General features: G+C 63.3%; 52 protein-coding genes (2 of these 52 only partly in view). 16 read left to right on the top strand and 36 right to left on the bottom strand.

Annotated elements, in window-relative coordinates; all coding sequences use genetic code 11:
- Nucleotides 1-524: the 5' portion of a PotD/PotF family extracellular solute-binding protein gene (locus HRQ64_RS02420; protein ID WP_172121873.1), read on the bottom strand. 769 nt of this gene lie to the left of the window's left edge; only the first 524 of its 1,293 coding nucleotides appear in the window; it begins with the start codon at nt 522-524; its stop codon lies off the left edge, out of view.
- A 30-nt stretch (nt 525-554) separates the two neighbouring features.
- On the bottom strand, nt 555-1,643 hold the full coding sequence (locus HRQ64_RS02415; protein WP_172121872.1) for an ABC transporter ATP-binding protein: 1,089 nt from the start codon (nt 1,641-1,643) through the stop codon (nt 555-557).
- A 244-nt stretch (nt 1,644-1,887) separates the two neighbouring features.
- On the opposite strand from HRQ64_RS02415, the gene HRQ64_RS02410 reads away from it, so the two are divergent.
- Nucleotides 1,888-2,274 carry a cupin domain-containing protein gene (locus HRQ64_RS02410; RefSeq protein WP_172121871.1) on the top strand — a complete coding sequence of 129 codons (387 nt, stop codon included), beginning with the start codon at nt 1,888-1,890 and terminating at the stop codon, nt 2,272-2,274.
- A 7-nt stretch (nt 2,275-2,281) separates the two neighbouring features.
- On the opposite strand, the gene HRQ64_RS02405 is transcribed toward HRQ64_RS02410, so the two are convergent.
- The 27 genes from HRQ64_RS02405 to HRQ64_RS02275 all read right to left on the bottom strand — a co-directional run bounded on the left by HRQ64_RS02405 (nt 2,282) and on the right by HRQ64_RS02275 (nt 31,118).
- Nucleotides 2,282-3,130, bottom strand: coding sequence for an NAD(P)-dependent oxidoreductase (locus HRQ64_RS02405; protein ID WP_172121870.1), 849 nt, complete (start codon nt 3,128-3,130; stop codon nt 2,282-2,284).
- Nucleotides 3,131-3,139: 9 nt separating this feature from the next.
- Complete coding sequence (locus tag HRQ64_RS02400; RefSeq protein WP_172121869.1) at nt 3,140-4,102, bottom strand: mannonate dehydratase; 963 nt, start codon at nt 4,100-4,102, stop codon at nt 3,140-3,142.
- 7 nt (nt 4,103-4,109) lie between these two features.
- Complete coding sequence (locus HRQ64_RS02395) at nt 4,110-5,117, bottom strand: ABC transporter ATP-binding protein (RefSeq protein ID WP_172121868.1); 1,008 nt, start codon at nt 5,115-5,117, stop codon at nt 4,110-4,112.
- Entirely contained in the window at nt 5,110-6,153 is a 1,044-nt protein-coding gene (locus HRQ64_RS02390) for an ABC transporter ATP-binding protein (protein WP_248307160.1), read from the bottom strand. The genes HRQ64_RS02395 and HRQ64_RS02390 overlap by 8 nt, the downstream gene beginning before the upstream one ends.
- A gap of 4 nt (nt 6,154-6,157) precedes the next feature.
- Nucleotides 6,158-7,072: an ABC transporter permease gene (locus HRQ64_RS02385; protein ID WP_127751623.1), complete on the bottom strand. Its 915-nt coding sequence runs from the start codon at nt 7,070-7,072 to the stop codon at nt 6,158-6,160.
- Between the two features lie 9 nt (nt 7,073-7,081).
- The gene (locus HRQ64_RS02380) at nt 7,082-8,080 is read right to left on the bottom strand and encodes an ABC transporter permease (protein WP_172121867.1); all 999 of its coding nucleotides are present in this window, start codon (nt 8,078-8,080) and stop codon (nt 7,082-7,084) included.
- 67 nt (nt 8,081-8,147) lie between these two features.
- Nucleotides 8,148-9,935 carry an ABC transporter substrate-binding protein gene (locus HRQ64_RS02375; protein ID WP_172121866.1) on the bottom strand — a complete coding sequence of 596 codons (1,788 nt, stop codon included), beginning with the start codon at nt 9,933-9,935 and terminating at the stop codon, nt 8,148-8,150.
- A gap of 364 nt (nt 9,936-10,299) precedes the next feature.
- Nucleotides 10,300-11,298: a hypothetical protein gene (locus HRQ64_RS02370; protein WP_172121865.1), complete on the bottom strand. Its 999-nt coding sequence runs from the start codon at nt 11,296-11,298 to the stop codon at nt 10,300-10,302.
- Between the two features lie 7 nt (nt 11,299-11,305).
- Complete coding sequence (locus tag HRQ64_RS02365) at nt 11,306-12,463, bottom strand: mandelate racemase/muconate lactonizing enzyme family protein (RefSeq protein ID WP_172121864.1); 1,158 nt, start codon at nt 12,461-12,463, stop codon at nt 11,306-11,308.
- A complete protein-coding gene (locus HRQ64_RS02360; protein WP_172121863.1) occupies nt 12,460-13,581 on the bottom strand; it encodes a lactonase family protein in 1,122 nt (373 codons plus the stop codon). Before HRQ64_RS02360 ends, HRQ64_RS02365 begins: the two co-directional genes overlap by 4 nt.
- A 65-nt stretch (nt 13,582-13,646) precedes the next feature.
- Nucleotides 13,647-14,696 carry a mannonate dehydratase gene (locus HRQ64_RS02355; protein WP_172121513.1) on the bottom strand — a complete coding sequence of 350 codons (1,050 nt, stop codon included), beginning with the start codon at nt 14,694-14,696 and terminating at the stop codon, nt 13,647-13,649.
- A 152-nt stretch (nt 14,697-14,848) separates the two neighbouring features.
- Nucleotides 14,849-15,601 (bottom strand): SDR family oxidoreductase, encoded by a 753-nt coding sequence (locus HRQ64_RS02350; RefSeq protein ID WP_172121862.1) that lies wholly within the window; start codon nt 15,599-15,601, stop codon nt 14,849-14,851.
- A complete protein-coding gene (locus HRQ64_RS02345) occupies nt 15,598-16,674 on the bottom strand; it encodes a Gfo/Idh/MocA family oxidoreductase (RefSeq protein ID WP_172121861.1) in 1,077 nt (358 codons plus the stop codon). The genes HRQ64_RS02350 and HRQ64_RS02345 overlap by 4 nt, the downstream gene beginning before the upstream one ends.
- Nucleotides 16,675-16,706: 32 nt before the next feature.
- Nucleotides 16,707-17,630 (bottom strand): ABC transporter permease, encoded by a 924-nt coding sequence (locus HRQ64_RS02340; protein ID WP_248307159.1) that lies wholly within the window; start codon nt 17,628-17,630, stop codon nt 16,707-16,709.
- Between the two features lie 9 nt (nt 17,631-17,639).
- On the bottom strand, nt 17,640-18,614 hold the full coding sequence (locus tag HRQ64_RS02335; RefSeq protein WP_172121860.1) for an ABC transporter permease: 975 nt from the start codon (nt 18,612-18,614) through the stop codon (nt 17,640-17,642).
- A 71-nt stretch (nt 18,615-18,685) separates the two neighbouring features.
- Entirely contained in the window at nt 18,686-20,239 is a 1,554-nt protein-coding gene (locus tag HRQ64_RS02330; protein WP_172121859.1) for an ABC transporter substrate-binding protein, read from the bottom strand.
- A 103-nt stretch (nt 20,240-20,342) separates the two neighbouring features.
- Entirely contained in the window at nt 20,343-21,902 is a 1,560-nt protein-coding gene (locus tag HRQ64_RS02325) for an ABC transporter substrate-binding protein (RefSeq protein ID WP_248307158.1), read from the bottom strand.
- Nucleotides 21,899-22,978, bottom strand: coding sequence for a Gfo/Idh/MocA family oxidoreductase (locus HRQ64_RS02320; RefSeq protein WP_248307157.1), 1,080 nt, complete (start codon nt 22,976-22,978; stop codon nt 21,899-21,901). The genes HRQ64_RS02325 and HRQ64_RS02320 overlap by 4 nt, the downstream gene beginning before the upstream one ends.
- On the bottom strand, nt 22,975-23,889 hold the full coding sequence (locus HRQ64_RS02315) for an NAD(P)-dependent oxidoreductase (protein ID WP_172121858.1): 915 nt from the start codon (nt 23,887-23,889) through the stop codon (nt 22,975-22,977). Before HRQ64_RS02315 ends, HRQ64_RS02320 begins: the two co-directional genes overlap by 4 nt.
- Nucleotides 23,886-24,563: a GntR family transcriptional regulator gene (locus HRQ64_RS02310; RefSeq protein WP_172121857.1), complete on the bottom strand. Its 678-nt coding sequence runs from the start codon at nt 24,561-24,563 to the stop codon at nt 23,886-23,888. The genes HRQ64_RS02315 and HRQ64_RS02310 overlap by 4 nt, the downstream gene beginning before the upstream one ends.
- Nucleotides 24,560-25,462: a dihydrodipicolinate synthase family protein gene (locus HRQ64_RS02305; protein WP_172121856.1), complete on the bottom strand. Its 903-nt coding sequence runs from the start codon at nt 25,460-25,462 to the stop codon at nt 24,560-24,562. Before HRQ64_RS02305 ends, HRQ64_RS02310 begins: the two co-directional genes overlap by 4 nt.
- The gene (locus HRQ64_RS02300) at nt 25,459-25,947 is read right to left on the bottom strand and encodes an ureidoglycolate lyase (protein WP_172121855.1); all 489 of its coding nucleotides are present in this window, start codon (nt 25,945-25,947) and stop codon (nt 25,459-25,461) included. The genes HRQ64_RS02305 and HRQ64_RS02300 overlap by 4 nt, the downstream gene beginning before the upstream one ends.
- Entirely contained in the window at nt 25,944-26,852 is a 909-nt protein-coding gene (locus HRQ64_RS02295) for a polysaccharide deacetylase family protein (protein ID WP_172121854.1), read from the bottom strand. The genes HRQ64_RS02300 and HRQ64_RS02295 overlap by 4 nt, the downstream gene beginning before the upstream one ends.
- Before the next feature lie 26 nt (nt 26,853-26,878).
- Nucleotides 26,879-27,880 (bottom strand): M14 family metallopeptidase, encoded by a 1,002-nt coding sequence (locus HRQ64_RS02290; protein WP_172121853.1) that lies wholly within the window; start codon nt 27,878-27,880, stop codon nt 26,879-26,881.
- A gap of 5 nt (nt 27,881-27,885) precedes the next feature.
- Nucleotides 27,886-28,371 (bottom strand): VOC family protein, encoded by a 486-nt coding sequence (locus HRQ64_RS02285; protein WP_172121852.1) that lies wholly within the window; start codon nt 28,369-28,371, stop codon nt 27,886-27,888.
- Nucleotides 28,372-28,380: 9 nt separating this feature from the next.
- Nucleotides 28,381-29,583 (bottom strand): pyridoxal phosphate-dependent aminotransferase, encoded by a 1,203-nt coding sequence (locus HRQ64_RS02280; protein WP_172121851.1) that lies wholly within the window; start codon nt 29,581-29,583, stop codon nt 28,381-28,383.
- A 14-nt stretch (nt 29,584-29,597) separates the two neighbouring features.
- A complete protein-coding gene (locus HRQ64_RS02275) occupies nt 29,598-31,118 on the bottom strand; it encodes a carboxypeptidase M32 (protein WP_248308181.1) in 1,521 nt (506 codons plus the stop codon).
- 195 nt (nt 31,119-31,313) lie between these two features.
- Between HRQ64_RS02275 and HRQ64_RS02270 the strand changes: the two genes are divergently transcribed.
- From HRQ64_RS02270 to HRQ64_RS02220, 11 genes are all read left to right on the top strand, one after another.
- Nucleotides 31,314-32,195 (top strand): DUF4438 domain-containing protein, encoded by an 882-nt coding sequence (locus tag HRQ64_RS02270; RefSeq protein WP_172121850.1) that lies wholly within the window; start codon nt 31,314-31,316, stop codon nt 32,193-32,195.
- Nucleotides 32,192-33,070, top strand: coding sequence for a DUF4438 domain-containing protein (locus HRQ64_RS02265; RefSeq protein WP_172121849.1), 879 nt, complete (start codon nt 32,192-32,194; stop codon nt 33,068-33,070). Before HRQ64_RS02270 ends, HRQ64_RS02265 begins: the two co-directional genes overlap by 4 nt.
- A gap of 2 nt (nt 33,071-33,072) precedes the next feature.
- A complete protein-coding gene (locus HRQ64_RS02260; RefSeq protein ID WP_172121848.1) occupies nt 33,073-34,155 on the top strand; it encodes an Ldh family oxidoreductase in 1,083 nt (360 codons plus the stop codon).
- Between the two features lie 408 nt (nt 34,156-34,563).
- The gene (locus HRQ64_RS02255) at nt 34,564-35,334 is read left to right on the top strand and encodes a M24 family metallopeptidase (protein WP_210258488.1); all 771 of its coding nucleotides are present in this window, start codon (nt 34,564-34,566) and stop codon (nt 35,332-35,334) included.
- Nucleotides 35,335-35,352: 18 nt separating this feature from the next.
- Entirely contained in the window at nt 35,353-36,588 is a 1,236-nt protein-coding gene (locus HRQ64_RS02250) for an amidohydrolase family protein (RefSeq protein WP_172121847.1), read from the top strand.
- Nucleotides 36,589-36,590: 2 nt separating this feature from the next.
- Entirely contained in the window at nt 36,591-37,772 is a 1,182-nt protein-coding gene (locus HRQ64_RS02245; protein ID WP_172121846.1) for a pyridoxal phosphate-dependent aminotransferase, read from the top strand.
- Complete coding sequence (locus tag HRQ64_RS02240; protein ID WP_172121845.1) at nt 37,769-39,196, top strand: hypothetical protein; 1,428 nt, start codon at nt 37,769-37,771, stop codon at nt 39,194-39,196. The genes HRQ64_RS02245 and HRQ64_RS02240 overlap by 4 nt, the downstream gene beginning before the upstream one ends.
- Complete coding sequence (locus HRQ64_RS02235) at nt 39,196-40,602, top strand: dihydroorotase family protein (protein ID WP_172121844.1); 1,407 nt, start codon at nt 39,196-39,198, stop codon at nt 40,600-40,602. The genes HRQ64_RS02240 and HRQ64_RS02235 overlap by 1 nt, the downstream gene beginning before the upstream one ends.
- A 29-nt stretch (nt 40,603-40,631) precedes the next feature.
- The gene (locus HRQ64_RS02230; protein WP_172121843.1) at nt 40,632-41,660 is read left to right on the top strand and encodes an ABC transporter ATP-binding protein; all 1,029 of its coding nucleotides are present in this window, start codon (nt 40,632-40,634) and stop codon (nt 41,658-41,660) included.
- Nucleotides 41,657-42,697 carry an ABC transporter ATP-binding protein gene (locus HRQ64_RS02225; protein ID WP_172121842.1) on the top strand — a complete coding sequence of 347 codons (1,041 nt, stop codon included), beginning with the start codon at nt 41,657-41,659 and terminating at the stop codon, nt 42,695-42,697. The genes HRQ64_RS02230 and HRQ64_RS02225 overlap by 4 nt, the downstream gene beginning before the upstream one ends.
- A complete protein-coding gene (locus HRQ64_RS02220; RefSeq protein ID WP_172121841.1) occupies nt 42,697-44,367 on the top strand; it encodes a M14 family metallopeptidase in 1,671 nt (556 codons plus the stop codon). Before HRQ64_RS02225 ends, HRQ64_RS02220 begins: the two co-directional genes overlap by 1 nt.
- 69 nt (nt 44,368-44,436) lie before the next feature.
- On the opposite strand, the gene HRQ64_RS02215 is transcribed toward HRQ64_RS02220, so the two are convergent.
- The 6 genes from HRQ64_RS02215 to HRQ64_RS02190 all read right to left on the bottom strand — a co-directional run bounded on the left by HRQ64_RS02215 (nt 44,437) and on the right by HRQ64_RS02190 (nt 51,116).
- Nucleotides 44,437-45,177 (bottom strand): SDR family oxidoreductase, encoded by a 741-nt coding sequence (locus tag HRQ64_RS02215; RefSeq protein ID WP_172121840.1) that lies wholly within the window; start codon nt 45,175-45,177, stop codon nt 44,437-44,439.
- A complete protein-coding gene (locus tag HRQ64_RS02210) occupies nt 45,177-45,941 on the bottom strand; it encodes an SDR family NAD(P)-dependent oxidoreductase (RefSeq protein ID WP_172121839.1) in 765 nt (254 codons plus the stop codon). Before HRQ64_RS02210 ends, HRQ64_RS02215 begins: the two co-directional genes overlap by 1 nt.
- Nucleotides 45,938-47,662, bottom strand: a complete 1,725-nt coding sequence (locus tag HRQ64_RS02205) for a hydantoinase B/oxoprolinase family protein (protein ID WP_172121838.1) — start codon at nt 47,660-47,662, stop codon at nt 45,938-45,940. Before HRQ64_RS02205 ends, HRQ64_RS02210 begins: the two co-directional genes overlap by 4 nt.
- The gene (locus HRQ64_RS02200) at nt 47,659-49,704 is read right to left on the bottom strand and encodes a hydantoinase/oxoprolinase family protein (protein ID WP_172121837.1); all 2,046 of its coding nucleotides are present in this window, start codon (nt 49,702-49,704) and stop codon (nt 47,659-47,661) included. The genes HRQ64_RS02205 and HRQ64_RS02200 overlap by 4 nt, the downstream gene beginning before the upstream one ends.
- Nucleotides 49,705-49,827: 123 nt before the next feature.
- Nucleotides 49,828-50,538 carry a GntR family transcriptional regulator gene (locus tag HRQ64_RS02195; RefSeq protein WP_172121836.1) on the bottom strand — a complete coding sequence of 237 codons (711 nt, stop codon included), beginning with the start codon at nt 50,536-50,538 and terminating at the stop codon, nt 49,828-49,830.
- Nucleotides 50,539-50,714: 176 nt separating this feature from the next.
- Nucleotides 50,715-51,116, bottom strand: coding sequence for a RidA family protein (locus tag HRQ64_RS02190; RefSeq protein ID WP_172121835.1), 402 nt, complete (start codon nt 51,114-51,116; stop codon nt 50,715-50,717).
- A gap of 255 nt (nt 51,117-51,371) precedes the next feature.
- Here HRQ64_RS02190 and HRQ64_RS02185 point away from each other — a divergent pair, with 255 nt between their 5' ends.
- The 4 genes from HRQ64_RS02185 (at nt 51,372) to HRQ64_RS02170 (ending at nt 55,478) form a co-directional block, all read left to right on the top strand.
- The gene (locus HRQ64_RS02185) at nt 51,372-52,919 is read left to right on the top strand and encodes an ABC transporter substrate-binding protein (RefSeq protein WP_172121834.1); all 1,548 of its coding nucleotides are present in this window, start codon (nt 51,372-51,374) and stop codon (nt 52,917-52,919) included.
- 311 nt (nt 52,920-53,230) lie between these two features.
- Nucleotides 53,231-53,962, top strand: a complete 732-nt coding sequence (locus HRQ64_RS02180) for an amino acid ABC transporter substrate-binding protein (protein WP_248305378.1) — start codon at nt 53,231-53,233, stop codon at nt 53,960-53,962.
- A 71-nt stretch (nt 53,963-54,033) separates the two neighbouring features.
- Nucleotides 54,034-54,714 carry an amino acid ABC transporter permease gene (locus HRQ64_RS02175; protein ID WP_172121833.1) on the top strand — a complete coding sequence of 227 codons (681 nt, stop codon included), beginning with the start codon at nt 54,034-54,036 and terminating at the stop codon, nt 54,712-54,714.
- Nucleotides 54,711-55,478 (top strand): amino acid ABC transporter ATP-binding protein, encoded by a 768-nt coding sequence (locus tag HRQ64_RS02170; protein ID WP_172121832.1) that lies wholly within the window; start codon nt 54,711-54,713, stop codon nt 55,476-55,478. The genes HRQ64_RS02175 and HRQ64_RS02170 overlap by 4 nt, the downstream gene beginning before the upstream one ends.
- Nucleotides 55,479-55,491: 13 nt before the next feature.
- On the opposite strand, the gene glgB is transcribed toward HRQ64_RS02170, so the two are convergent.
- Nucleotides 55,492-57,671, bottom strand: partial view of a 1,4-alpha-glucan branching protein GlgB gene (gene glgB / locus HRQ64_RS02165; RefSeq protein ID WP_172121831.1) — the 3' portion only. Its footprint extends 40 nt past the window's final position; the window shows 2,180 of its 2,220 coding nt (coding positions 41-2,220); its start codon lies off the right edge, out of view; its stop codon occupies nt 55,492-55,494.

Raw genomic sequence — 57,671 nt, 5'->3', positions numbered from 1 at the left:
GTGGGGACCATGGTGAACCAGTCCGTTTCGCCCTTGGCGAAGTCGCGGCTGTCGGGGCCTTCCACAAAGCCAACAGTATGGGGCGCGGTGCCCTGGGCGATGACGCTGTCGGGCAGCAGCTTGCCGGTTTTGAACAGCGGCACGATCTGGTCGTAGTGCGTCAGCCGGCTGATATCCATGGGCTGGATGACCCCGGCCGGGAAGACCTTTTTGAGGATCCAGTATTCCACATCGGCGATGTCGTAGCTGTCGGGCTGGGTCACCGCGCGCTGGGCGGCCGCATCGCTGTCCGTGGCCGTCATCTGGATGGTGATGCCGAGGTCTTCCTTGCACTTTTCGGCAATGGCATTGAGGTTGCTCACGCCGGTGCCGAACTGGCGCAGGGTGATGGGGTTTTGCGCCCAGATGGTGGGAAAGCCCGTAATCACCCCCGAACCCAGGCTGGCGCCGACCGCGGCGGCAGCGCTGGTCTTGAGAAAGTTGCGGCGGCTGACACCGGACTTGATGTCACTCTTGGCGGTCATGGCACGTCTCCCTGTTGGCTTGATGGACGGTTAGGCATCGGGGCGGGCGAGGACGATGGCGTCCCCGGCATCCCAATGGAGGGGCACCGCATCGCCCACCGCGACCGGGGTCGCGTAAAAGGCGGTGTCGGTGATGATGGCGGTGAATTCGCTGATCCCGGCGCCCTCCACGGTGAGCTTCACCGTGGCGCCGCGATATTCGATGTTGGAGATGATGCCGGTGAACCCCAGGCCCGGCTGCGGGCTTTCCCCGATCCGGACATGGTCGGTGCGCACGGCGACATCCATATCGGCGCCCACCGGCAGGGGTGCGCCGGTGGCGGAAAAGCTGCCGCCGCCGACCACGGTGAAATCCACCAGGCCGTCGCCGGCGCCGGTGACCTTGCCCGAAATCACATTGTGATCGCCCATGAAGCGGGCAACAAAGGCAGTCGCCGGGCGCTCGAACACCTCGCGCGGGGTGGCGGCCTGCTCGATCCGCCCATTGCTCATCACCACGACCAAGTCGGCTAGCGCCATGGCTTCTTCCTGGCTGTGGGTGACATGGACAAAGGTGATGCCCAGCTGCTTTTGCAGTTTCTTGAGCTCGGCGCGCATGCGAATCTTGAGGAAGGGATCGAGCGCCGAAAGCGGCTCGTCGAGCAGCAGCGCTTCGGGATCGGTGATCAGCGCGCGCGCCAGCGCCACGCGCTGCTGCTGGCCGCCCGAAAGCTGGCCGGGACGGCGGTCGGCATAGGCATCCATCTGCATGAGCTTGAGCAGCTCGAGCGCCCGCGCGCGGCGGGTCGGCTTGTCCACCCCCGCCATCTTGAGGCTAAAGGCGACATTGTCGACGAGATCGAGATGGGGAAACAGCGCATAGGACTGGAACATCATCGCCGTGCCGCGCTTGGCCGGCGGCAGGTCGGTCACCACCTGCTTGCCCAAAACAATGTCCCCGATCGAAACGGTTTCGTGCCCCGCAATCATGCGCAGGGTAGAGGTCTTGCCACAGCCCGAAGGCCCGAGCAGACAGCAGTAACTTCCGGCGGGGATCTTGAGGCTGATGCTGTCGACGGCCGTGGTCTTGCCGTAGATCTTGGAGACAGAAGCAAGATCGATCTCGGCAGACTCGGACATTGCGCAGCTCCCTTTGTCGGGAACTGTCATGCATCAGTTGTGCCAATCCTTGTTTGGACGAGTAAGTCCTTGCACTTGATCGCCTATTTAGCCGCGCAAATCTGCACAACAGAACGGCAGCATCTGCTTGTGCCTAATTTGCGCGCAATTGAGCTCAAAGCCTATGCACTAGCTGCTTCCTCTTGGCAGTCTTGGTGCACGGGCCCATTAATGCATGAGCAACTAACCTTGAAGTGCAACAGCAATGGCAAAACTCAGCATCGATCCCAGCGCCGCAGTGCCGGACGGGCGCGCCCCGGCCAAGCAGCAGCTGTTCGACCCGACCCAGCCCGGCCCCTGGCGCGGTCACCTTCCAGGCGAGGCCCTGGGCACCACGACCACGATCCTCGCCTATGGCAATGAGGCGGTGGGCACGGGGCCGGCCCTGCATGTCCACCCCTATGACGAGCTCTTCGTCGTGGTGGAAGGGCGCGGGCGCTTTTACGTGGGCGATGCGGTGATCGACGCGGAAGCTGGCGAGGTCGTGCTCGGCCCCAAGGGGCTGCCGCACCGGTTCGAGAATCTGGGGCCGGGCCGGCTGCAAACCATCGACATCCATCTCGGACCCCAATGGCTGCAGGCCGACCTCTAGCGCGATCCTAGTCGGTCAGGCGCTTGGGCGGCACATGGCCGTGCCGCCAGCCCAGCATGCGCTCGGCCTTGGCCGAGTTGAAAAAGCTCTGGTGCCTGCCCCAGCCATCGCGCAGCGGAATTTGCGGAAAATACTGGCGCGCCAGCTCCCGGCTGGGGGTATCCGAAATCGTGTCTGGCGCCACGATATAGAAGGCCTCGTGACCCTCGATGGAAGCTTCGAGGCTCAAGAGGCACGCATCGGCCGCCGCATCGCGCCTGGTATAGGCCCAGAGATGCTTGGCGATCTCGGGATTGGGGTCATAGAGCGCCTTGGCGATGGAGCGGTCATCGCAGACATAATGAAAGCGCATGGAGGCGATTACCATCTCCGGATAGCGTCGGATAAAGGCGTCGGCCTGCTGCTCGCAGATCCATTTGGAGAGGCTATAGGGGTCCTCGGCGTAATTGGGATGGCTCTCATCGATGGGGAAATAATCATAGCGCGGGGCGCGGCTGAAGGAATGGCCGATGGCATTGACGCTCGAGGCCTGGCAGACACGCCGGATACCGTTCTCGACGGCGGCCTGGAGCGCATTATAGCTGCCCACCACATTGTTGTTGTGCACGATGTGATCGGGGTGGCGGCCGGGGGAGGGAATGGCGGCCATGTGGATCACCGCATCGCAGCCGGCAAAGGCATCGAGCAGGGCATCGTAGTTGTCCATGTCGGCCAGAACGAAGCGGCGCTCGCCGCTCGCCACGACATCGGGGTGCTCGACCCGATCGATGCCGACCACCGTGTGGCCGCGGGCCTCGGCCTCTTTAACAATGGCGCGGCCAATGCCGCCGCTGGCGCCGGTAACTGCAATTCTCATGGATCTGACCTATTGCGCATAAACGGCCTCGTGCAGGCCGCGGATGTAACCAATGGCGTAAAGCCGCCCGAAGGCGGAATAGCCGGCATTGTCGTTGCTATCGCCCGCAACGGTGGGCACGTGGTCGGGCCGCAGCACGCCGCTAAACCCGATATCGCGATAGGCCTGCATGCAGGCGAGCATGTCGGTCTTGCCGTCGTCGTGCCAGGTTTCCTCGAACCGCGTGGGCACGCCCCGCACATCGCGGAAATGCACAAAGGAGATCTTGTCGCCAAAGCGCCTGATCTCGCGGGGGAGGTCATCGGTCATCAGGGTGAAATTGCCCTGGCAGAGGGTAATGGTGTTCATCGGGCTGGGCGCCATGGCCAGGAGGCGCTGGTAGTTCTCGATGCTGCGCATGATGCGGCTGACGCCCCGGATCGGGGTGATCGGTGGGTCGTCGGGGTGCATGGAGAGCTTGACCCCCGCTTGTTCGGCGACCGGCAACACCCGCTTGAGGAAATAATCGAGGTTCTCCCAAAGCGCGTCCTCGCCAATGGGCGGATTGCTCGTCAGGTCCTCGGGGACATCATCGAGATTGAAGCTCGTGACCACCGAGCCGCCGCGCGAGGGCGTCGCCATATTGGTGCGCACCCAGTTGAAATCGGTCATCCATTCATAGCACCAGACCCCGATGCCGAGCTTGCCCATGCTGGTGAGGAGTTCGCAGACGACATCGATCTCTTTGTCCCGCCCCGGCAAGCCGCGCTTGGCCAGATTAAGCGGCGGGCGTGCCTCGATGACGCGCAGCTCAAAGCCGGCATCCCCGTAGCTTTGCTGCATGCGGCTGAGCGGGGCGAGGTCCCCCAGCCTTTCCCCCGGGCGCAAGCTGTCAAAGGGCAGCCCGCCCACGGCAAGATTGACCCCGGCCTGCCGGGCAAGCTGCCAGACCGGCGATGGCGTGGGGCTGATGAATTCGGCGATCTCGAGCATAGGGTTCTCAGGCAGGCAGGAGTTCGGAGAGCTTTTCAGCCACGAGTTGGGGCTGCCGCTCATGCAGGTAGCAAGCGGCCGCCTGGTGCGGATTGATCTGGAACAGCGGCGGGCGGCTGGCGCATATCGGCATAGCCTTGGGACAGCGCGGCATGAAGGGGCAAGCGCCGGGCGGGGGCGCGGTGCTTTCGCGCGCCATGATCGATTGCTCGCCCCAGCGCTGCTCGAGATTGGGCCAGGGAATGGAATCGACCAGCAGCTGGGTATAGGGATGCTGGGGCGACTTGATCACCCGATCGACATCCCCCGCCTCCATCACCCCGCCCCGGTACAGGACGATGATCGACTTGGCGATGTGGTAGGCGGTGGTCAGATCATGGGTGATGTAGATGATCGAGACGCCATAATCGCGCTGCAGGTTGCGCAGGGTTTCGAGGATCGTGGCGCGCAGCGAGGCATCCACCATGGACACCGGCTCGTCGGCGATCAGCAGGCGCGGCTTCAGCAACAAGGCGCGGGCGACATTGATGCGCTGGCGCTGCCCGCCCGAAAGCTGGTGGGGAAAGCGCCCGAGTACGTCTTCGGGGCGCAACCCCACGGCATTGAGCGCTTCTTCCATGCGCGCCCGCGCCTCAGCCCTTGTGCTTGCCAGCTTGAAGCGCTTGATGGGCACGCTCAGCAGGTGATCGACGGTATAGAAGGGATTAAAGACCGCGAAAGGATCCTGGAACACCGCCTGCACTTCGCGCCGATAGGCCAGCCGTTCGGGGCCGGTCAGCGTCGTGATATTGCGGCCCTTATAGAGGATTTCCCCCATTGTTGGGCTGATGAAGCCCAGCAGCAGCATGGCGAGTGTCGTCTTGCCACTACCGCTTTCGCCAGCAACGGTGAGGATGGTGGGCTCGTCCTCCTTGAGGGTCAGCGAGATCTCGCGCAGCGCCACGGTGGGGTGGGAATGGGTCAGCCCGCGGGTATAGACTTTCGAGACCCCGCGCAGCCCCAGCAGTTCAGCCATGGCGGGCCTCCTCGTCTAACAGGTGGCAGGCGACGCGGCGGCCGCCTGCCAATTCCAGCACTTCGGGCCGCACCGTGGTGCAGACGCCCATGGCAAAGGGGCAGCGCGGGTGAAAGGCGCAGCCGCTGGGAATGCGCAGCAAAGAGGGCGCGAGGCCCGGAATGCCCTGGAACACGCCGCGATTGTCGAGATTAGGCAGGCTCGAGATCAGGGCGCGGGCATAGGGGTGCTTGGGGTCGGTAAACATCTCGCGTACGCTCGAGATTTCCACGAGCCGCCCGGCATACATCACCGCCACCCGATCGACGAACTGGGCCATGAGCCCCATGTCGTGGCCGATCAGGATCACGGCGGCGCCGATCTGGTCTTGCACCCGGTCGATGGTTTCCATCACCTGGCGTTGGGTGACCACATCGAGCGCGCTGGTGGGCTCATCGGCGATGATGACGCTGGGCTCGAGCAGCACGCTAATGGCGATGCACACCCGCTGCTTCATGCCGCCCGACAACTCATGGGCATACATGTTGAAGACGCCTGGATCGAGATCGACCGAGCGCAGCGCCTGACGGCAGCGATCCTGGATAGCCGAGCGGCTTTCCCCCGGCAGATGCGCCTTGATGGCATCGACCATCTGCGCGCCGATGCGGATCACGGGGTTGAGCGAGTTCATCGCCCCTTGCGGAATATAGGCAATTTTGCTCAGCCGCGCCCGGCGCATGGCTTCTTCGTTCAGGCCCATGAGCTCGGTGTCGCCCACAAAGACTTCGCCGCCCTCGATGCGTCCGGGGGGCTTGATCATGCGCATCATGGCCAGCGCCAAGGTGCTCTTGCCCGAGCCCGACTCTCCGACCATGCCCAGCTTCTGGCCGGCATTAAGGGTGAAGCTGACATCGTCGAGCGCGCGGGCCCGGCCAAGATCGGTGTAATAGGTGACGGCGAGCTGATTGACGCGCAGCACCGGGCTGGGCGCTGGCTGCGCCGACACCCCGGCATGGGGCATTGGCGCGCTCACGGGGTCGAGGGTCACGGCAGCCATGGCGCTACTCCGTCCTTCTGACGCGGGGATTGGCCAACTCGTCCAGCCCCATATTGACCAAGGCCAGTGCCCCCAGGATCAGGATCATGGCGAAGGCCGGCTCGAGCGGCCACCACCACCAGCCATTAAAGAACGCGCCCTGGCTCTGGGCCGCCCAGATGATGTTACCCAAGAGCGGCTCGCGTAGGGGCCCAAGACCGAGAACGGCAAGATAGAAGGAGGCGAACACGGCGGCAAAGACCTGGCCGACAAAGGCGGCGGCGATGAAGGGCAGGAGATTGGGCAAGATTTCCTTGAAGATGATGCCCATGTCCGAAACGCCCGAAAGCTTGGCGACGGCCACGAACTGGCGCTCCTTCATGGTCAGCACCTGAGCCCGGATCACGAGGGTTGGGCCCATCCAGGCCAGCATGGCGACAATGATCGCCATGGTGACGATGGTGACGTCGCGCTTGTCGAGTGAGCCCGCCGCGACGACCTGGATCAGCAGCACCGGAATGGGCGTCAAAATCTGGCAGATCGTGCGCACCGTGCCATCGATCCAGCCGCCGAAATAGGCGGCGGTGAAGCCCAGTACCACGCCCACCAGCGTACCGATGCCGCCGGCGAGAAGGCCGATAAAGGCGGTCTGCCAGGTGCCCACCACCATGGCCGCCAAGAGATCGCGGCCAAAGAAATCGGTCCCGAAGGGATATTTGAGACTGGGGGGCTGCTTGAGCGCGGCCGACAGCGGATAGGCCTTTTTGGGATCGATGAGGATGAGCCCGATAATGGTGAAGAGAGCCAGCGCGAGGAGGATGGCGGCGCCGAGCGCCAGCCCCTTGTTGCGCCGCAGATAGCGGAGCGTCAGCCGCACGCGGGAGGGCTGGGTCGGCAGGGCGGGGCTTACCGGCACGCCCGTTGCATTCACGAGGGTCATGGCGGGCTCCTAGCTGTTGCGAATGCGCGGATCGAGCAGCGGATAAACGAATTCGAGCAGAGTCATCAGCAGCGCGATGGCGATGGTGATGAACAGCACGATCCCATAGATCACCGGAAAATCGTTGGCGCGGATGGCAAGGTTCAGCGCCGTGCCGATGCCGGGTAGGCCGAACAGGCCTTCAACGATCACCGCCGAGGTGACCACCGTGCCCAGCGCCAGCGCGAGGCCCGTCACCTGGGGCAGCAAGGCGTTGCGCAGATAATAATCGCGAAAAATGCGCGGCCCGCTCAGCCCCTTGTGCTCGGCGAAATTGACGTAATCCTCGCCCTGGATGGTGACGCCCATGCCGCGCATGGAGAGCACCCAGCCCCCGACCGATCCCAGGATCAGCGCCAGGGCCGGCAGGATCTGGTGGGCCATGAGGTCGGTAAAGAATGGCCAGGACCAGTTGGGCACCAGCCCCACCGAATAGGCCCCCCCCAGCGGCAGCCATTTGAGGCGAAAGCCGATGAAGAACAGCAGCAGGATGCCCATGATCACCGGGGGTACGCCGGTCAGAAGGATAAAGGGGGTCGCCGTCGAGCGCAGCCAGCCCGGCGCCCTCGGCCAGGCCGCCACTGCGCCGAGAAGTGTGCCAATGATGAAGCTCAGAACCGTCGTGACCAGCAGCAGCCCGATGGTCCAGGGCAATGACTGGGCGATCACATCGGTAACCGTCATGGGATAGCGGCTGAGCGAATAGCCGAAATCGAGCCGCAGGATATTGCCCAGATACTGCCAGTATTGCTCGAGCAGCGGCCGGTCGAGGCCGAATTGCTGCTGCATGGAGCCGATCAGCTTTTCAATATCGGCGGGCGAAAAGCCGCCGGTGCGCGCCAGTTCGCCAAAGCGCTCGCGAATGGCGTTACGCGGCGACAGGCGCGGAATGAAAAACACGATGGTCGAGGCAGCCCAGACGATCAACACGAAATACAGCAGGCGCCGGGCAACGATCCGAATGTTCACTGCACTGATCCCGATACACTTGGGGGAAAGGGTGCGCGCGTGCCGCGCACCCCGGGTGCCGGAAGTCTTAGTTGCCCGACGGCTGCAGCCCCGCGATCACAAGGAGCCCGGTATGGGCCCAAAAGGCGCCATTGGTGCCCAGGCCCACATTCTCGGCGCTCGGCCAGTTGGTCCAATAATGGTTGTTGTAGGGAATGCGGTGCAGCCACTGGATCACGGGCACATCGATCACGTCGCGCCAGTAAATCCCCAGCGCCTTGGCGGCGCCCTCGATAAAGGCGGGATCCTGGGAATCAAGGGGCGCAATGGCATCCACCAGTGCGTCGTATTCGGGGTTGGAATAGCGCGAGAAGCGGTTGTTGCCGGCCGAGGAGCCGATCACATTGGAATAACGGCCATGGAAGAGGTTGAGCGCCTCGAAGGGATCAAACAGGCTCGCGCCGTGGCCGAACATGTAGAACCCGGCCTTGCCGTCCACCATGTTCTGGTAGGCATCGGTGCCGAAATTGACATTGGAATCAAAGCCAGCCTGGCGCAGCATTTCGGCCAGCACCGGGGCGACGTCGCCATGGATGGTTTCAAAGGCCTGGATGGTGGCGTCGAGCGTTTGCCCATCCTTTTCCCAAAGCCCATCGCCATTGCGGGTAAAGCCCGCTTCTTCCATCAGCGCCGCGCTCTGGTCGGGATCGAAGGTCCAGGGGCTGTATTTTTCTTCCTCGGCCTTTACTTCGGGCGAGTCGGCAAAGGTTTGCAGATTGGGGTACAGTGGGAAGGGATAGATCGTGGCGATCTCGGCCCCTTCATAAAGCACCTCGTTGATGAGGTCGCGATTGATGGCGAGGCTCACCGCCTTGCGCACCCGCACATCGTTGTAGGGCTCGAGCTGGGTGTTCATCCACAGCGAATTGGGCCACCAGTCGAGATAGCCATAGGGGCTTTCCGTGCCGGTCCAGGACTGGATGTCCGGGTTCTGCTGCAAGATGTTGCCGATGATCTGGGCGCGCATATCGACCGAGGAGTCGAACTCGTTGTTGACGAGGCGCTGGGCCACCGTGTCGATGGGCTGGTTGAGGATGTTGACCACCACCACCCGCTTGACCGCCGGCATCTCCACCCGACCCGCCTTGACCGCCCACCAGTCGTCGCGCAGGTCGAGGATCTTCTGGTTGGCGTTCCAGGCGACGACGTCATAGGGACCCGAATGGGGCATTTCCGCCAGGCCCGGCACCTTGGTCGGGTCCTCCTGCTGGGACAGCCAGTGTTCGGGCACGATGGGGATGCCGGTATCGAATTTCTCGGTCAGCACCTCGAACTTGAAGCGCGGCGCCGGCTGCTTGAAGGTCACCTCGACGGTCAGCTCGTCCTTGGCGGTGATGGTATCGACAAGGTCGGCGAACTGGGCGTGATAGGGGAGCGTTTCGTAATCGCGCTGGCCTTCAAAGGTATAAACGACGTCATCGGCCGTCACCGGCTCGCCATCGGACCATTCGGCATTTTCGTTGAGCTTGATCTCGAGCGCGGTGAAATCCTCATTGGTGTATTCCATGCTGTCGGCCAGCCAGGGAATGAACTCGTTGGTGTAGATGCCGAAATACATCAGCGGCTCGAACAGCAGGTTGTTGCCTTCCTGATGGGTATAGCCGGGCAGCACCCAGGGATTGGTGGTGCCGATCGAAGAGGACGCCGAAACGCCCCAGGCCAGGTTCAGCGTCTGGTTGCGCGGCACTTCGGGCAGGGGTCCGCTTGGGGTGATTTCGGTCGCGGGCGGGGCGCCGGTCTGGGCCAGGCTGGCCACCGGCACCGCCACCAGCCCCAGCGCGATCACCGAGGCAGCAACTGCATGAAATTTGAACATCAAACGCTCTCTCCCTTGTTGGCTCCAGCCGGCTGGCGGCATGCCGGAGGGCATGGCTGCGCCGGGCACCTGCGCGCACCTCAAGCCGGCGGGGCCGGCATTGCTGTGATCCGGCAAGGCCCCGGTCTCCTCAAACCAGCCGGGCCCTGCACCTCCTTGTGTTTGCCTCCATCCTGATCTGACGCCAGTGATTGGAGGACCAACATAACTATTGTGCGCCCGCCCGGCACAATTGGCAATGCTGTTACTTGCATTATTGCAGATATGGCGCAGACAACACAAAGCCGGCTGTCAAGCAAATCAGATGATTTACTTTGCATCAGGCAGAGCAATGCGGCTGAAGGGAGCAGTAACTAGGGTGCGATCAACCTCCGCCTGCGGCTGTGCTTCCGGTGGCGAAAGCGGAAACCGTGTGAGAAAGAGTGAGCGGGGTGTCGGCCTGCAGCTGGACTGCCGTCGCGACGCCGCGCCGGCTGATAGGGTTGGGCCGCTCGGAAAGCCGGGTGTTGAGATCGAAGGCGGAAGCAATGGGCTCGAGTCCGATGCCGCGATAGCGCCCTTGCCAGGGCTCGCCCTGGATGCCGCGATCGGTGCACCAGATCTGGAGTGAGGGCAGCAGGTCGCGGTCCCAATCGATCTCCACCCCCGCGCCTTCCTCGAGGAACACGGCGCGCAACGGTCCGCGCATGCCGCAGAGCTGGGCGCTAAAATTGGGCTCACCCAGGGGCACATGGCTCAGATCGATTTTCCCGCCCCTGTGCGGCACCGCAGCGAACGCGGAAAATTCCTGCGCCTCCCCTGCCCCCACCTGCCGCGGATGAACGAGGCCAAACTCAAATTCGGCTTCGAGTTGCAGTTGCCCGCGCGCTTCAGGCAGCCGCATAATGGGATGCAGGCCCACCGAAACGGCGCCGGAGCGGCGGGGGTAGATGGTGAGCCTCGAGTCGAGAACCGGCGTTCCCGGCCGTCCGGCGACCCGGCGCTCGAGCCGGCGCACCAGCGAGTCCGCGGGGTAATCGAGCCCCAGGGTTACGCTGTGCTCGGTTCGCGCAACCAGCTCCCATTCCGCGTCACCGGCCGGGCCGTGAATGGGCACAAGGGGCGGCTCGCCCATGAGTTCGGCCCATTCGGGTGGCCCGATCGGCTGTGGGGGCCCGGCGCCAAAGGGCAGGCAGGCAAAATCGCCGCCTAGTTCGCGCAGATGCCCGATAATGGCGGGATCGCTCACCTGCCCCAACCAGGGGGCGCGCGCAAAGGGGCGGAAATCTCTGCCCCCAAGATCGAAGCGGCAGTCGGCCAGCATGGCAGCGGTGCTCAGCACCAGCGCATCGCCATGGCTCCAGCCGAGTGCGAACTGTTTCACCCCAGCCTCACCAATTGGTCACCGAACCATCGGGGCGGCGCAGATGGGGCGCTTCCCAGAAGCGGAAGCTTTGCGCCGCCAGCCCTCCTTCATCCACCTCGACGCCGAGGCCCGGCCCGTCGGGGACGCGGTAAACCACGCCTTCGAGGCGCGGCTGCTGGGTGAAGATCTCATTGCCCGCTTCCCCGCTATAAAGATCGCCCACCGCCACGCGGGTTTCGAGCCAGGAGAAATTGGGAACGGCGGCGGAGAAATGGATGGTGGCGGCGGTGCAGATCGGCCCCAAGGGATTATGGGGCATCATGTCGACATAATGGGCCTCGCTCCAACCGGCCACTTTCATGGCTTCGGTGAAGCCGCCGACATTGCAGAGATCAAGCCGGTTGAACTGGTGGATGTCGCGCTCGATAAAGGGCAGGAACTGCCATTTGCTGGCAAATTCCTCGCCAATGGCAAAGGGCACATCGGTCAGCCGCCGCAGCGCCTCATAGGCCTCGGGCGCTTCGTCGCGAATGGGTTCCTCGAGGAAGTCGAGCGTGCCCGATGGCATCTTTCGGCAAAAGCTCGCCGCTTCCGCCACGCTCAGCCGGTGGTGGTAATCCACCCCGATCACCACCTCCTCCCCGAGCGCTTCGCGCGCCGCCACCAGCGCCCGCGCCGTCCGGCCGATCGACACGCGCGGCTCAAAGATGTTCTGTGCATTGCTCCAGGCGGCGGGAAAGAAGCGCACCACGTTCCAGCCACGCGCAACCAGCGCCTGCGCGGCCGCGATGCCTTCGGGTCCCTCGACATTGGCGACGGAGGGAAAGGTCGGGATCACGTCGCGCTGCTTGCCCCCTAGCAGCTCGTAAACCGGCACGCCCAGCGCCTTGGCCTTGAGGTCATGGAGCGCAATATCGATCGCCGATTGGGCGGCGAGCAACACGCGCCCGCCTTCGAAATACTGGCTGCGATAAAGCTCCTGCCAGATGGCGCCGATGCGCATGGGATCGCGCCCGAGCAGGAAGTCGCGGAAATGCTCGATCGCGCCGATCACCGCCTTTTCGCGGCCTGACAGCCCGCTTTCGCCCCAGCCATAGATTCCCTCGTCGGTTTCGATCTTGAGGATCAGCTGGTTGCGGTGTCCGACCCAGACGGGAAAGGGCTTGATGGCGGTGATCTTCATGCCGCGCCCCCGAGTTCAGGGTGAAAGGCAACGACGGTCGGCGAGCCCACATCGATGGGCGTTTCGAGCGGCTCGAGCCCGCCGCTCTGCGGCTCGTAGCGGAACAGGGACACTCGGTCGCTTTCCTGATTGGCAACGGCCAGGAGCGTGCCGGAGGGGTCGAGCGCCAGGTCACGCGGAATGTGTCCGCCTGCCGGCGTGGTGCCCAGCAGCGTCGGCAGTCCGGTTTGGGTATCGAGAACAAAGCGAGCGACACTGTCATGGCCGCGATTGCCGACAAAGATGTGTTGCCCACTGGGGTGCACGGCGATGGCGGAGCAGGAATTGCCGGGGTGCCCGCCCGCTGGCAGGGTGGACACGGCACCCAGCAGTTCGAGCTGCCCCGCCTCGGGGTCGAAGCGCAAGGTGGCAAGGGTGCTGTCGAGTTCGTTGACGCAATAGACCAGCGGCAGGCCGGGATGGAATTGCAGGTGCCGCGGCCCGGCACCCGGCGCCAACTCGGCCGCGCCATGCGCCAAAACGGCGCCGCTTTGCGCGTCGAAGCGATAGATCAGCAGCCGGTCAATCCCGAGATCGGCCACGAGGACAAAGCGGTTGTCAGGGCTCCAGCGCAGGCAATGAGCATGGGGCCGCCCCTGCCGGTCGGGATCCTTGCCCTGCCCGGTATGGGTGATTTCGGCACAAGGGGCGCCGAGGCTCCCATCGGCCCGTACGGGGAAAATGGCAAAGGAGCGATTAGGCTCTTCGGTGATCGGCACGCCGCCATAATTGGCAATGCCGGCCCAGCGGCCCGAGCGATCAAAGCCGGCAAAGCAGGTGTAATCGCCCCGGGTGGGCTGCTTGTTGCGATAGCGCAGGGCGCCGGTCGCCCGATCCAGTCCATAGGCGGTGATCAAGCCTTCATGCCAGCCATCCACTTCGCTGACGGCAACCAGGCTTTGCCCATCGGGCGCCACGGCCACAAAGGTCGGGTTGTCGATGCCCTTGGTAACGGCCAGCGGCTCTGCCGCCCCGCTGGCAAGGTCCAGCCGGAAGGCCGCGATCCCCTCCCCGGCGGGGTGGGCGACATAGCCGATCCCGCGATTGACACCACCAACGAACACCAGGGCAGAAGGCATTAAACCAGGTCCTCAAACTTTTGCAGCGCAGGGGCTGGCCGGAGGAACGCCGGCCGGCAAGGGTTTCAGAGCAGGTCGCAATAGTCGGCCATGCGCAGCAAACCTTGCATATAGCCAATGGCATGGGCGCGGCCGCGATGGTTCCAGTCGCTGTCGCCATCCAGTTTGGGAACATGATCGTCGAGCAGGAAGCCATCGAAGCGATGTTTGGCCAAGAGCGCAATCACTTCAGCCGGATCGTAATTGCCATCGCCGATGAAGCATTCGGTGAAATTGGGAACGGCCCCCTGCACGTCGCGGAAATGGATATAGGCGATGGTGCCGCGCGGGGCGAAGAAATCGATCATCTCGCGCACCGCCGCCTTGCCGCCGGGCATTTCCGAGCAACAGCCCAGGCAGAGATCGAGGGCCCAGGCTGGCGACTGGCCGGCGAGCTCATAGGCGCGGCGGAAGTTTTCGGGCTGGTAGAAGAGGCGCGCCACCCCGCCCAGCATCGGCACCGGCGGATCGTCGGGATGCAGCGCCAGCCGCAGCCCTTCCTCCTCGGCCACGGGCAGCACCGCTTCGATGAAATAGCGGTAATTGCTCCACATGACGTCTTCGGTGATCACCGGTCCGCCCTTGCCGAAAAGGGGCATGGAGCTCGCCCGCCCGAGCGTCGTCGGCATGAAGCTGCGCAAGGCTTCGAGATCGTCGGCATGGGCCTCGACGACGCTCATGTCGAACTGGCGCGCCAGTGCCCCGCCCCGCGTTTGCGCTGACCGGTTGGTGGTCCAGACCGAATTGGGCATGAAGTGGTAGCCCAGCACCGGCACCCCCGCCCGCGCCACGGTGCGGATCGTAGCCTGGTAATTCTCGATCTGCTCGTCCCGGCCCTCAAGCCCAAGCATGGCCTTGTGGTAGAAATGGGTGGGCACATTCTCGATGGCCTCGAACACCAGCCCCGCCGCCTCAACCTCTTCCACCAGCGCGCGCACATCCCGCTCTTCCCAGCGCGTGTCGCCGGGAAGGGTTGGGTTGTTCAACTGGATACCGGTGGCCCCGATCTGCGCGGCAAAGCGCAGGCGCTCCTGGCTGAGCTCGTGGAATTGCCCGACAGCGATTCTGATCGCCACGACGTCCCCCCTCTGCACTGGCCGCTCATGCCTCTTGGCGGGCTGAAGCGGCCGTGATGCAAATGAGACTAGGCCAGCCGCCCGCCGCTGCCAACAGCAAAGACGCCAATGGAAGGAGGGAATTGCCAGGGCGGGGAGTGCCCGCCGCCCTTTCAGCCTGCCGCCCCCATGGAAGCTACGGCGCCATCGAGCTGTTGCGACAAGGTCCAGGCATTGACCCGCTGCCCGCTGGGGATCGGCGCCCGCCCTTCGGCCAAGGCCACAAAGGCCGAGGTCAGTTGGGCGGGGTCGACCCATTGCTGCTTGAGCTCGGGGCTGTAGTTCCGCTCCGACATGGGGGTGCGCATATACATGCCGGGCGTCACCGTATGGGAGGTGATGGCGTGGGGTGCGCCTTCAAGCGCCAGCGATTTGCTCAACCCCTCGAGCGCGTGCTTGGCCGCGCAATAAGCCGCTTCATCGGCAAAGCCCTCGATGCCTGAACGCGAGGACACGAAGACCAGCGCCCCGCCGCCCCCGTCGCGCATGCCCGGCCACACCGCATGGGCGAGCTGAAAGCCGGCCTGCAGGCCCACATTGACGGTGCGGAAAAAGCTCTCGAAGCTTTCCTCGGCCAAGGGGGTGGGCCGCAAAATGGCGGCGTTATGGATCAGGGTATCGATCCGCCCCAGCTGACCGAATATTCGGGCAATGGCGGCATTGGTGGCGCCCCGATCGGCCAGATCGACCTCGATGGGCAGCGCCCGCGCGCCGCAATCGCGCGCCGTGTCCCCAAGCGCCAGCGCGTCATAATCCATCAGCGCCAGCCGCGCCCCGGCAGCGGCAAAGCGGCGGGCGATGGCGGCGCCCAGCCCTGCCCCGGCCCCGGTGATGATGACGCGCTGCCCCGCGATCGGGCGGCTCATTGCCGCTCGGCCGGCAGGTCGACCCAGGCACGGCTGGCGGTGGATTGCTTGACCGCGTCGAGCACGCGCTGATTGGCCAGTCCATCAAAGAAGGTGGCGCCCGCCTTGAGCTTGCGCCCGTCGGTGATCGCACTGCTGAGTTCGCGTAGCGCCCCCACGACCGACACATTCCAGATGCCCTTGTTGAGCCCGGGCAGATCGGCATTCGGATCGGGCTGGGTGATGTCCTCAAAGCTGCCGCCCGCCTTGGCGAACAGCAATTTTTCATCGTCATTGTCGAGGAGGATGGTGCCCTTGGACCCAAATACCTGCGTGAGGTTGCCGATATTGTTGGCCGCCACCCCGCTCATGAACACCTGGGCGAGCGCGCCGCTCTGCATCTCGAGGGTGAAATAGGCCAGATCATCGGCAGTGGCCGTCCAGGGCTCCCCGGTCTTCTTGTCGCGCCGGTCGGGGATCACGGTTAGCGCCTGCCCCACGACCGAAGCCACCGGCCCCAGCCACCAGCGCATCATGTCGACCTGGTGGCTGCCATTGGCGCCGAGCCGGCCCCCGCCATGTTCAGCAAGGCTCCACCAGTCGCCCTTGGGGCGGCTGGCCGGATCGGCCCAGGATGCACCGATATTGGCGATGTTGACGTGCCGGATCTCGCCCAGCTCGCCCGCGGCGATCATGCTCGCGACCTTGGCCCGGTTGGGGTTGAACCTCAGTTCATGGTCGATCATGTGCAGGCGCCCGAGCGCTTCGGCATGCTCGAGCATCTGCTCGGCCTCGGCCGCATCCATGGCGGTGGGCTTTTCACAGAGCACATGCGCACCCTGCTCGAGCGCCGCGAGCGTGATGGGCGCATGCAGGTCGGTTGGCGTGGCAATCAGCACGAGATCCAGCCGCTGGCCATCGAGCATGGCCTGCCAGTCGTCATAGGCATGGGGAATGTCGAACTCGGCGGCAGCCGAGCGGGCACTGTCGAGGCGGCCTGAGGCGAGGGCAATCACCTCCGCGCCGGGCACATGGCGCAGGGCCGGGAGATAGGCGGCGCGCGCAAAGCTTGCGCCAACAATGCCAACTTTCATGGGTTTCTTGCTCTTTTGCGGGTTGGTAGGGCTCAGGCCATGGTCTTGAGGCGCGGATCAAGGAAGTCGCGCAGCCAGTCGCCTAGGATGTTGAAGGACAAGACGGTCAGGACGATCGCAATGCCCGGGAAGAAGGCCAGCCACCATTTGTTGGCCATCAGCTGGTCGCGGCTGTCGGCGAGCATGGCGCCCCAAGTGGGCACATTGGGCGGCACGCCCAGGCCCAGGAACGAGAGCGAAGCTTCCGACAGGATTACCGAGGCCACGTTGAACGAGGCGATGACGGTGAGGGGCGCAATGATGTTGGGCAAAATCGTGCGGAAGATGATGAGGAAGGTGGAATCCCCCAGCGCGCGTGCCGCTTCCACATATTCCTTTTCGCGCAGCGACAGGGTTTGCGCGCGCACGATGCGGGCATAGGTCACCCATTGGCCCACCCCCAGCACGATGATGATGTTCATCACCCCCGGCCCCAGGATCACAAGAAACATGATCGCGAGGAGAATGAAGGGGAAAGCGAGCTGAATATCGCCCAGCCGCATGATCACGTCGTCGATCCAGCCACCGAAATAGCCGGCAAGCAGGCCCGCGATCACCCCGATCGTGCCCCCCACCAGAATCGCGCAGATGCCAACGAGCAGCGAAATGCGCGCCCCGTAAAGCAGGCGCGACAGCACATCGCGCCCCAGGCCGTCGGTGCCGAGCAGGAAAAAGGCATTGCGCCGACCTTCGGTCAGCGGATCGGCGAGGCGCATCATGATGTCCTGCCGGTTGGGATCGAGCGGGGATATCCAGGGGCCGAAAATGGCGGCGAAGGCGACGAGCAGCAGCACCAGCAGCGCCACCACCGGCCACTTGGCCTGCAGCATGGAGCGCATGGCGCGGCGCAGCTCGCGCCGGCGATGCGAGAGCGGACGGGCCTGGACCGGGGTCGCGGGGATAGCTTCGATTGCCATGCCGGCCTCCTAGAGTTTCACGCGGGGGTCGATCTTGGCGTAAACCAGATCGACGATGAGATTGAGGGCGATGAACACCAGCGCCAGGATCACGACGGCGGCCTGCACCACGGGAATGTCACGCTGGTTGATGGCGTTGAACACTAGCCGGCCGATGCCGGGCCAGGAAAACACCATCTCCACCACGACGACGCCACCGATCAGGAAGCCGAATTCGAGCCCGATCATGGTCACCACCGGCAGCCAGGCATTGCGCAGCGCATGCCGGATCACCACGGCTCGCTCGCTGATGCCCTTGGCGCGGGCGGTGCGCACGAAATCCTGGCCCAGCACTTCGAGCATCGAGGAGCGCACGAGGCGCGCATTGCGCGAGATGGAATAGAACGCCACCGCAAAGCCGGGCATGATGAGGTAGTAGAGCGCCTGGGGCAGATTGCGGAAGGCCTGGGCCCAATCGCCCGACAGCAGCGGCATGATAAAGGGCACATGCCCCGAAATGGGCAGGATGCGCATCTGCAGCCCGAAGAACATGATCATCATGATCCCGAGCCAAAAACTGGGAATGGATTGGCCCAGCATGCCCACGGTCATGATCGAGCCATCCACCGCCGAGCCGCGGTTGAGCGAGGCCACCACACCCAGGGGAATGGCCACGACAATGGCGAGGAACATCGCAAACAGCGTCAGTTCCAGCGTTGCCGGCAGCGCTTCGAGCACGGCATCGAGCGCGGGACGCTTGTAGCTCAGCGAGTTGCCGAAATCACCCTGGGCGAGATTGCCCAGAAAGGTCAGGTATTGTTCGGGCAGCGGCTTGTCGAAGCCCAGCGCTTCACGCGTGCGCTGGATCTCCTCGTCGGTCGCCCGTTCGCTGACATAAAGATAAGTCGGATCCCCGCTCATCTGCAGCGCCGTGAAGGTGATGAGCGTAACCCCGATGATGACGATGGCGCTTTGCAGCAAACGCCTGATGATGAATGTCCACACTGGCGGAAGGCCCACAACAGAGAGAAGGGAGGAGGCGCCACAATCGGGCGGCGCCCCGCGGAAGTGAAAGCTTAGGACTTCAGCGTTGCGTTGAAGAGATCGATTTCTTCATCGCGGCGCGGTGTCCAGTCGATGCGGTTGGAAACGCCGTAGAAGTCAGGCTGGAAGTAGAGCAGCAGCCAGGGCCCTTCCTCGTGGAAGAGCTTGAGCATGCGGTTGATGACGGGGCGGGCCTCCTCGACCGCGTCGGCATCGACCGCCAGCTTCCAGTCGTCAAACCAGCGCTGGTCGGTCCAGCTCTGGTAATTGGTGGCCCCGTCGGGGGTGGAGAACAGGCTCATGTCGTAGAGCGGGTTCCAGGTCACCCCGCCCTGCCCCAGAAAGAACAATGGCCCCATTTCCTTGGTGCGCAGCAGGGGCGAATAGACCGTCGCCCATTCGAGCAGCTCGACTTCGGTCTGCACCCCCACATCGCTCAGATATTGCCCGATGGCCTGGACGACATTGGCATCGTTGAGATAACGGCCGCGCGGCCCCTGCAGGCGAATGGAGAACCGCACTCCTTCGGCATTGCGCGGATAGCCGGCCTCGTCGAGCAGCTGCTCGGCCTTGTCGGGATCATAGGGAATGGGGGTGAGTTCGGGATTGTCGTTGGGCGGATTGACGAGGCTCGTCATGCGCGTGCATTCGGTGCCCAGGAGCTGCGAGCAAATGCCCGGCACATCCACGGCATATTGCAGGGCATGACGCACCTTGGGGTCCTGGATTTCCTTAGCTCCCGGCATGCCCTCGACGCCCTTGCCGAGGTTGAAGCCCACCTGCATGCGCCTTGTGCCATTGACCTTGGCGACGGCGGCGCTGCCCGAGCTGTCGATGGCGGGCGCCTGGTCGGGAGACACATTGGTGATGATATCGACATTGCCCGCGATCAGCTCGGCGGTGCGGGTGGAGGCTTCGGGAATGATGCGCCAGATGATCGTCTCGAAATTGCCAGGGTCCTTGACCTTTTCGAGCACGATCTGGGAGCCGCGATCCCATGAAGCGAGGCGATAGGAGCCCGAGCCGATCGGCTTGTCGGCCGCCTCTTGGGGCGTCATGGCCTCGTAGCTATCCTTGCAGTGGATATAGACCTGGGACATCATCCCCAGCGCCAGGGTTGTCTTGGCGGACAGGTTGATCTTGACGTTGAGATCGTCCAGCGCCTCGGCCGATTTGAAGCCCAGGGTCGTATACACAAAGCCGGGCGTATTGCCGGTGAAGGCCAGGGACTTGTCGGCCGGCCGGTTGAACGAATAGGCCACGTCCTCGGCGGTCAGCGGCTCGCCATCCTCGCAGGTCAGCCCGTTCTTGAGCGTGAAGGTATAGCTCAGCCCGTCCGGGCTGACGCTGGTCTGGTCCACGAGATAAGGGGTCACTTCCCCTTCGAAGTTCACCGTGAACAGGGTGGCAAAGATGTGCTTGGCGATGTTGGAATTGTCGCGGCTCGAAATCTGGGCCGGATCGAAGGTGGCTGCATCCGCACTCAGGCCGACCACGATCGTGTTGTCGGGCGGAGCGGCATGGACAAGAGATGGAGCGGCAATGGCGATCGTGCTCGCCAGCAGAAGGTGGTGCAAGGTTTTCATGGTCATTCCCTTGATGTGACGTCCCGCGCTGCAGTTTCTTGGCCCGGCTTGTGTCCGCCGGTTGGTTGGCACGCGGGAGGAAATCCCCCGCATGCCATGTTCGTCACTGCGCCAGAGCGGCGTCGAACAGGTACACCTTCTCGTCGCGGCGTGGCTCGAAGGTCACGCGCTTGGACACGCCGTAGAAATCGGGCTGGAAGTACAGCATCAGCCACGGCGGATCGTTGTAGAAGACCTCGAGCATGCGATCGATGACGACGCGCTGCTCTTCGGGGGTCTTGGCCGCCGCGATTTCTTCCCAACCCGAGAACCAGTCGGGGTTGCTCCACTCGGTGTAGTTGGTGCCAGCATCGACCGTGGAGAGGTCAGCCATGTCATAAAGCGCGCTCCAGGTGCCGCCGCCCGAGCCGAGCAGGAACATCGGCCCCACATCGTGCTTGGAAATCAGGGGCACATAGACCGAAGCCCATTCCATCAGTTCGACATTGGTCTTGACCCCGATATCATCGAGATACTGGCCGATGGCGAGGGCCACATTGGCGTCGTTGAGGTAACGGCCGCGCGGCGCCTGGAAGTTGATCTCGAACCGGGTGCCATCTTCGCCCCGTGGATAACCGGCGGCATCGAGCAGTTCCTCGGCCTTGTCGGGATCATAGGCATAGGGTTCGAGATTGGGATTAGCGTTGGGCGGGTTCACGAGGCCCGTGGCGCGGGTGCATTCAAAGTTCAGCAACTGGCTGCAGATGGCTTCCACATCGACGGCATATTGCAGCGCCACGCGCACATCGGTCTTCTGGATGGCTTCACCGCCCGGCGAACCATTGGCGAAGCTGTCCTTCTGGTTGAAGCCCACATAGATGCGGCGCGTGCCCTGCACGGCCTTGACCTCTGCACTGCCCGAAGCGTTCACGGCATCGATCTGGTCGGGCGCCACATTGGTGATGACGTCGACATTGCCCGCGATAAGCTCGGCCGAACGGGTCGAGGCTTCGGGAATGATACGCCAGATGATGTTCTGGAACGTGCCGGGGTCCTTGAGCTTTTCCAGCACCACCTGCGAGCCGCGGTCCCAGGAGGCCAGGCGATAGGAACCCGAGGCGACCGGCTTGGAGGAAGCATCTTCCAGGCTCATCGCCTCGTAGCTGTCCTTGCAGTGCACGAAGACTTCGGCAATGAGGCCGAACGAGACCGGGTTCTTCTTGGTCAGATTGATCTTGACCTCAAGATCGCTCACCGCCTCGGCGCCATTAAAGCCGATCGAGGAATACACAAAGCCGGGCGTGTTGCCGGTAAAGGCATTGGCCGGATCGCCCGCGCGATTGAACGAATAGGCCACGTCCTCGGCGGTCAGTGCTTCCCCGTCCTCACAGGTCAGGCCGGGCTGGAGCTTATAGGTGTAGCTCAGCCCGTCCTCAGCCTCGGTATAGGACTCTGCCATCTGCGGCACGATATTGCCGTCCGGGTCGATCTCGTAGAGCGTCCCGAAGATGTGCTTGGCGATGTTGGAATTGTCGCGGCTGCTGATCACGGCCGGATCGAACGTGGTCGCATCGGCGGAAATCCCGACAACGAGCGTGTCATCGGGCGGCGCGGCATAGGCAGGAGCCAGGGGCGCGACGAGCGCCACCGTTCCGGCCATGAGCATGGATCTCATGGTTGTCATTGGGACGTCCTTTGCTGGAGTGCGGATGGGTCGAGGTGGTGATGGCCGGTCTCCCGCTTCGCTGCGGTCTCGAGATCGGCCGGATTGATCGCCTGGTTCTGCTGGCTCGAAAGAATGCAGGCCTGAACCATGCGAAGCGAACTGAGGTGGTCGCGTCCCGAGCACAGCAGAGGTGCCGTGCCGCGCAGGGCGGCGACAAACGCGGCCAGCAGGGCTTCCGCGTCATTGATCCATTGTTCATAGGGCGGCAGCGGCACCGGGGTGAGTTCGGCATCGGCATGCAGGGCATAGTTGAGCTGGCCGAACTGCTCGTTCTGGACCACAACGCCGCGGGCGCATTCGCTCCGCCATTGAAAGCCTGGGGTCTGCCAGTTGGATTGCCAGAGCCCCTGGTAGTTGACCGTCACCCCATTGGCAAAGGTGATCAGCGCCGACACATTGGCGTCGTCGCGATACATCGACCAGCTGGGATTAAAGGTGTGGCCGAACACCGAAACGGGCTCGGAGCGGTAGACATAGCGCATCAGGTCGAAATGGTGGATCGACTGCTCCCACAGCATGGGTTGGTCCATGGTGAGGGGATATTTGTTGAAATTGGGCTTCCAGCCATCGCGCCAGCGCTCATAGGTGAAGCGGGCGAATTCGGGTTCCCCGACGGTGGTGTCGAAGAGTTCGAGCGTCTTTTGCGTCACCGGCAGGAAGCGGAAATTGAGCCCCACCATCAGCGGCACATCGGCCGCCTCGGCCATTTCCACATAGCGCGCCGCCAGCCCCACGCTGTCAGCCAGCGGCTTTTCTGCCAGGATGGCGAGACCCGCCGAGCAGGCCGCTTCCATCTGCGCTTCGCGCCCGCCCGGTGGGGTGGCAAGCAGCACGGCATCGGCCTCGATTTGGGACAGGAGGCTCACATCGGGCGCGGCCACGGCATCGGGCCATTGCTCGAGCGCGCGCGCCCGGGCGGCTTCGGAGGGGTCCACTAGCCCCACAATGATGCAATCGGGATTGGAGCGGATCACCCGCATCCAGAACTGGGCCCGGGCCCCCAGGCCCACGAGAATGATGCGCAAGGGGCTCAAGCGACTGCCTCCCGGTTGCGGGCCATGGCGAGGCCGGTGGGAGGGTCGGTCCAAGGACCGAGCGAAGCGAGATCGAGGCGGTCACTGCCCATGGGCCGGCGCGACACCGCGCCAGTTTCGGGCTCCACCACCAACCGGGTAGAGGGCAGGAGGTCGGCAATGGCCTGCGCCAATTCGAGATTGGACAGGATTTGCCCCGAACACAGATGCACGACGCCCGTCACCGGCGGGTTGATTGCCAGCAGCCGGTGCAGCGCTCCGGCCAGATCAGGCGCAAAGGTCCAGTCGCGCCGCTCTTCGGGCTGGCGCACGATGATGGCCTCGCCTGCTTCGGCGCGATCGAGCCAGCGGCGCACTTGCGAGACGGTGGTGCGGGTGCCGCGCGGCGCTTCATGGGGACCATAGATCGGCCCCAGCCGCACCGCGATTGCCTGCAGCCTGCCTGCCGCGGCCGTTACCGCGTCCTCGCCGGCGCGCTTGGCCAGCGCATAGGGTTCCGTGCTGGTAGGGGAAGCGCTTTCCAGCTGGACCGCCCCGCCATCCCGGGCGCTGAACACGCCCGAGGAGCTCAGGAAGACGGACTGTTCCACCCCGCGCGCCAGCGCCCATTGGAGGCTGGTGCGCAGCAGATCCATATTGGCGGCGACATGGCCGGCATCGGAAAGCCCGAACTCGACCGGAGGCGTCGTGATCGCCGCGCCATGCACAACGACATCCACCCGCTCCACTCCGGCAAGCGCCCCCGCCGTCAGCGGCGTTGCCAGCAGTTGGGCGCCCGCCAGCCGCTCGCGCGTTCGGGCATCGAAAGCCTGATCCAGCGCCACGACCCGATAGCCCAAAGCCAAAAACCCTTCCGCCAGGTGCGAACCGACAAATCCCCCGGCGCCGGTTACAAGCACGCTTCGGGTCATGGCGCGATCCCCAACTCTTCGGGGGTGATCTGGGAGGCCGAGCGGGTATGATCGGAGATCAGCGAGATGGCGAGGATCATGTCCCGTTTTTCGATCGCTGCAATGATGGGAGGGTGATTGAGCGCCACCGCCCGCAGGTCGCGATTGGCGCTGTTGCGCAGCGCCATGATCTGGCGGATGCGCAGGTAAAGATTGTCCCAGAGCGTCAGCATGAGGCCATGGTCGGCCAGCCGGATCAGCGCGCGGTGAAAGGCTTCGTCGGCGGTGTTGAGCCCGGCGAGGTCCCCCCGCTCAGCCGCCGCATACATGGCATCGGAGTGCTCGTGCAGTTCGCTGACATCGGCCTGCCGCTCCACGACGCGGCGAATGGCAAAAGCCTCGAACTGCTCGCGCAGGCTATAAAGCTCCTCCACTTCCTTGAGGGTGAGCGGCTTGACGCGCTTGCCCTTGTAGGGCTCGCTTTCGATCAGCCCATCGGCCTCGAGGATTTGGATGGCTTCGCGCACCGGGGCGCGCGACACATTGAGCTGCTCGGCCAGCGCCATTTCCACCACCGGGGTGCCGGGGCGCATCGTGCCGTTGATGATGGCCTGGCGGATGATCTCGGCCACCGAAACGCGCAGTGGCACGTTCTCGATGCGGCCGATTTCCGGCGTCTGCGGATCCCCGATCATGACCGGGCCCCCGCAAAGGCGAGCTCGGCGGCCCGGGCAATCGCCCCATCATGGCTGGCATCGAGCGCCACGAATGGGGGCCGCACAATGGCATAAGCCGGATCGTTGTGGCGCTGTGCCACTGCCGCCTTGATCGCCGGGATCAGCGGCAAGCCCTCGAAGATCTTGCGCACTTGCGTTACGCCGGCGGCGATTGCCGCTTCCTCGGGCGTGCCCAGAGCGCGCATCAGCGCCACGATGTTCCTGGCATTCACATTGGCCGAAGCGCTGATGCAGCCCGCGCCGCCAGCGGCGACGTTCTGCGGGATCAGGGCTTCGGAAGAGGAATAGGTTTCCAGCTCCGGGAAGGCCTTGATCACCGCATGGGTGTTGTCCCAATTGCCCGAGCTGTCCTTGAGCCCGACAAACACGCCGGGATGCTTGGCGAGGAGCTTTTCGATCAGCGTCAGGGTGATGGGTACGCCGCTGGTCTGGGGAATGTGGTATAGATAGATCTTGAGCCGGCTGTCCCCCACCGCATCGATCACGGCCGAATAGCTGTCGACCAGCCCTTCTTCGGGCACGCCTTTGTAGTAAAAGGGCGGCAGCGTCAGCGTGCCCAGCACCCCGCGCGAGACGGCATGTTTGGTGAGCGCGATGGTATCGGGCAAGGCGGCGCAGCCGGTGCCCGGGATCAGCCGCTCGGGCGCCACCCCCGCATCGAGCAAGGCATCGAGCAGGTCGATCCGCTCACCCACACTCATGGAATTGGCTTCGCTCGTGGTGCCGAACGGCGCCAGCCCATCGGCGCCGTCAGCGAGCAGCGCCTGGCAATTGGTGATGAACCGGTCGGCATCGATGCTGAGATCGGCGGCAAAGGGGGTGATGGCGGGAACGAACAGTTTGGGCGTGCGGGTCATGGGTTCGATCCTTCAAGAACAAGTTGGGTGGGCGCGACCTCGACAAACACATCATCGTCGGCGGCGCCCCGCCACATCAGCACGGCAAAGGCGCCAGCGCGATCCAGAACCGTCGCGCCGGCATGCCAAACGCCGCGCCGGTAGATGACGCCCTTGGTGCCGGGCAAGACGAAGCTCTGCATCCCTGCCAAGTCCGGGCTGCCATCGGGCAACGACGGTGTGACAGTGACCAGATAGCGGCTGACATCGAGCGGCGTGAAACACTGCGCGGCATGCCAATGGCGCTCGAGCCTCGTCACGACAGCGGGCAGCGCCGTAGCGGGAACATTGTTGACGTGAAACACCGGCGCCAGTCCCGCGTCTCCGCCCAGCCAATCGGAATAGAACTGCCGCTGCCCCGCCTCGGCGGGACGATCGATGATGGCGCCAAAGGGCGCGAAACCCTCGGGCGAACAGCGATCGGCGACAGCCAGTTGGCGCATCATGCGGCCACTCCCGTCGGGGGCATGGCTTGGCGCCAATGGGCGGCAATATCGGCGCGGCGCGCAATCCACACATCGTCGCGCCCTGCGAGATGGTCGAGAAAACGCACAAGGCCCGCAACGCGCCCGGGATGGCCGAGCACGCGCGGATGCATGCCGACCGACATCATGCGCAGCGTCTTTTTGCCTTCCGCCGCCAGCACATCGAAGCTGTCGATCAGGAATTGCGCATAATCGGCCGCCGTTTCGATGCCCCCACCCGCAAGCAGCTTCGCGTCATTGGTCACCAGCGAATAGGGCAGCACCAGATGCTGGGTGCCCTCGACCTCGAGCCAATAGGGCACTTCGTCATTATAGGCGTCGCTGTCATAGCTATAGCCGCCATGCTCGACGAGCAGCCGCCTTGTGTATTGGCTGGGGCTATAGCGGCAATACCAGCCTTCGGGCGGGCGCCCGACGCTCTGGCGGATGCTGGCATGAGCCTTGGCGATATGCTCGCGCTCGGTGTCCTCGTCCAGATGATAGTGTTCCACCCAACGATAGCCATGGGCGACAACATCCCAATCGGTGGCGGCGATGGCCTTGGCCACTTCCGGATTGCGTTCGAGCGCGAGGGCGGCGGCAAAAATGGTCAGCGGCAGCTGGCGGTCCTGGAACAGCTGGGCGATGCGCCAGAAGCCGACCCGGGCGCCATATTCATACATGCTCTCGGACGCCAGATCCCTGCTACCCGCGGGAACGCGGGCAGCATTGACCTCGATCAGGGCCGTTTCCGAGCGGCCATCGCCATTGCCGATGGAATATTCGGAGCCCTCTTCATAGTTGAGCACGAAGTTGACCGCGACGCCGGCATTGTTGGGCCAGCGTATGGTTGGTGGTCGGTTTGCGTAGCCAACGAAGTCGCGCATGGATGTGTTTCCCGGTGCCTCTTGCCTCACGGCGTCCAGGCCCGCGGTCCTTCCACCTTGTTGAAGAAACAGCACCAGTCGCCGGTATTGACATTGGGCAGGGCGCGCAGGCCGAAGAACATGCCGTCGGCCGGGGCCACCATATGCGCCAGCTCATCGCCGAAAATATTGACGATGCGGGCAATGCTGTCGCCCTTGTTCATGGGCTTGAGGAAATCAACGCCCGGGGTGGGCACGAAAATGCCCGAAGCGGGAGCCAGCAATGCTTCCTGCTGGCCCTTGGTGGCGTCCTTGGGATAGGTCGCCTCGCCCGGATACATCTTGTAGTGGCGCAGGATGTTGATGATGGAATCGGCCAGGTGCCGGGACACTTCGGCAAATTTCTCGGGCGAGGTAGCCGAACGGCCGCCCAGTTCCACCGTGATGCCGGTTTTGCCGATCTCCTTCATCTGCGCCATCGGGCTGCCCTTGGGCAGGAAGTTGGACATGATGCAGCCCCAGCCCTCGCCCATGGCCATGGCCAGCTCCACCGAAGCGGGGGTCTCATCGACAAAGATCGCCTTGGCGAGGAAGGAATGGGCGCCGCCCGAGTGGATCGAGATCTCGAAATCGGCGACCTTGCTCATCCATTCCGAATGGGCCCAGGCGACGCGCTCGCTGAGATAGCCATTGGCGCGGCCGGGATAGATCCGGTTCATGTCAAACGAGAACGTATCGAGCGGATTGCCGCGATTGGCATTCTCGAAGGCCATGACATTGAGCACCGGCACCATCACCAGGGTGCCGGAAAGCTGGGCGGGATCGACTTCCTTGAGCGCAATGGCGCAAGCCATCGGCCCTTCGGGCTCATCGCCATGGATGGCGCCATCGACCCAGAACACCGGCCCGGGCTTGGTGCCATTGACGATCACCAGGGGAATTTCGACCTTGCTGCCGCCTGCCAGTTCGGTGACGGGGATGACGCCGCGCACAACTTCGCCCGGGGCGGCCGTTGCGGTGCCGACAGTGATGGTTTTAGCTTCAGACATGCCGATCAGATCCCTTTGACCGCTTTGTATTTTTCGAGCTCTTCAGGGGTGTAGACCTGCATGAATTCGATCTCGATGCCGCCGGCATCGTTGTCGAGAAAGGCCACATAGCCCTCCGGATGGGCGTGGGAGCCATAAACGCCGCAGGCCTGGCAGATGCGCAGATCGGCGCCCTGCGTCTTGGCGTGCTCGAGCGCCTCATCGATATTGTCGACGGCGTAGCAGATATGGTGCAGGCCTTCGGCGCCACGCTGCTTGATCCAGGTGTCGAACCGACCGCCTTCCTCCATGGACTGGCAGAGCTGGTATTCAATGCCGCCAAGCTCAAACAGCGCTACGCGGTTCTTGGACTTGGGATAGTCGATGATGGCGGTGTCGGTGGGCACGTCCAGGAACTTGGAATAGGCCGACAGCGCTTCCTTGGCGTCGCGCACGGCGAAGGCCATGTGCTTGATCGATCGGACATTGGGGTTGGTCGACAGGGCAGACATGGCGGCTCCTCAGGCTGCGGGCACGGCGCGCTCGGCGCGGATGGCTTGGACGACGGTTTTGATGCGGGACATGGCTTCGTGGATGCGATCCACCGACTGGGTCAGCGACATGCGGACAAAGTCATCGGTGTAGTCGCCATAGATGGTGCCGGGATACATCAGCACCCGGCCCTCGGTGAGCAGGCGCTCGCAGAACTGGCTGGCGGGCAGGCCGACCGAGGCCACATTGGCATAGACATAAAAGGCGCCCTGCGGCTCGGCATAGGGAATGCCCAGTGCATCGAGCCCTTCCAGCAGCGCCTTGCGGCGGGCGTCATAGGTGCGGCGCATGTCTTCCACGCAGTCCTGCGGCCCGGTGAGTGCCGCGAGCGCAGCATGCTGGCTGGCCGAATTGACCGAAATGGCAAAGGCATGGTTGATCTCGGCCATGGCCACGATCAGCTCGCGCGGCCCGGCGAAATAGCCGATGCGCCAGCCGGTCATGGCGTAAGCCTTGGAAAAGCCCGACAGCGTAATGGTGCGCTCGCGCATGCCCGGCAGCGCCGCTACCGGCTGGATGCGCTGGTTGCCATAGGTCAGGCGCGCATAGATCTCGTCGGAAATAACGATCAGGTCGTGCTCGATGGCGAGCTGGGCAATCTTTTCCACCTCGTCAGGCGCTGTGACCGTGCCGGTGGGATTGTTGGGGTTGATCAGCACCAGCACCTTGGATTTGGGCGTGAGCGCCGCCTTCACCATTTCGGCGGTGAGGGTGAAATTGGTGTCCATGCCCATGCGCACCGGCACGACCGTGGCTTCGGCCAGTTCGGCCGCCTGTCCATAGGGATTGTAGCCGGGGCACGGCACGATCATCTCGTCGCCCGGATTGAGCAGCGCCAGGGCAATCACGAACATGGCGTGCTGGCCGCCCGGGGTGACGACGATCTCGTCGATAGCGTAATCGGCCCCGCCATTGGCCTTGATGTTGGCCTTGATGGCTTCGCGCAGGGCCGGCAGCCCCAGCGGATGGCCGTAATGGGTTTCCCCGCGCCCCAACGCATCCTGGCCGGCCTTGACGATATGGGCGGGGGTGTCGAGATCGGGATCCCCGCGCCCCAGCTTGATCACATCGGGCAGGCCCGCAGCGATGTCGGTCATTCGGGTGACGAGATGGGCTTCCTTGAGCTTGACGCGGTTGGCCAGCCGGTTGGCGTGCAGTTCACTTGTTGGCATTGGTCCGCTTCCCCTCAAAGACCGTAGAGTTCGCTGTATTTGGCGGTGAGGTGGGCGATATAGGGCTCGGGATCGAGCGTGCGCCCGGTGGCGCGCACCAGGAGCTCGTCGCGGCTATAGCGCCGGCCATGCTGGTGGACATTTTCCACCATATAGGCGCGCAGGGGCTCGTAATCGCCGCTCGCCAGACCCTGGGCGATCACCGGGTCGGCCTTGGCGGTTTCAAACAGCTGACCCGCCATCACATTGCCGATCGTGTAGTTGCAAAAGGTGCCGATCTGGCCCGAGGACCAGTGCACGTCCTGCAGCACACCTTGGGCGTCATTGGGCACGTCGAGCCCGAGATATTCCTTGATCTTGCTGTTCCAGGCCTCGGGCAAATCCTTGACCTGGAGCGAGCCATCGATCAGCGCCGCCTCGATATCGGTGCGCAGCATGACGTGGAAATCATAGGTCAGCTCATCGGCCTCCACCCGGATAAAGCCGGGCTTGCAGCGGTTGACGGCACGGAAGAACTCTTCGGCCGTCACATCGGCGAGCTGCTCGGGATAGAAGCGTTGCGCCTCGGGGAAATTGACCTGCCAGAATTCGCGTGAACGCCCGACATGATTTTCCCAGAGCCGCGACTGCGATTCATGGGCGCCAAAGCTGACACCGCCCACGGCATAAAGCCCGACAAGATCGGTGGCGAAGGGCGTGCGGGTATAGGCGGGATCGACCCCCTGCTCGTAAAGCCCGTGCCCTGCTTCATGGAGCGCCCCGAAGAGGCTTGCCGCCATGTAGTTGGGATTGAAGCGCGTGGTGATGCGCACATCGTTGCGCGTGAACGAGACTTCAAAGGGATGCAGCGTCGTGTCCAGCCGGCCGCGATCGAGGTCGTAGCCGACCTTCTGGGCCATGGCGAGCGCGAACTCGTGCTGCTTGTCGACGGGGTAATGGCGCTCGAGGAAATCAAAGCGCGGCTGCTTCTTGTCGCCGATCGCCTTGACCAGCGGCAGCAGCGCTTCGCGCAGCCGGGCAAAGAGCGGCTGCAGGCTCGCAACGGTTTCACCCGGCTCGAAGCGGAACATCAGCGCGTCATAGGGGTGCTCGGCATAGCCGATCACTTCGGCCAGCTCACGATTGAGCGCCACGGTCTGCTCGAGAATGGGGATGAACTGGCTGAAATCGCTTTCGGCGCGCGCCTTCGCCCATACGGCATGGCCGATCGAGCCCAGTTCCACCCGCTTGCGCGTCAGCTCGGCAGGGATGGCGAGGTGGTAATCCACCGCCTGGCGCACCTGGGCGACCATGCGCTTTTCCACAGCTTCGTCGCCGAGGGCGGCAACTTCGCTTTCCGCCCTGTCGAGCTGGGCGCGCAAACGGTCCGAAACCAAGAGGTCGCGCGTGACCACCGAGAGGGTCGACAACTGCTTGCCACGCGTCTCGTGCCCACCCGGCGGCATCATGGTGCGAGCATCCCAGCTCAGGATTGACTGGGTGTTGAGCAGGTCGTTCACCTGCCCGACAGTTTCCATAAGCTGCGCGTAACTCATTGTCCTCACTCGTTTTCTTGCCTGCGGCAGTTGTTTTTGCCGCTGTGCTGATCGGTGCTTGACGAGGCCCCGATCCGTGTGCACTTCTGTTGAACATCAGATTGTCGACAATCTAACGAGCTGATGTTGGACCGGCTCTCCAGCCAATGTCAAGCGATGCAAACGGGGTGGGAAAAAAAGAGTGGGACTGCCGCAATGAGCACCGATCTGGGAGGTCTGACCTCCAACGCCGACACCCTGGTGGCCATGGCCGTGTGCGGCTATGTCAGCACGCCCTCGCTGCGTCCCGGGCACTACACGCACCATCCCGATGGGCGCGGCGTGATCCTGCCCGGCATGTTCGGCGTCACCTACAACGCGTCGGTCGGCGACCGTGCCTTTGGCTGGGCAGGGGACCATGTTGAGCCCGGCGTTTCCATCGCCCATCCCGATGAAAAATCGGACATGGCGCTGCACTATCTCAGCTGCGTGGGCAACGAAGCCACGGTGATGTCGGGCCTGGCCAAAGGCGCCAAGGGCACCGTCACGGGCGAGCATGCGCGCCTGCTCGTCGCCTTTTCGCCCGAGGTCAACGAGCTGCTCAACACGGGCGACCAGATCCAGATCGAGGCTATTGGTCGAGGCATCGCCCTCAACGAATTCCCCCAGGTCGAATTCAAGAAAACCAGCCCCAAGCTGCTCCAGGCGCTCCGCCTGTCGCGGGCGGGCAATGGCTCGCTCAAACTGCCCGTCGCGATGGAATTGCCCATCGAGATCATGGGCTCGGGCGCCGAGCTCAATTCGGAATATGTCGATCAGGACCTGATGAGCGGCGATCGCGCGCTCATGGCTGACCTGGGAATCGACCAAATGCGGTTGGGCGACATCATCGCCATCCGCCATGCCGACCACCATTTCGGCCGCTCCTATCGGGAAGGAGCCGTGTCCATCGCCATCTGCATCCATGGCGATTCCATCATGACCGGCCATGGGCCCGGCATCATGACGCTGATGAGCTGCGCGGCCGGCGGCATCGAGTTCGAGATCGATCCCACCGCCAATATTTCCAACTATTTCCGCATCGGAGCGCTCGCATGACCATCCAGTTCAACGAAGCCGATCTGGTTGCCGTGTCGGTCGGCGGCGTCATTGCCCATCCCGGCTTTCCCGGCCTGCCCGCCGAGCCCTATCGGCTCGCCGCCGATGGCACGCCCTTTCTGCTCCCCGCCTGGGGCGGCATCGTCTACAACGTGTCGGTGGGCGATCGCGCCTTTGGCTGGGCCGCCGATTGCATCCATCCCGGCGTTTCCATCCGCGGCACCGACGATCTCAAGAATCGCGGGCTCAATGTTTTTGCGTGCCTCGGGAACACCGCCACGGTGATGACCGGCCAGGCCCAGGGCGCCAAGGGCGTGGTCACCGGCAAGTCCGGGCGCTTTTCCGAACAGGTGATCATCCATTTTCCCGTCCAAGCGCGCCGCAAGATGGCGGTGGGCGACCAGATCCTCGTCAAATCCTTTGGCACGGGCATCAGCATTGCCGGTCATGAAGCGATCAACTGCAAGGGCCTGTCGCCCGATCTGCTCAAGGCCCTGCCCTGCCGCGTCGAGAACGGCGTGCTCAAATTCGGCGTCGTTGCCACCGTGCCCGCATTCCTCGTTGGCGCCGGCGCCGGGCTCACCAGCGAAGGGGGGAGCCTGCATATGCAGTCCACCGACGGCGCCGCCCTCAAGGAAGCGGGGCTCGACACCCTCAAGCTCGGGGATGTGGTGGCCATCGAAAACACCGACAGCCGCTATAATCACGGCTATCTGCGCGGCGCCATGAGCATCGGCATTGTCGGGCAAACCGACGGGCCGCGCTCAGGCTATGGCCCCGGCATGACCGTGATCATGACCGCGCCCAAGGGCGAGCTTGGTTGCTATTCCGAGCCTTCCGCCAACATCGCCACCCTCCTCAAGCTCGAGGCCTGATCGTGGCGATCACCCTTACCAATGTGGAAAAAACCAGTCTGGAGCGCTTCATGGCGCAGGGTTTTGAAGCGCTTGGCCTCGCGGCCGAAGACGCCAAGATCTTTGCCGATGCGCTGATCTTTTCCGAGCTGCGCTTCCACCCCGGCCATGGCCAGGGCGTGCGGCGCCTCCGCCGCTACCAGGAGCGCATCGGGGAAGGCCTGGTTGATCCGCGGGCAGAGTTCGAGATCGTCAAGCAAAGCCCTGCACTCGCGCTGGTCGATGCCCATAACGGCATCGGCACGGTTGCAGCCGCCAAGGCGATGACGCTGGCGATCGAAAAGGCCAAGACCTGCGGCATTGGCCAGGTGATCGTGCGCAATTCCACCCATTATGGCTCGTCAGCCGTTCATGCCTGCCAGGCCATGGAAGCGGGCTGCATCGGCATTGCCTATACCAATGCCGGCCCCGAAATGGCTCCTTGGGGCGCGCGCGAAGGCGCGGTCGGCACCAATCCCTGGGGCATCGCCGCGCCCACCAATCTCGGTTTTCCCGCCGTGATGGATTTTGCCCTCACCACCGCGGGCAAGGGCATGATGCTGTGGCATGCGCGCGAGGGCAAGAAGATGCCCCTCGATTGGGCGCTGACCCCCGAAGGCGCGGTCACCGACGATCCCGAAGCCGCCATGAAGGGCCCTCTTCTCGCGATCGGCGAATACAAGGGCTATGGCCTCGCCTTCATGACCGATGTGCTGACCGGCGTCATTGGCGGGGGCGGCTTTGGCCTCACCCCCTATGCCGATCAGGCCAAGCTCGATGTCTCCCATTCGCTGACGGCCATCGACATCGAATGGTTCATGCCGCTCGATGAGTTCAAGGCGCGCATGGGCGAGTTTGCCGGAATGGTCAAATCGCGCCCCACCCGTCCCGGCTTTTCCGAAGTGCTTCTTCCTGGCGAACAGGAAGCGCGCCGCGTCGCCAAAAAGTCCGCCGGCGGCGTGCCGCTCGATGACGAAGTGCTGGCCGATCTCGTGGCGCTGGGCCGTGAACTGGGCCTGTCGGCCGAACTGCAGGTGCTCGGCCCCTATCGCGAGGACCGGCTGTGAGCGCGCTGGCTCCCATCCGCAAGCCGGTCCGCCCGCTTGGCTCGGCTTTTCGCCAAGGGGTGCGCGAGCGGCTGCGCCACAGCGCGGCCAGCCGCGGCCTTGATGGGGTCCTCCTTCTGTCCCCCGCCAATGTGCTTTATGCCTGCGGCTTCAATTTCTCGGTCAATGAACGCCCGATCGGGCTGTATGTGCCGGTGGAGGGCGAATCCAAGCTCTTTGTGCCGCTGCTCGAACTGGAAAATGCCGAGCCGGTCCTGGGCGTCGAGCTGGGCATTTACGAGGAATTTCCCGGGCTCGTGCATCCCGTGGTCTGGATGGTGTGCCAGTCGGGCTCCCGGCGCCTCGCCATCGATATCCTCGATGCCCGCCAGCTCGGCCCCCTCAACACGCTGGTCGACGAGGTGCTGCTTGAGGACCTTGCCGCGCCCCTGCGCTTCGTCAAGACCCCCCGAAGAACTCGAACTCACCCGCATCGCCGCGAGCTATGCCGATCTCTGTCTCACCCGGCTGCAAACCGAAGGCGGCACCATCATTTCGGCGGGCGGCAGCGAGCTCGACCTGCTGGCCGATTGCACCGGCTTTGCCTTGGCTGCGCTCAAGCGCGATTATGGCGCGGCCTTTGCCGGCACCAAGCTCGGGATCACCGCTTCCGTGCATTCGGGTCCCCGCGCCGCCCTGCCCCATGGCGCCACCAGCGCCCGTCGGCCCCAGCCGGGCGAAACCCTGATCTCGGGCGTCGGGGCCAGCCTTGGTGGCTATCACGCCGAAAGCGGCGTCACCTTGATCCTGGGCGAAGTGTCTCCCGAACAGCGCCGCGTCATGCAGGCCATGGAGCGCTGCAACGATGCCGCTGTCGCCGCCCTCAAGCCCGGCGCGCGCTGCCAGGACGTCAACGAGGCCGCGCTCGACGCGCTCAAATCAGCCGATCTGGGCGACGCCATTCGCCACCGCATCGGGCACGGCATGGGCCTTGAAGGCCATGAAGCGCCCTGGCTCGCGCCGGGCGACACCACCACGGTCGCGCCCAACATGGTTTTTTCCAACGAGCCGGGCGTTTACCGGCCCGGGCGTGATGGCTTTCGCACCATCAACACCATGCTGGTTGGCGCCCAGGGCGTCGAAATCCCGAGCCAGTTTCTAGCCCACACCCCCATCGATCAACGCGTCATCGCGCTCTAGCAACCGAGTGTTCAAACCATGCCCGAACCCGCTTCCTGGCACTACACCAAGATCACCAAGCCCATGTTCGACCTCAAGCCGGTCGACCAGATCCTGCTTGGCCGCATCATCACCGCGCGCGGCGACGAGGTGATCGAGGACGGCTTTGTGGAAGTAATCGGGGGCAAGATCACCCGCGTGGGTGAACGCGCCGCCATGGGCACACCGCCCGAAGGGCTTGCCGTTACCGACACCGGCGGCAAGACCATCATGCCCGGCCTCATCCAGTCCCATGCCCATCTGTCCTGGGACGGCGTGCATGAGCTGAGCTGGCAGTCCATGTATGACAGCCCCGAAATGCGCGCCTACAAGGCCGCGGGCAACATGCTCAAATCCCTGCGCGCCGGCATTACCCTCGTGCGCGATCTGGGCGTGCACAATGCCAATCTCTTCACCAAGCAGGCGGTGGCGCAGGGCTTTTTCCCCGGGCCGCGCCTCCTCGTAACCGGCGAAAGCATCATCCAGACCGGCGGGCACACCTATTGGGTGTGCCGGGAAGCCTCGGGCGCCGACGAGATGCGCCGGGCCGTGCGCGACCAGGTCAAGGGTGGCGCCGATCTCATCAAGATCATGGCCTGCCACGATACGCTCGAATTCACCGATGCCGAGCTCGAGGCCGTCATCGACGAGGCCCATCGCAATCGCCTCCCCATCACCGCCCACGCTACCTATGACGCCTGCATCCGCCGCGTTGCCGAGTTTGGCGTCGATTGCGTGGAACATGGCGGCTCGATGAGCGACGAGACCATCCAGATCCTGCTCGACAAGAAGATCCCGATCGTCACCACCTTCTCGGCCCTCGTCATGCAGGCCAAGCCCGAGATCGCGCGCGCTTATGGCATTCCGGAATGGAAGATCGCCGAGCGGCAGAAGGCGGTGGGCGACAAGACGCGCTTTGACGGCCTGCTGCGTGCCAGCAAGGCCGGCGTGCCGATCGTTTTTGGCACCGATGCGGGCAGCCCCGCCGTCGAGCATGACAAGATCGCGCCCGAGCTCGACTTCATGGTCGAGGTGGGCGTGTGTCCCGATCGGCTCGACGCCCTGCGCGCCATCACCATTCGCGGCGCCCAGCTTTCGAAAATGGACAAGAAAATCGGCACCGTGGAAGCGGGCAAGGAAGCCGACCTGATCGTCGTGGACGGCAACCCCGACCAGGATCTGTTCGCGCTGGAACGCGTGCAGATGACCTTTATCGCCGGCAAGAGGATGCACTGACAATGAGCGTGATCGCTGACAACCTGACCGACCGCATCGTGGAGGAGGACCTGTCCTTCCGCACCCGCATGCTCGCCATTGCCGCCGGAATGAACAATGTCATCGCCATGGGCCGGGGCGACCCGGATTTCCACACCCCTGCCCATATCAGCGAGGCCGCCAAGAAGGCCATCGACGACAACCAGCACCATTATACCGGCCCCACCGGCCTGCCCCAGCTGCGCGAAGCGATTGCGGGCGACCTCAAGGCCGAATACGGGCTCGACTACACCGCCGACGAGATCATCGTCACCGCCGGCGTGCAGGAATCGATCACCCTCATCATGCTGGCCCTCATCAAGCCGGGCGACGAGGTGATGATCACCTCCCCGCGCTTCATGACCTATGACACCGCGGTGGGCTTTGCCGGCGGCATCCCGGTGCCCGTCCCCACTTTCCAGAAGGACGATTTCGCCCTCGACATCGCCGAGATCGAGAAGCGCATCACCCCGAAAACGCGCATGTTCGTCCTGGTTTCGCCCAACAATCCCACGGGCGCCGTTACCCCGCCCGCCGTGATCCGCCAGATCGCCGAGCTCGCCATCAAGCACGACATCATCATCGTGTCCGACGAGATCTACGCCAAGATCATCTATGAAGGAAACGAGCACCTTTCCATCGCCACCCTGCCGGGGATGAAGGAGCGCACCATCACCCTCAATGGCTTCTCCAAGACCTATGCCATGACGGGCTGGCGCGTCGGCTATCTCGCCGCGCCCGCCGATTTCGTGGCCAAGGTCACCGAGATGCGCCACACGCTCTCGATCAACACCTGCACCATTTCCCAGCATGCCGCCCTTGCCGCCATCACCGGCCCCAAGGAGCCCATCCAGGCGATGATCGACGAATATGCCGCGCGCCGGGCGTTCCTCTTGCCCGCGCTCGACGAGATGGGCCTCTCCTATGGCAATCCGGGCGGCGCCTTTTACGTCTACATCAATGTGTCGGGCACCGGCATGTCCACCCCCGAGTTCTGCGAGAAGCTGCTGCGCGAAACCGGGGTCATGCTGTTCCCCGGCACGATGTTCGGCGACCACGACCCCAGCTATATCCGCATGTCGTTCCTGCAGCCGATCGACAAGCTGCGCGATGCGGTCGAGCGCATGAAGGGCTTCATGGCCAAGCACGCAAAGGCGGCAGCATGACCGACAAGCCCAATCCCGCCGAAAAATTCGTCGGCATCCAGGTCAGCCCGATCAACTTCATCGACGAGGGCGTCGATACCGTCCTCGACATCCTCAAGGACCGGGTCGGGGTCAATGTGCTGATGCTGGGCACCGTGTCCTGGCTCGGGCTCAAGACCGGGCGTTCCATTTCCTGGAAGCTCGATGGCTGGCCCGACCATGGCGTGCCCGAACCCTTTGCCATGAAGGGCGGGGCCTATTTCGAGCCCGATCCGCGCTACTACAACGGCACCTTCATCAAGGATTACCGCGCCCGCGACCCCGAATTCGAGGGCAAGGACATCCTCGACATGGTGATCGAGCCCGCCCATCAGCGCGGCATAAAGGTCTTCATCGAACTCATGGAGCCCTTCTTTAAATATACCGGCCATGGCTCGACCAACACGGTCGACATCCCCAATCTCGCCCAGGCGATGGAAGTCGATATCTTCGGGCGCCTCTCGGGCGATCCCTCCACCAGTCATCCCGATTATCGCAACTGGATTCTCTCCATGGTCGAGGATCAGGTGCGCAACTACGACATCGATGGCGTCATGTGGTGCAACGAGCGCAATTCCCCGCTCGACACCCTGATCCAGGGCGGCGCACCGGGGGATTTCTCCACCCATGCGCGCCAGGAAGCCATGGAGCGCGGCATCGATGTGGAAGCCTGCCGGCGCGCGCTGCTCAACCTTTATGACTTCATGCAGGAAGCGGCCTCGGGCAAGGAATTTGCCGATGGCGCCTTTATCACCTTTATCCGCACGCTGCTGGCCAACCCCGAAGCCCTGATCTGGGAGAAGTTCTGGCTCGAGCGCAACAAGGATCTCGATCGCGAGCTTTATGGCCTCGTCAAATGGTGCAAGCCGGGCCTTTCCTTCGGGCTCAATGTGTGGAACCGCAACCACTTCAACCTGTTCCGGCGCGCCCAATGGCCCTGGGAAGAGCAGACGCTTTACGCCGATTGGGTCAAGCCCATCACCTATCAGCATCAGGCCGGCGAAGTGTTCACCAAGGAGCTGGGCTTTTTCCAAAAGACCATCCTGCGCGACTTCTCACCCGATGAAGCCACCGCGGTGCTGTACCGGATCCTGGGGCTCAACGAAGCGCCCTATGGGGAAGTGATCCCCGCGGGCATGGACCCCGACACCTATGTGTTCGGCCAATGTGCCGATGCGGTCAAAGGGGTCAATGGCAAGGCCAAGGTGTTCATGGGCCTCGGGGTCGACGCGCCCCGAACCAAGCCGGAAACCGCCAAGATGACGCCCGACATCGCTTATCGCTCGGTGATGGCGACCTATCGCGCCGGCGGGCATGGGGTGGTGCTCGCGCCCAACTATGCCAGCATGCACCTGACCAATCTCGATGGCGTAGCGAAGGCCCTTTCCGAACTGGGGCTCAAATAGTGGACAGCTTTGACACCATCATCCGCAATGGCGCGGTGCTGACCCCCGAGGGCCTGCAATCGCTCGATCTGGGGCTTTCCGGCGGCAGGATCGCCGCGCTGTTGCCGCGCGGTGAGGGTGTCGCGGCGCAAACCATTGATGCGTCGGGCCAGCATGTGCTGCCCGGCGCCATCGACATCCACTTCCATATCCGCGCCCCCGCTTATCCCGAGCGGGGCACGGTGGAAAGCGAAACCCGCGCCGCCGCCGCGGGGGGTATTACCACCCTCTTCGAAATGCCCATTTCCAAGCCCTGCTGCAACACGGCCGAGCGGGTGGAAACGCGCCGCGCCCATTTTGCCGAACATGCCTTCATCAATTTCGGCCTTTATGCCGCTCCCGGCGACCTGACGGACGCCAGCGTTGGCGCGATGGCGGCGGCGGGGATCGTTGCCTACAAGATCTTCACCACCCCCGCTCCCGAGGGGCGGGACGACGAGTTTTTCGGCCTGTCCTTTCCCGACGAGGCCGATCAGCTGCGCGCCCTCAAGGCGATCGCCAAGACCGGCCTGCCGGTCGTGGTGCATGCCGAAAGCGCTCAGCTCCTGGCCTTGGGCGAAGCCGAGGTCGCGGAACTGGACTTGAGCAATATCGACACGCACCTGGCTTCCCGTCCCGCCATTTGCGAGGCAGTGGCCGTCGCCAAGCTTCTGACCATGAACATGGAAGCGGGCGCCAGGCTTCATATCGCCCATGTCACCAGCGCCCTCACCGTCGAAGTCTTGCGCCGCTTTGCGGGCAGCTCAGATTTTTCCGCCGAAACCTGCCCGCATTATCTCTGGCGCACCCATGAGGATGTGCGCAAGGCGGGGGTCTTTGCCAAGATCAACCCGCCCGTGCGCCTCCAGTCCGATCAGGACGCCCTCTGGCAGGCCATTGCCGATGGGGTCATCACCCATGTCACCACCGACCATGCCGCCTTTTCCCATGCCGAAAAGCTCGCGGGCGCGGGCAATATGGTCACAGCCCCGCCCGGCTCGCCTGGCTCGGAAGTGCTGGTACCGGCCATGCTCGATGCCGTTGCCAGGGGCCGGGTTTCCCTCGCGCAGGCAGTGGCGCTGCTGAGCGGCAATGCCGCCAAGCGCTTCAACCTGCCCAACAAGGGTCGGATTGCGGTGGGGGCCGATGCCGATCTGATGCTCGTTGATCTGTCCGGCACCACCAGCATCGAGCGCGACACGCTCCACACCTTTGCGCGCGATGTGGCCCAGCTTTATTACGGCGCCCGCTTTACCGGACGCGTGATGCGCACCATCGTGGGCGGCGCCAGCGTTTATGATGGCACTATCGGGGGGCAGCCCGGCTGGGGCCGCTACACCAGCCCCGGCAATGCTCCCCTTGCCCAGCCCAGCCGCTTGAGTGCCTGACCCATGACGACAATGCCGGAGGCCTTTACATGAGCCAGGTGCTCTCTTCCCAACCGCCGCTTCTGGAAGTGGACGATCTGCAGACCTCGTTTATCGTGGGCGAGGGCCAGGATGTGCGCGCCGTCGATGGCGTCAGCTTCACCGTCAAGGCCGGCGAAACCCTCGCCATTGTGGGGGAGTCCGGCTCGGGCAAGTCGGTCACCAGCCTCTCGATCATGCGCCTCCTGCCCAAAAAGATCGGCCGCATCTCGCGCGGCACGATCCGGCTGCGCGGCAAGGACCTGGTGTCCCTGTCCGATCGCGAAATGCGCGCCATTCGCGGCAACGATATCGGCATGATCTTTCAGGAGCCGATGACGAGCCTCAATCCCGTCCACACCATCGGCACCCAGATCGCTGAAGTCGTCATGCAGCACGACAAGCTCAGCAAGGCCGATGCCCATAAACGCGCCGTACAGATGCTCGAACTCGTAGGCATTCCCGAGCCCGCCAAGCGCGCCACCCAATATCCCCACGAGATGAGCGGTGGCATGCGCCAGCGCGCCATGATCGCCATGTCGCTCGCCTGTGAGCCGAGCGTCCTCATCGCCGATGAGCCCACGACGGCGCTCGACGTGACCATCCAAGCGCAAATCCTCGATCTTATGCGCAATCTGCAACAAAAGATGGGCATGGCCATCGTCTTCATCACCCATGATCTGGGTGTCGTGGCCGAAATGGCTGACCGGGTCGTGGTGATGTATGCCGGTCAGGTGGTCGAGACCGGCACGGTGGAGGAAATCTTCACCAAGCCGTTGATGCCCTACACGTCGGGCCTCATGCAATCCATTCCGCGCATGGGCGAAAGCGAGGAAAAGCAGCGCCTCCAGACCATTCCGGGCTATGTGCCGCTCCTGACCAAGCTGCCAGGCGGTTGCCGCTTCCGCACCCGCTGCGCCTTTGCCCAGGAGCGCTGCGCTGCCGCCGAACCGCCCCTTGAAGTGCTCGACAGCGGCCGCTCGGTGCGCTGCGTGCGCTGGCGCGAACTCGATCTCAAGACCAAGGCCACCGCACCATGAACGAGATGATCCCTCCCAGCGCGGCGGCCACCAAACGCGACACGCTACTTGCGGTGCGCAACCTCAAGAAATACTTTCCCATTCGCGGAGGAGTGCTCAGCCGCGTCGTCACCAATGTTAAGGCGGTGGACGATGTCAGCTTCTCTATCGGCCGCGGCGAAGTGGTCGGGCTGGTGGGCGAATCCGGTTCTGGCAAGACCACGGTGGGGCGGACCGTGCTACGCCTTGGCGAGCCCACTTCGGGCACGATCGACTTCGACGGCGCCGACATCGCCAAGCTCTCCAAGCCCGAGATGCGGCGCTATCGCAAGCGCATGCAGATTGTTTTCCAGGACCCCTATGCCAGCCTCAACCCGCGCGAAAAGATCCGCACGGTGCTGGGGCATGCCCTGGCCGTCCACAAGATCGGCACGCCCGCTGAGCGGGAGGATCGCATTGTCGCCCTGCTTCAGCAGGTGGGGCTGTCCGGCGATTATCTCGACCGCTTCCCCCATGAGTTTTCGGGCGGCCAGCGCCAGCGCATCGGCATTGCCCGGGCGCTCGCCGTAGAACCCGATTTCATCGTCGCCGACGAGCCGGTTTCGGCGCTCGACGTTTCGATCCAGGCTCAGGTCGTCAACCTGCTCGATGACCTCAGGGCCAAGTTCAACCTGACCATGCTGTTCATCGCCCACGACCTGGCTGTCGTGGAGCATATCAGCGACCGGGTGATCGTCATGTATCTGGGGCGCATCATGGAGATCGCGCCCACCCGCACGCTCTACCGCGCCCCCAACCATCCCTACACCAAGGCGCTGCTCTCGGCTGTTCCCAACCCCGATATCACCCAGCGCAAGGATCGCATCATTCTCAAGGGCGATATTCCGAGCCCGATCAACCCGCCTTCGGGCTGCGTCTTCCGCACCCGCTGCCCCATGGCCATCCCCGAATGCGCCAAGGTCGTGCCGCCCCTTGTGGAGGTGTCGCCCGGCCAGTTCAGCGCCTGTATCCGCACCGCGCCCCCGCCCGGTTCATTCGTCCCTGTGAGCACCCTCTGATGACCGATCTCGACGTCAAGTTCGACCGCTACTACACCTATGACGAGATGACCGAGCGCCTGCATGCGCTGGTCGGCGCCCATCCTGAACTGGCCAAGATGACTTCGCTGGCCAAGAGCTTTGCCGGGCGCGATGTCTGGATGATCGAGATCTCCAATCCCAAGACCGGTCCTGCCGCCGAAAAGCCCGGCTATTATATCGACGGCCAGATCCATGCCGAGGAACACGCGACCTCCGCGGCGGCCCTTTATGCGGTCTGGCACCTGCTGACCAATTACGGCCGGGACGAGGAAGCCACCCGGCTCGTCGACACTCAGGTGTTCTATATCCTGCCGCGCATCAATCCCGACGGGGCCGAGCTCTCCCTCGTGCCGCCCTACTACAACTGGTGCGGCAATGGCCGCTTCATGCCGGGCGCGGATCGGCTGGAAGGTTTGATCCCCGAAGACATCGATGGCGATGGTTATATCGTCTGGATGCGCGTCCCCGATCCCAAGGGCGAATGGAAGAAAAGCGCCGCTAATCCCGACATTATGGTGCAGCGCAAGCCGGGCGAAGAAGGCGGGCAATATTTCCGCCTCTACCCCGAAGGCACGGTGCGCAACTATGACGGCGTCAACGTCCCCGTCGAAAAGCCGTTCGACGGCAACATGAACCGCAACTTCCCCACCCACTGGTCGCCCCAGGAATACGGCGCGGGCAGCCATCCCTTGTCCGAGCCCGAAGCCTTCGGCATGGCCAAGTTCATCCTCGACCATCCCAATATTTGCGGGATGTGCGCCTACCACACCCATGGCGGCATCATTCTGCGCCCCTCCATGACCAAGCCCGACAGCGCCATGAGCGCGCGCGACATCAATCTCTACAAGGAGATCGGGAAGGTCGGCACCGAGCTCACCGGCTACCCAACCGTGTCGATCTACGAGGAATTCACCCCCGACAAATCGGTGGTGCGGCGCGGCGGCTTGATGGACTGGACCTATGAGGAGATGGGCATCATCTCCTTTGGCACCGAGCTATGGGATCTCGAGCGCACCGCGGGCGTGCCCAAGGAAGGCTATTACAATCTCTATCCGCGCAATGAAGAGGTCCAGCAAAAGGTCTATGACTACGTCAAGGCCAACATGGCCGACAAAGGCTGGCGGGACTGGAAGGCCTTCGATCACCCCCAACTGGGGCCAATCGAGATCGGCGGCATGGTCAATATCTGGAGCTACCGCAATCCCCCGGGCAATCTGCTCGAGGAGATGGTGCGCCAGAATGTGCTGTTCAATCTCAAGCACGCCGCCGCCGCTCCGCAGGTCAAGATCGATGATCTCAGCCTTACCCCGGTCGGCACCGACCTCTTCAAGGTACGGGCCGTTATTTCCAACCACGGCTACCTGCCCTCGAACCTGTCCGACGTCGCTATCGCCAACAAGGTCGCCAAGCCGGTCAGTGTCACCATCGCGGTTGATGGCGGTGAGCTGGTGATGAACCCCCAGACCGCCGAGCTCGGCAATCTCGCCGGACGCAATGAGCGCCTCTATCCGTGGTCGCCATGGGGTCAGCAATGGACCGCCAATGCCAAGCCCGTCGAGTGGCTCGTACGGCTGCCCGCCGGCGGCACAGTGACCGTCACCAGCCAGTCCGAAAAGGGCGGCACCCATCGCGTCACCGCGAGCGCCTGAACGGCTCCTGCAAACGAAAACTCCGGGCCAAAGCCCGGAGCTGACAATCGGTTCAGAACGCGTTCATCATCATGGCTGTTTTGTGGCTTTTGCCGCTTCCAGCTCCTGTACCAGGTCCCAGGCGCGGATGCGCTGGTCGTGGATACCGCCCGCATCCTGCAGTGCCAGACGCACAAAAGCGGGGGCCAGCTCCATTGGATCCTTCCAGATCTTGCGGGTTTCTTCGCTATAGGTCACCTCACTCATGGCCGTATGCATCGGGTGGCCAGGCGTGATGGTATTCACCGAAACATTGAATGTTTCGAACTCCTTAGCCAGCGCGCGCGACAATCCTTCGAGCCCGAACTTGGAGGCGCAATAGGTCGATTCATCCAGGCCCCCGACCACCCCGGCATTGCTCGAAACATTGATGATCGCTCCGCTGCGCCGCTGCTTCATTCCCGGCGCCACTGCCTTCACGCAGAGGAACGGGCCGCGCAGATTGACGGCAAGCAGCCTATCCCATTCTGCGACCTCGACATTTTCCACCGGCTTGAAAAAGATGATCCCGGCATTGTTGACCAGAACATCGATCCGCCCGGCCTCCGCCTCGATCGCCGCCAGCGTCGCCGCGACGTCCCCAGCATCGGTCACATCCATGCGCCGCGGCCGCAGATCGCCGGGCTCTTCGGCCAGCGTCGCCACCTCTTCTTCAAGCATATCAAGGGCATAGACCACCGCGCCCTCCAGGGCATAAAGCCGGGCCACCGCCCGCCCCAGCCCGCGCGCCGCGCCGGTCACCACCGTCACCTTGCCATCGAGCTTGCCCATCAGGTCGCGATCCTTCCGCCATCGATCACGAGCCCGATCCCCGTCACGAAGGAGGATTGCTGCGATGCCAAAAACAGTACCGCTTCGCCGATCTCATCGCCCGTCCCCATTCGCCCAAGCGGCGTGATCGAGCGCCACTTCTGCTCAAGTGCTTCTTTGTCCAGGGCTTTTTCGAGGTTACGCTGGTTCATGCCGGTGTCGATCACGCCCGGATTGATGGCGTTGCAGCGAATATTGCGGCTGGCATATTCGATGGCGATCACGCGCGTCATCGACATGATCCCGCCCTTTGACGCCGCATAGGAGAGATTGCCGCCCACATTGGCAAAGGCACTCACCGAGGAATTGTTGACGATCGTCCCGCCGCCATTGCGCAGCAACGCTGGAATGGCATGCTTGCAGCCGAAAAAGCAGCCCTTGAGATTGATGTCGATCACCCGCTCGAACAGCGCCTCGCTGATCTCGTCGGAGGGCGTCACCGGTTGCTCGATGCCGGCATTGTTGAAGATCGTATCGAGCTTGCCATGATCGGCCTCAGCCTTTGCCACCAGTGCGGCAACATCGGCTTCAACCGACACATCGGTGCGCAGAAAGCTGATCGCCAGATTGCTGGCTTGCGCTTCTGCCATCAGGGCAGCGCCCCCTTCGGCGTCCACATCCCCGACTACGACCTTGGCGCCTTCGTTGGCAAACAGCAGCGCCGTCGAGCGGCCCATCCCGCCTGCGGCACCCGTCATCACGGCCACCATGCCCTGCAGCCTCATGCCGCTTCTCCTTGTTCCAGTGCCTGGCGCACCCGTTCGGCGCCATAATCGCGTTCGGCGGCCGCCCGCGTGATCTTTTCTTCGCGCAGATCGCGCGCCAGCGCAGCAAGCGAGCGTTCGGCAGGATCGCCATAGCCGCCACCCCCGAGGGTTTCGACGCGGATCACCTCGCCCGCTGCCAGAACAAGGCCGGAGGCCTTGGAATGGAGCGCCTCCTCCTCTGGCGTGCCGGGATTGCGCAGGATGCGCGTTGTGTTGGACGGCTTGCCGCCGGCAGCGCCGGGCGCGGGGATGATGTGAGCGTCCGAACGTGCTGAAAAGGTCGTGTTATCCTCGCGCACCCGCAGCTGGCGCGCCATGCCCATGCCGCCGCGATGGCGCCCCGCCCCGCCGCTATCGGGCACAAGGCAGTATTCCTCGAGCAGCAGCGGATATTCGAGCTCGAGCGCTTCGGCGGGCAAATTGGTGGAGTTGACGGTATGAACATGCACCGCATCCATGCCATCACGATCGGCAAAGGCCCCGGCGCCCCCGCCCATGCTTTCGGGATAAACATAGGTCGCGCCACGGCCTGAATGCCAGCCCGAGACGGAAACCGCCGAGGTGGAATCATTGCACGAGGCCATCACCCGCTCAGCCGGCATGGCCTGGTAGAGCGCCCCGAACACCGCGCCGCAAAGGCGATTGGAAGTAACGGCGCGCCCCGCCACCGCCGCGGGCGCCTTGGGATTGACGATGGTGCCGGCGGGCGCGGTGATCACGATGGGGTCGATGATGCCCTGGTTGGGCATCAAGCCGGGATCTAGAACCGCCTTGACGCAATAATAGATGGAAGCCTTGAGGGCGCTGTCGGGCAGGTTGATGGCGCCGCGCGCCTGGGGGCCGGAGCCAGAAAAGTCGAAGGAAAGCCGATCCCCTGCAATGGTGGCGGTGCACACGATGGGCACGGGGTCGCCCGGAAAACCGTCATCATCCATGGCACGCTCGAACCGATAAATGCCATCGGGAAGATCGGCGACGCGGTTGCGCAGCCGCCGGCGCGTATAGGTCAGGATATCCTCGATGGCCTGTTCCACCGCCGGCCTGCCCATGCGCTCGATCAGTTGCACCAGCATGGCGCCGCCGCGCACATTGGTGCCGATCTGGGTGCGCAGATCAAGCAGCCGCTCTTCAGGATCGCGCGTGTTGTGGGCGATGAGCTCGAGGAGATCCTCGTCGATCTCTCCGCCCCGGGCAATGCGGATGATGGGCAGGCGAATGCCTTCCTCAAAGATCGATCGCGAAGTGCCGGACGTGGAACCGGGCGTCTTGCCACCCACATCGGCGTGGTGGGCAATGTTGCCGCAAAAGAACTTGACCTCGCCATCCTGGTGGACCGGCGTGATGATCGAAATATCGGGCAGGTGGCTGCCGCCGGCCAAATAGGGATCATTGGCGATAAAGGCGTCGCCAGGCTGCATGGCCGCGAGGGGATAGCGTGCCAGCATTGCTTCCACGGCACCGATCATGGCCCCCAGATGGATGGGAATATGGTCGGCCTGGGTGATGAGGCGCCCCTTGGCGTCAAAGAGTGCCGTTGAGCAGTCGCGCCGCTCCTTGATGTTGGACGAAAAGGACGAGCGGATCAGGATCGAACCCATGTCCTCGGCAATCGCGAGGAGCCGATTGGAGAACACTTCCATCTGGATGGCATCGGCAATGTGGTCGGCTTGATGGTTCATTTATTGGTGCTCACGATCAGATTGCCCCAGCGGTCGGCGCACACGGTCTGCCCGGGCAGGATCAGCGACGTCGCGCTCATTTCATTGATGATGGCAGGACCGGCGATGTCGGTTTGGGCGGGCAGGTCGCCGCGGCGATAGATGGGGGTCTCGACCCAGCCATGGCCCGCATCGAAGTAAACCGGCCGCGACCCTGCTTGAGCCGCCACAAGGCTGCTGCCGCCGGCCACTTCCGCTTGGGGCGCCTTGGCCACCTCCCCGATTGCCTGCAGGCGCGCCGACACGAACTGGATGGCACGATGCCGGATGGCGTAGCCATATTCCTTAGTGTGAGCGGCATGGAAGCGCTCTTCGAGTTCGGGCAGGTCATCGGGGCCGATGCCATCGCAATCGACCTTCACCTCAAAGTTCTGCCCGCGATAACGCGCATCCAGCACCCGCTTGAAGCGGCGATTGCCGGCTGGCACGCCTTCGCTGTCGAGCCAGGCTTCGCCTTCCGCCATCATGGCTTCAAAGAGGCCGATGACCTGCCCCAGGCTGTCGCGCGAGGCATCGGCGAAATAGCTGCGCACATAATCGGAGCTCAGATCGGTCAGCAGCATGCCGCGGGCGCAGACCGTGCCCGGCTCGCGGGGAATGAGAATGCGCGGCAGTCCACATTCCACCGCCACTTCGGCTGCATGCAGAGGACCGGCTCCGCCAAAGGCGCATAGGGCAAATTCGCCCATGTCATAGCCCTTTTCCACCGAAACCGAGCGGATGGCACGGCTCATATTGGCGTTGGCAATCTGGATAATACCGAGTGCCGCCGCCTCGAGCGACAAGCCAAGCGGAATGGCGATGGCGTCGCGAATAGCGGTGCGGGCCGCTTCCAGGTCGATCTGCATGCGCCCGCCCAGCAGCGTATTGGCATCGAGCCGGCCGAGGCACAGATTGGCATCGGTAATGGTGGGCTCGGTGCCGCCCCGCCCGTAAGCCACCGGACCCGGCGCGGCGCCGGCCGAGCGTGGCCCGACCTTCATCGAGCCGGCATCGTCGATCGCGGCAATGGAGCCGCCGCCCGCGCCTATCACATGAATATCGAGCATCGGCGTTTTGACGGGATAGCCGGCCACCAGCCGCGCGCTGGTGAACAGCGGGGTGGCATCATCGATCAGCGAAACGTCGGTCGAGGTGCCGCCCACATCGAAGGTGATGAGGTTGGGAAGCCCGGCGATCCGCCCGATCTCAGCGGCCCCCACCACACCGGCGGCAGGGCCTGAAACGCAGGTCCGGACCGGATTGGCATATACCGTGTCGGCCGACATCAGTCCGCCATTTGAATGGATTGTATAGGGCTGCACGGGGATACCGACATCACGCACCCGGTTGCGGAAGCGCTCGAGATACGCGCCCATTTTCGGGCCGACAAAGGCATTGACCGCCACGGTGGACATCCGCTCGAACTCGCGGAATTCGGGCAGGATTTCTGAGGACAGAGTAACATAAGCATTGGGCAGCAATTGCTGCACAATGGCCTTGGCGCTTGCTTCATGCTCGGGCCGCCGATAGCTGTGCAGAAAGCAGATCGCCACGCTTTCCACCCCGAGTTCAGCCAGACGGAGCACTGCCGTGCGCAGAGAGGCCTCATCGAGTTCGGTCAGGATCTCGCCATCAGGGCCGACCCGTTCGAGCACTTCGACGCGGCGGTCACGCGGGATCAGGACCGGGGGTTTTTCCACGCGATAGTCATAGATCGAGGGGCGCGCTTGGCGGCCCAGTTCGAGCACATCGCGGAAGCCCTTGGTGGTCATGAGCCCCGTGCGCGCACCGCGCCGCTCGATGACGATATTTGTAGCCACCGTTGTCCCGTGCCCGAGATAGCTCACATCAGCCGGGGCAACCTTGTTGGCTTCGAGCACACCGCGAAGGCCAATCTCGATGGCTTCGGACGGGTCGTGCGGGGTGGAAGGAGTCTTGAAGAAATGGATCTCGCCGCTTGCATCGTTGAGCAGGGTGAAATCGGTGAACGTGCCACCTACGTCGACACCAATTCGGTACATGTAAGCCTATGCCGTTGCCAGAAGATCGCATCGGCGAGCGCCGACACCACCGACCTTGTCATACAGTATACAATCTAGCAACAGGGCAAACGCCGGCTCCAGCAGACTTCGGGGGCGCTAGGCTCAGCGAGAGATGGAGACGGCAGCCTGCCGCTTGGTGCGGGCAATGAGCAGCATGTGGTTTTCGAGTGCAGTCTGGATTTGGACAAAGGCGGTGTCAGGCTTGGCAACCTCGGCCTTGATCCAGGCGAGAAACTCTTCGTGCTGCTTGGGAATCGCATCCAGGTCTTCATCGCGGAAGCGCTCGAAGTTGAAGACGATCAGCACATGGCGCGCGATGGTGTCCCAGAGCGTGCCAACGATGGGGTTATCGGCTGCCTGACGGATCACCCGGTGGAACTCGAGATCGGCGATGAGGGAATTGCGCAGACTCCCCGCCTTGGCTGAGGCGCGCATCTGCTCGATGCAGGGCTCCAGATCGGCGGGGCTCCCCTTGCCCTGCCGCCAGTTATCAATGGCGTCGCGCAGCATGAAGCTTTCGAGGCTCAGGCGAACTTCCATGATCTGCTGCGTCACATCAGCGCCGAACGCGGCAACGCGATAGCCGCGATGCCCGCCACCGCTGATGATCCCCTGAGCATGCAGGACCTTGAGGGCTTCGCGGATGGGCACGCGGCTGACGCCGAGCTTTTCCACCAGCGTAGTTTCCACGATCCGCTCACCGGGCGAAATGATCCGCGTGGCGATGGCCTCGGCAATGGTGTCGGCGACGCTTTCCGAGAGTGAAATGCGCTTGGGCTGGGGGAGGTCCAGCCGGACTGTATCGCCGTGCACGCTCATTCTCCGCAGTCGGTGCTGTTTCGGGAAACTAGTCCATGCACGAGTTTTGCAGCAGCACCAGAGGCTGCATTCCGCGCGATAGGGTTAGCGCTCCTACAACATTGTGCCGCGCTGACACAAGTTTGTCAGGCATCGGACGATTCCCCAAGCCCTCCAGAAGGTGCCGTAGCTTATGAACTAGCCTTGGGCAGGTAGACGATGACCTCGACTTCCACCTTTACTTCGGGCGAGCCCAGGCCGCCGATGATGATACCGCTATGGGGTGGACGATGCTCGCCAAAGAACTTCTTGCGCTCGGCGGTAACTGCGGGTGCGTCAGCCCGGTCCGTGAGAAACACCATGATCTTGACCACGTCACGCGGGGTCGCGCCGATATGGGCGAGGATGCGTCCGATATTGCGGTATACCTGCGCTGCCTGTGCGCCCGCATCGCCAATGCCGACCCATTGCCCGGCTTCGTCCCGAGCTACCTGGCCGGCTACGAAGGCAAAGTCGCCTGCGATCGAGACATGCTCGTAGCTGGCGGCGGGGAACACATCGGGCGGGCTGGACAAGGTGATGGCATGGCTCATGGGCAGGCTCTCCGTTGCTTAACTTGTTATGCCCGTCCGGGTCATCGGTGCTGGGGAGCGCTGCGCCGCGTGCTCATTTGCCGACAATTTCCGCATTCGAGCACTCCTGCCTCCCTTGACAGCAAGGCAATGGCGCCCTCTGTATATCTATATCTTGTAATACAGTCTACAATTATGCAGATCCTGCCTGCTGGCATGCTCAGCAAGTATCCAAGCTAAAGGAACGCCTCTCCTCCTCCTCTGAAAGGACTTTGCATGCGTAAAACGGTTAGCCTATGCGCCCTCGCCTTGGCTGCGACTTGCCTGCCTGCCTTTGCTCAGCAAGACCCCGATACCCTGGTGGTCGCACAGTCCGTCGATGTGGAATCGCTTGAGCCCGACATGCTCAACCAATCGGCCTCGCTCAATGTGGCCACGGCGCTATGGGGCACATTGCTCAGCATCACCCGCGAAGGTGAGATCGTACCTAATTTAGCAGAAAGCTATGAGTGGAACGAAGCGGGCAATGAACTCAGCTTCAAGATCCGACCAGGCCTCAAATGCGAGGACGGGGAAACGCTTGACGCCGAGGACGTGGCCTATTCCTTTACCCGCGCGGCTGATCCGGCCAACAAGTTCATCGGCCATACGCCCGGCTTTGTTTATTCCTCGATCGGCTATGTGGGTGCGCGCGCCGAAGACGCGACCACTGCCGTGTTGCAGGTCAAGGGCTACTCCTCAACCGTACCCGGCATGGCTGCCCGCATCCTAATTCACTGCAAGGACAGCTACGAGAAAATGAGCGTGGAGGAAGCGGCCGGTTCCCCCGTCGCCTCAGGTCCCTACAAGCTCGTGGAATGGGTGCGCGCCGACCGCGTCGTGCTCACCCGCAACGAAAACTGGACCCTGAGTGAAGTGCCGTTTGAAAACGTGGTGTTCCGCGTCATTCCCGAATCCAGCACCCGCACCGCCGAGCTCCTGGCCGGACAGGTCGACATCGCGGTCAACATCCCGCCTGACCAGATGGAAACCGTCAACAATTCAGGCCAGGCGCAGGTGGTCTCGGTGGCCGGCACCCGCCGCATGTTCGCGGGCTTCAATTTCTCGGGCGCTTTCGATGGCACCCCCGTAGGGGAAGCCTTCAAGAAGGTGGAAGTGCGCCGCGCGCTCAACATGGCGGTGGATGTTCCCACCATCTGCAAGCAATTGCTCAGCACCGATTGCGTGCGGGCCAATGGGCCGGCCAATCTGGGCAATCCTCAGGTCGAGCCCTATCCCTATGACCCCGACCAAGCCGAAGCCATGCTCGATGCCGCCGGCTATCCGCGTGGCGAGGATGGAGTGCGCTTCACCGTCCAGATGCAGGGCCCGCAGGGTCGCTATCTGCAGGATGGCCAGGTGCAGCAGGCTCTGGCGCAGTATCTCAGCGATGTAGGTGTCGAAACCACCAATGACCTGATGGACATGACGATATTCTCGCCCATGGCGCGCGAGCACCGCGCGGGTCCCATGTTCTTCATTGGTCAGGGCGGCGCAACCTGGAGTGCCATCTACGACATGTCGCTTTTCCCCTCGCGCGATGCTCCGGTCAATACCGGCAACTGGTTCAACCAGGAGTGGCAAACACGTTGGGACAGCCTGTCGGGTCTACGTGACCCGGTCGAGGAACGTCGCATCGTCGACGAGATGCTCAAGATCTTCCATGACGATGCGCCTTGGATCTTTATGTACTTCCAGCCTGACTTCTATGGCGTGTCCAATCGCATCGACTGGCAGCCGCGTCGAGACGAGGCTCTCGATGTCTGGACTGCCAGCCTCAAGTAAGCTCTTCGCTTAGGAGCCGAAGCGGGCGTCAGGGGCGAACAAACTGACTTGCCCGCTTCACACCCCCGAGTATCGCCAGCGGGGCACATAATTGTTCTTCAGCCGCCAGCTGGAACACCGAAAAACCAGCCATGGAGCCAAGCGGAGCATGGGAGCACTCTGCGTGGCTTCGGGAAGAAAACATCCATTCAACTAGTTGAAACCGGGCGGGCTTGGGCGCAGTTTGCCTCACCAAATCCGGGCCTCAACAGGAACCGGCCAGCCAGGAGAAGAAGATGAAGCTCGCTAAAGTGCTTGTTGCTGTCGGTTTGATGGCGGTGGCCACGCCGGTATGGGCGCAGACGGACCTCGATGCGGTCAAGCAGGCGGGTGCGCTGCGCATCGGCACCGAAGGCACCTATGCCCCCTTCACCTTCCATGACGCGAGCGGGGAACTGGTGGGCTTTGATGTCGAGATCGGCCGGGCCATCGCCGAGCATATTGGGGTCGAGCCGCAATTTGTGGAAGGTCCCTGGGACGGCCTCATCGCCGGCATCGACGCCAATCGCTATGACGTTGTCATCAACCAGGTCGGCATCAATGCCGAACGGCAGGCCAAATACGACTTCTCCGAGCCCTATATCGCCTCCAAGGCCGTGCTGGTTGTGCGCGAGGACAATACCGACATCACGAGCTTCGAGGATCTCTCCGGCAAGCGCTCGGCCCAGACGCTGACCAGCAATTTCGGTAAGCTGGCGCAGCAATATGGCGCTGAGCTGGTGCCCACCGAAGGGTTCGACCAGTCGATCGCGCTCGTGACCCAGGGCCGTGCCGATGCCACCATCAATGATAGCCTTTCCTTTTACGACTTCAAGAAGCAGCAGCCCGATGCCGAAGTGAAGATCGTCGCCGAGGCCGAAGATGCCGATTTCTCTGGCGTGCTGCTGGCCAAGAACCGGCCCGAACTGCTGGCCGCCATCAATGCGGCACTGGAGGAGATCAAGGCCGACGGCACCTATGCCGAAATTTCCCAGAAGTATTTCGGCGAAGACGTTTCCCAGTAAACTTTCTCCGATATTGTGTGAAAGGATCGGCCCGGTTCGGCCGGTCCTTTTTTGTTGACGGAAACCCCGCGATGCCGCCCTGGCTTTCCTTGATGCTGGACTCCCTGCCCTCGCTGCTTTGGGCATGCCTGCTGTTCACCATCCCGCTGACGCTGCTGTCGTTTATCTTGGGCCTGAGCCTGGGTTTTCTTGCCGCCATCGCCCGGCTGTTCGGGCCGCGCCCGGTGGTCGCACTGGTCAAATTCTATGTGTGGATCATCCGCGGCACGCCGTTGCTGGTGCAGCTGTTCCTGATTTTTTACGGCTTGCCCAGCATCGGCATCGTGCTTGATGCGTTTCCCGCCGCGTTGATCGGCTTCACCCTCAATGTCGGCGCCTATACGTCCGAGATCATCCGGGCCGTCCTGCTGTCGGTGCCCAAGGGGCAGTGGGAAGCCGCCTATTCGATCGGCATGACCTGGCCCCAGGCCATGCGCCGCGCCATCCTGCCCCAGGCAACGCGGGTAGCCATTCCCCCGCTGTCCAACACCTTTATCTCGCTGGTGAAGGACACATCGCTGGCGGCCGCCATCACCGTGCCCGAGCTGTTCCGCGCCGGCCAGCGCATCGTCGCGACTAGCTACGAGCCGCTCATTCTTTATGTTGAGGTGGCCCTGATCTATCTTGTTGTCAGCTCGGTATTGTCGAGCCTGCAGGCCAGAGTGGAGCGACGCTTTTCCCGCTATGGCGGTTTCATCGAGGCTGGCGCGTGATCACGCTCGAAAACATCCACAAGAGCTTTGGCGATGCTGAGGTGCTCAAGGGCGTCAGCGTGGCCGTCCCCGAAGGCAGCGTTACAGCGCTGATCGGCCCGTCGGGCAGTGGCAAGAGCACATTGTTGCGCTGCGTCAATCTGCTGGAAATGCCGCAAGCGGGCGATGTCCGCATCGATGATGCCGTCATCCATTTTGGGCCTGGGATCAAGGTGGAACGCAAAGCCGTCCTGGCGCTGCGGCGCAAGACCGGCATGGTGTTCCAGAACTTCCAGCTGTTTCCCCATTTTACCGCGCTGGGAAATGTGATGGAGGGACTGCTGACCGTGCTGAAATGGCCCCCCGACCAGGCGCGTCAGCGCGGTCTCGAACTGCTCGAAAAAGTTGGCATGGCTTCAAAGGCAGATGCTTGGCCGTCCAGCCTATCGGGCGGGCAGCAGCAACGCGTTGCCATTGCCCGTGCCCTTGCGCCCACCCCGAAGGTCTTGTTGTGCGACGAGCCCACTTCCGCGCTCGATCCGCAGCTGGCAGGCGAGGTCGTGGAGGTCCTGGCTCAGTTGGCGCGGGAAGGCACGACCATGCTGATGGCCACCCATGACCTGCGCCTTGCCGCCACCATAGCCTCCAATGTGGTGTTCATCGAGGCCGGGGAGGTCGTCGAGGCAGGCCTGGCGCAACAGGTGTTCGGCAGTCCCGCCTCTGAACGGACCAAGCGCTTTGTCTCAACGCTGACGGCGCAGGCTGCCCCCATCCAGATGGTGTGACTCCCGCCGGCTCTTATGCCGGCGGATCGTTCGGCGTCAGCAGAATGGCGGCGAGCGGCGGCAAGGTGAGCCGCAGGGATGCCGGCCGGCCGTGCCAGCTGACGTCTTCAGCATTGATATGGCCGCCATTGCCGACATTGGAGCCGCCATAGACTTCTGAATCCGAGTTCAAAATCTCGCCCCAGCTTCCACCTTGCGGCACCCCCACCCGATAATCGGAGCGCACTGCCGGCGTCATGTTGCAGGCAATGACCACCGGCGGCACCCCATCGCGCCCCTTGCGCAGATAGATAAAGACGCTGCCCTCGGCATCGCTGGCGTCGATCCATTCAAACCCCTCGGGGTCGGCATCGAGCTGGTGCAGCGCCGGATGGTTGCGATAGGTATGATTGAGGTCCCGCACCAGCGACTGCACGCCCTTGTGCATGGGATCTTCGAGCAGATGCCAGTCGAGCGACTGATCGTGGTTCCACTCCCGCTCCTGGCCGAACTCGCCGCCCATGAACAGGAGCTTCTTGCCCGGGTGGGTCCACATAAAGGCAAGATAGGCGCGCAGATTGGCAAATTTCTGCCAGCGGTCGCCCGGCATTTTGCCCAGGAGTGACCCCTTGCCGTAAACGACCTCGTCGTGGCTCAACGGCAGCACGAAGTTCTCGGTATAGGCGTAGTGCAGCCCGAAGGTCATCTCACCCTGGTGATGCCGGCGATAGATGGGATCGAGCTGCATATAGTGGAGCGTATCGTGCATCCACCCCATGTTCCATTTGTAGCCAAAGCCGAGGCCCCCGTCATAAATGGGGCGGCTGACCTTGGGAAAAGCGGTGGATTCCTCGGCAATGGTCTGCGAGCCCGGGTTGAGCTCATAGGCGCGGGTATTGGTTTCCTTGAGAAAGGCGATGGCTTCGAGATTTTCGTTTCCGCCGAACTTGTTGGGAATCCATTCGCCCGCCTCGCGGGAATAATCGAGGTAAAGCATGGATGCGACCGCATCCACGCGCAGACCATCGATATGGTAGCGGTCGAGCCAGAACAAAGCACTGGCCTCAAGGAAATTGGCCACCTCGTTGCGGCCGAAATTGTAGATCAGCGTATTCCAGTCGCGATGAAAGCCCAGCCGGGGATCTTCATGCTCGTAAAGCGCGGTGCCGTCGAACCGGACGAGGCCATGGGCGTCGGACGGGAAATGTGCGGGTACCCAATCCATCAAGACGCCAATGCCGGCCGCATGCAAACGGTCCACGAAGCGCGCAAAACCTTCCGGCGTGCCAAAGCGGCTCGTGGGGGCGAACAGGCCCACAGGTTGGTACCCCCAGGATCCGCCAAATGGATGCTCGGTGACCGGCATCAGTTCAACATGGGTAAAGCCCATATCGGTCAGGTAGTCAGCGAGCTGGTCGGCAATGGCGTCGTAGTCGAGCGCCTCGCCGTCCCCTCCCGTTCGCCAGGAGCCCAGATGCATCTCGTAGATCGACATCGGGGCCGATAAATCCTGACGCCCCGCGCGGTTGCCCATCCACTCGCCGTCCTGCCAGTCATGTTCGGGCAGGCCGTGCACGACCGAAGCAGTCGCGGGTGGATGCTCCTGGTAAAAGGACAGCGGGTCGGCCTTGAGCGGCAGCCGCTCGCCATGAGCACCGATGATCTCGTATTTGTAGACGGCGCCCTTCTCCAGACCCGGGATAAACAGTTCCCAGATTCCGACGCCGATGCGCTTGCGCATGGGGTGGCGTCGCCCGTCCCAGGCGTTGAACTCACCCACGACGCTGACGCGCGAGGCATTGGGCGCCCAAACGGCGAAGGCAACCCCGTCTATCCCTTCCAGAACTGTTGGATGGGCCCCCAGTCTTTCGTAGAGGCGGAAATGGCGCCCTTCGCCCAGCAGGTATTCGTCCATCTCACCCAGGATGGGCGGGAAGCGATAGGGGTCTTCGGCTTCCCAGGCAAATTCGCCGGCCGACATGGCAAGCCGATAAGCAAAGCGTTCGTTGCGGTCCGCGATGAACCCCGAAAAGAACCCTTCAGGGTGGATGCGTTCGAGCTTGGCGACCTTCTCGCCAGTAGCGCTATCCACCACCTCAACTTGCCCGGCCTGGGGGGCAAAGACATTGACGGCAAGGGGCTCGCTATCGCCTCCCTGCATGCCCAGCGTGGCAAAGGGATTACCATGCCGCCCCCGCACGATCGCTTCGACAT

Origin of the sequence: Devosia sp. 919 (genome assembly GCF_013185965.1) — a bacterium.
Classification (GTDB): domain Bacteria; phylum Pseudomonadota; class Alphaproteobacteria; order Rhizobiales; family Devosiaceae; genus Devosia.
This window is presented reverse-complemented; position numbering and strand designations above follow the sequence as displayed.

What these genes read in the sequence shown, in the direction of transcription:
- HRQ64_RS02230 (WP_172121843.1), top strand. Translation starts at nt 40,632, where the DNA reads ATGAGCCAGGTGCTCTCTTCCCAACCGCCGCTTCTGGAAGTGGACGAT.
- HRQ64_RS02330 (WP_172121859.1), bottom strand. Translation starts at nt 20,239, where the DNA reads ATGAAAACCTTGCACCACCTTCTGCTGGCGAGCACGATCGCCATTGCC.
- HRQ64_RS02185 (WP_172121834.1), top strand. Translation starts at nt 51,372, where the DNA reads ATGCGTAAAACGGTTAGCCTATGCGCCCTCGCCTTGGCTGCGACTTGC.
- HRQ64_RS02270 (WP_172121850.1), top strand. Translation starts at nt 31,314, where the DNA reads ATGAGCACCGATCTGGGAGGTCTGACCTCCAACGCCGACACCCTGGTG.
- HRQ64_RS02375 (WP_172121866.1), bottom strand. Translation starts at nt 9,935, where the DNA reads ATGTTCAAATTTCATGCAGTTGCTGCCTCGGTGATCGCGCTGGGGCTG.
- HRQ64_RS02360 (WP_172121863.1), bottom strand. Translation starts at nt 13,581, where the DNA reads ATGCCTTCTGCCCTGGTGTTCGTTGGTGGTGTCAATCGCGGGATCGGC.
- HRQ64_RS02310 (WP_172121857.1), bottom strand. Translation starts at nt 24,563, where the DNA reads ATGATCGGGGATCCGCAGACGCCGGAAATCGGCCGCATCGAGAACGTG.
- HRQ64_RS02215 (WP_172121840.1), bottom strand. Translation starts at nt 45,177, where the DNA reads ATGGGCAAGCTCGATGGCAAGGTGACGGTGGTGACCGGCGCGGCGCGC.
- HRQ64_RS02395 (WP_172121868.1), bottom strand. Translation starts at nt 5,117, where the DNA reads ATGGCTGAACTGCTGGGGCTGCGCGGGGTCTCGAAAGTCTATACCCGC.
- HRQ64_RS02295 (WP_172121854.1), bottom strand. Translation starts at nt 26,852, where the DNA reads ATGCGCGACTTCGTTGGCTACGCAAACCGACCACCAACCATACGCTGG.
- HRQ64_RS02210 (WP_172121839.1), bottom strand. Translation starts at nt 45,941, where the DNA reads ATGAGGCTGCAGGGCATGGTGGCCGTGATGACGGGTGCCGCAGGCGGG.
- HRQ64_RS02175 (WP_172121833.1), top strand. Translation starts at nt 54,034, where the DNA reads ATGCCGCCCTGGCTTTCCTTGATGCTGGACTCCCTGCCCTCGCTGCTT.
- HRQ64_RS02365 (WP_172121864.1), bottom strand. Translation starts at nt 12,463, where the DNA reads ATGAAGATCACCGCCATCAAGCCCTTTCCCGTCTGGGTCGGACACCGC.
- HRQ64_RS02285 (WP_172121852.1), bottom strand. Translation starts at nt 28,371, where the DNA reads ATGTCTGCCCTGTCGACCAACCCCAATGTCCGATCGATCAAGCACATG.
- HRQ64_RS02415 (WP_172121872.1), bottom strand. Translation starts at nt 1,643, where the DNA reads ATGTCCGAGTCTGCCGAGATCGATCTTGCTTCTGTCTCCAAGATCTAC.
- HRQ64_RS02400 (WP_172121869.1), bottom strand. Translation starts at nt 4,102, where the DNA reads ATGCTCGAGATCGCCGAATTCATCAGCCCCACGCCATCGCCGGTCTGG.
- HRQ64_RS02300 (WP_172121855.1), bottom strand. Translation starts at nt 25,947, where the DNA reads ATGATGCGCCAACTGGCTGTCGCCGATCGCTGTTCGCCCGAGGGTTTC.
- HRQ64_RS02280 (WP_172121851.1), bottom strand. Translation starts at nt 29,583, where the DNA reads ATGCCAACAAGTGAACTGCACGCCAACCGGCTGGCCAACCGCGTCAAG.
- HRQ64_RS02390 (WP_248307160.1), bottom strand. Translation starts at nt 6,153, where the DNA reads ATGGCTGCCGTGACCCTCGACCCCGTGAGCGCGCCAATGCCCCATGCC.
- HRQ64_RS02410 (WP_172121871.1), top strand. Translation starts at nt 1,888, where the DNA reads ATGGCAAAACTCAGCATCGATCCCAGCGCCGCAGTGCCGGACGGGCGC.
- HRQ64_RS02345 (WP_172121861.1), bottom strand. Translation starts at nt 16,674, where the DNA reads ATGAAAGTTGGCATTGTTGGCGCAAGCTTTGCGCGCGCCGCCTATCTC.
- HRQ64_RS02275 (WP_248308181.1), bottom strand. Translation starts at nt 31,118, where the DNA reads ATGAGTTACGCGCAGCTTATGGAAACTGTCGGGCAGGTGAACGACCTG.
- HRQ64_RS02290 (WP_172121853.1), bottom strand. Translation starts at nt 27,880, where the DNA reads ATGTCTGAAGCTAAAACCATCACTGTCGGCACCGCAACGGCCGCCCCG.
- HRQ64_RS02340 (WP_248307159.1), bottom strand. Translation starts at nt 17,630, where the DNA reads ATGGCAATCGAAGCTATCCCCGCGACCCCGGTCCAGGCCCGTCCGCTC.
- HRQ64_RS02385 (WP_127751623.1), bottom strand. Translation starts at nt 7,072, where the DNA reads ATGACCCTCGTGAATGCAACGGGCGTGCCGGTAAGCCCCGCCCTGCCG.
- HRQ64_RS02205 (WP_172121838.1), bottom strand. Translation starts at nt 47,662, where the DNA reads ATGAACCATCAAGCCGACCACATTGCCGATGCCATCCAGATGGAAGTG.
- HRQ64_RS02315 (WP_172121858.1), bottom strand. Translation starts at nt 23,889, where the DNA reads ATGACCCGAAGCGTGCTTGTAACCGGCGCCGGGGGATTTGTCGGTTCG.
- HRQ64_RS02350 (WP_172121862.1), bottom strand. Translation starts at nt 15,601, where the DNA reads ATGAGCCGCCCGATCGCGGGGCAGCGCGTCATCATCACCGGGGCCGGG.
- HRQ64_RS02265 (WP_172121849.1), top strand. Translation starts at nt 32,192, where the DNA reads ATGACCATCCAGTTCAACGAAGCCGATCTGGTTGCCGTGTCGGTCGGC.
- HRQ64_RS02405 (WP_172121870.1), bottom strand. Translation starts at nt 3,130, where the DNA reads ATGAGAATTGCAGTTACCGGCGCCAGCGGCGGCATTGGCCGCGCCATT.
- HRQ64_RS02200 (WP_172121837.1), bottom strand. Translation starts at nt 49,704, where the DNA reads ATGTACCGAATTGGTGTCGACGTAGGTGGCACGTTCACCGATTTCACC.
- HRQ64_RS02305 (WP_172121856.1), bottom strand. Translation starts at nt 25,462, where the DNA reads ATGACCCGCACGCCCAAACTGTTCGTTCCCGCCATCACCCCCTTTGCC.
- HRQ64_RS02190 (WP_172121835.1), bottom strand. Translation starts at nt 51,116, where the DNA reads ATGAGCCATGCCATCACCTTGTCCAGCCCGCCCGATGTGTTCCCCGCC.
- HRQ64_RS02240 (WP_172121845.1), top strand. Translation starts at nt 37,769, where the DNA reads ATGACCGACAAGCCCAATCCCGCCGAAAAATTCGTCGGCATCCAGGTC.
- HRQ64_RS02180 (WP_248305378.1), top strand. Translation starts at nt 53,231, where the DNA reads ATGGCGGTGGCCACGCCGGTATGGGCGCAGACGGACCTCGATGCGGTC.
- HRQ64_RS02325 (WP_248307158.1), bottom strand. Translation starts at nt 21,902, where the DNA reads ATGACAACCATGAGATCCATGCTCATGGCCGGAACGGTGGCGCTCGTC.
- HRQ64_RS02250 (WP_172121847.1), top strand. Translation starts at nt 35,353, where the DNA reads ATGCCCGAACCCGCTTCCTGGCACTACACCAAGATCACCAAGCCCATG.
- HRQ64_RS02220 (WP_172121841.1), top strand. Translation starts at nt 42,697, where the DNA reads ATGACCGATCTCGACGTCAAGTTCGACCGCTACTACACCTATGACGAG.
- HRQ64_RS02225 (WP_172121842.1), top strand. Translation starts at nt 41,657, where the DNA reads ATGAACGAGATGATCCCTCCCAGCGCGGCGGCCACCAAACGCGACACG.
- HRQ64_RS02245 (WP_172121846.1), top strand. Translation starts at nt 36,591, where the DNA reads ATGAGCGTGATCGCTGACAACCTGACCGACCGCATCGTGGAGGAGGAC.